This window comes from Streptomyces sp. NPDC046939 (assembly GCF_040644575.1).
Taxonomy (GTDB): domain Bacteria; phylum Actinomycetota; class Actinomycetes; order Streptomycetales; family Streptomycetaceae; genus Streptomyces.
In genome coordinates this window covers 1-57671 of the sequence record NZ_JBEYWV010000032.1, presented here as the reverse complement: position 1 = coordinate 57671, position 57671 = coordinate 1, and the positions used below count along the sequence as shown (strand labels likewise).

General features: G+C 73.0%; 37 protein-coding genes, 1 tRNA gene and 2 pseudogenes (1 of these 40 running past the window's edge). 23 read left to right on the top strand and 17 right to left on the bottom strand.

Annotated features, from left to right (window positions below; genetic code table 11):
- Positions 1 to 2635: the 5' portion of a glycoside hydrolase family 3 C-terminal domain-containing protein gene (locus ABZ877_RS30010; RefSeq protein ID WP_361077292.1), read on the bottom strand. It extends 209 nt beyond the left edge of the window; only the first 2635 of its 2844 coding nucleotides appear in the window; it begins with the start codon at positions 2633 to 2635; its stop codon lies off the left edge, out of view.
- A 220-nt stretch (positions 2636 to 2855) separates the two neighbouring features.
- Here ABZ877_RS30010 and ABZ877_RS30005 point away from each other — a divergent pair, with 220 nt between their 5' ends.
- The 6 genes and pseudogenes from ABZ877_RS30005 to ABZ877_RS29980 all read left to right on the top strand — a co-directional run bounded on the left by ABZ877_RS30005 (position 2856) and on the right by ABZ877_RS29980 (position 11441).
- A complete protein-coding gene (locus ABZ877_RS30005; RefSeq protein WP_361077289.1) occupies positions 2856 to 4535 on the top strand; it encodes an extracellular solute-binding protein in 1680 nt (559 codons plus the stop codon).
- Positions 4535 to 5572 (top strand): ABC transporter permease subunit, encoded by a 1038-nt coding sequence (locus ABZ877_RS30000; RefSeq protein WP_361077286.1) that lies wholly within the window; start codon positions 4535 to 4537, stop codon positions 5570 to 5572. Before ABZ877_RS30005 ends, ABZ877_RS30000 begins: the two co-directional genes overlap by 1 nt.
- Entirely contained in the window at positions 5569 to 6495 is a 927-nt protein-coding gene (locus tag ABZ877_RS29995; RefSeq protein WP_361077283.1) for a carbohydrate ABC transporter permease, read from the top strand. The genes ABZ877_RS30000 and ABZ877_RS29995 overlap by 4 nt, the downstream gene beginning before the upstream one ends.
- Complete coding sequence (locus tag ABZ877_RS29990) at positions 6492 to 8477, top strand: beta-galactosidase (RefSeq protein ID WP_361077280.1); 1986 nt, start codon at positions 6492 to 6494, stop codon at positions 8475 to 8477. Before ABZ877_RS29995 ends, ABZ877_RS29990 begins: the two co-directional genes overlap by 4 nt.
- On the top strand, positions 8470 to 10680 hold the full coding sequence (locus ABZ877_RS29985) for a glycoside hydrolase N-terminal domain-containing protein (RefSeq protein WP_361077453.1): 2211 nt from the start codon (positions 8470 to 8472) through the stop codon (positions 10678 to 10680). Before ABZ877_RS29990 ends, ABZ877_RS29985 begins: the two co-directional genes overlap by 8 nt.
- A gap of 41 nt (positions 10681 to 10721) precedes the next feature.
- Positions 10722 to 11441, top strand: a pseudogene (locus tag ABZ877_RS29980) (hypothetical protein).
- A gap of 25 nt (positions 11442 to 11466) precedes the next feature.
- Here the strand turns inward: ABZ877_RS29980 and ABZ877_RS29975 are convergent.
- Positions 11467 to 12483 (bottom strand): LacI family DNA-binding transcriptional regulator, encoded by a 1017-nt coding sequence (locus ABZ877_RS29975; protein ID WP_361077278.1) that lies wholly within the window; start codon positions 12481 to 12483, stop codon positions 11467 to 11469.
- A gap of 180 nt (positions 12484 to 12663) precedes the next feature.
- Positions 12664 to 13584, bottom strand: coding sequence for an LLM class F420-dependent oxidoreductase (locus ABZ877_RS29970; protein ID WP_361077275.1), 921 nt, complete (start codon positions 13582 to 13584; stop codon positions 12664 to 12666).
- A gap of 117 nt (positions 13585 to 13701) precedes the next feature.
- Here ABZ877_RS29970 and ABZ877_RS29965 point away from each other — a divergent pair, with 117 nt between their 5' ends.
- From ABZ877_RS29965 to ABZ877_RS29930, 8 genes are all read left to right on the top strand, one after another.
- Positions 13702 to 14433, top strand: coding sequence for a DUF1275 family protein (locus ABZ877_RS29965; RefSeq protein WP_361077272.1), 732 nt, complete (start codon positions 13702 to 13704; stop codon positions 14431 to 14433).
- Positions 14434 to 14717: 284 nt separating this feature from the next.
- A complete protein-coding gene (locus tag ABZ877_RS29960) occupies positions 14718 to 14945 on the top strand; it encodes a type A2 lantipeptide (RefSeq protein ID WP_361077269.1) in 228 nt (75 codons plus the stop codon).
- A 155-nt stretch (positions 14946 to 15100) separates the two neighbouring features.
- Complete coding sequence (locus ABZ877_RS29955; protein ID WP_361077266.1) at positions 15101 to 15901, top strand: DUF2118 domain-containing protein; 801 nt, start codon at positions 15101 to 15103, stop codon at positions 15899 to 15901.
- Positions 15898 to 18129: an NHLP family bacteriocin export ABC transporter peptidase/permease/ATPase subunit gene (locus ABZ877_RS29950; protein ID WP_361077263.1), complete on the top strand. Its 2232-nt coding sequence runs from the start codon at positions 15898 to 15900 to the stop codon at positions 18127 to 18129. Before ABZ877_RS29955 ends, ABZ877_RS29950 begins: the two co-directional genes overlap by 4 nt.
- A gap of 1 nt (position 18130) precedes the next feature.
- Complete coding sequence (locus ABZ877_RS29945) at positions 18131 to 20938, top strand: NHLP bacteriocin export ABC transporter permease/ATPase subunit (protein WP_361077260.1); 2808 nt, start codon at positions 18131 to 18133, stop codon at positions 20936 to 20938.
- 100 nt (positions 20939 to 21038) lie between these two features.
- Complete coding sequence (locus tag ABZ877_RS29940) at positions 21039 to 21710, top strand: SLATT domain-containing protein (protein ID WP_361077450.1); 672 nt, start codon at positions 21039 to 21041, stop codon at positions 21708 to 21710.
- 41 nt (positions 21711 to 21751) lie between these two features.
- A complete protein-coding gene (locus ABZ877_RS29935; protein ID WP_361077257.1) occupies positions 21752 to 25888 on the top strand; it encodes an FtsK/SpoIIIE domain-containing protein in 4137 nt (1378 codons plus the stop codon).
- 43 nt (positions 25889 to 25931) lie between these two features.
- Positions 25932 to 27926 carry a metallophosphoesterase gene (locus ABZ877_RS29930; RefSeq protein WP_361077254.1) on the top strand — a complete coding sequence of 665 codons (1995 nt, stop codon included), beginning with the start codon at positions 25932 to 25934 and terminating at the stop codon, positions 27924 to 27926.
- A gap of 22 nt (positions 27927 to 27948) precedes the next feature.
- Here the strand turns inward: ABZ877_RS29930 and ABZ877_RS29925 are convergent, their stop codons facing one another.
- The gene (locus ABZ877_RS29925; RefSeq protein ID WP_361077252.1) at positions 27949 to 29205 is read right to left on the bottom strand and encodes a hypothetical protein; all 1257 of its coding nucleotides are present in this window, start codon (positions 29203 to 29205) and stop codon (positions 27949 to 27951) included.
- A 333-nt stretch (positions 29206 to 29538) separates the two neighbouring features.
- Here ABZ877_RS29925 and ABZ877_RS29920 point away from each other — a divergent pair, with 333 nt between their 5' ends.
- The 3 genes from ABZ877_RS29920 to ABZ877_RS29910 are packed head-to-tail and all read left to right on the top strand — an operon-like array spanning position 29539 to position 35020.
- Entirely contained in the window at positions 29539 to 32445 is a 2907-nt protein-coding gene (locus ABZ877_RS29920; protein ID WP_361077249.1) for a peroxidase family protein, read from the top strand.
- The gene (locus tag ABZ877_RS29915; RefSeq protein WP_361077246.1) at positions 32432 to 33826 is read left to right on the top strand and encodes a hypothetical protein; all 1395 of its coding nucleotides are present in this window, start codon (positions 32432 to 32434) and stop codon (positions 33824 to 33826) included. Before ABZ877_RS29920 ends, ABZ877_RS29915 begins: the two co-directional genes overlap by 14 nt.
- A gap of 60 nt (positions 33827 to 33886) precedes the next feature.
- Complete coding sequence (locus ABZ877_RS29910) at positions 33887 to 35020, top strand: serine hydrolase domain-containing protein (RefSeq protein ID WP_361077243.1); 1134 nt, start codon at positions 33887 to 33889, stop codon at positions 35018 to 35020.
- On the opposite strand, the gene ABZ877_RS29905 is transcribed toward ABZ877_RS29910, so the two are convergent.
- Together ABZ877_RS29905 and ABZ877_RS29900 are read right to left on the bottom strand one after the other, a co-directional pair.
- Entirely contained in the window at positions 35011 to 35961 is a 951-nt protein-coding gene (locus ABZ877_RS29905; protein WP_361077240.1) for an acyl-CoA dehydrogenase family protein, read from the bottom strand. The two genes, ABZ877_RS29910 and ABZ877_RS29905, sit on opposite strands and share 10 nt — an antisense overlap.
- Entirely contained in the window at positions 35961 to 37115 is a 1155-nt protein-coding gene (locus tag ABZ877_RS29900; protein WP_361077447.1) for an acyl-CoA dehydrogenase family protein, read from the bottom strand. Before ABZ877_RS29900 ends, ABZ877_RS29905 begins: the two co-directional genes overlap by 1 nt.
- A 91-nt stretch (positions 37116 to 37206) precedes the next feature.
- Here ABZ877_RS29900 and ABZ877_RS29895 point away from each other — a divergent pair, with 91 nt between their 5' ends.
- On the top strand, positions 37207 to 37989 hold the full coding sequence (locus tag ABZ877_RS29895; RefSeq protein ID WP_361077237.1) for an SDR family oxidoreductase: 783 nt from the start codon (positions 37207 to 37209) through the stop codon (positions 37987 to 37989).
- A gap of 33 nt (positions 37990 to 38022) precedes the next feature.
- The gene (locus tag ABZ877_RS29890; protein ID WP_361077234.1) at positions 38023 to 39180 is read left to right on the top strand and encodes an acetyl-CoA C-acetyltransferase; all 1158 of its coding nucleotides are present in this window, start codon (positions 38023 to 38025) and stop codon (positions 39178 to 39180) included.
- A gap of 13 nt (positions 39181 to 39193) precedes the next feature.
- Here the strand turns inward: ABZ877_RS29890 and ABZ877_RS29885 are convergent, their stop codons facing one another.
- The 5 genes from ABZ877_RS29885 to ABZ877_RS29865 all read right to left on the bottom strand — a co-directional run bounded on the left by ABZ877_RS29885 (position 39194) and on the right by ABZ877_RS29865 (position 44392).
- Positions 39194 to 40258: a nitronate monooxygenase gene (locus tag ABZ877_RS29885; RefSeq protein WP_361077231.1), complete on the bottom strand. Its 1065-nt coding sequence runs from the start codon at positions 40256 to 40258 to the stop codon at positions 39194 to 39196.
- Positions 40255 to 41007: a CoA-transferase gene (locus tag ABZ877_RS29880; RefSeq protein WP_361077228.1), complete on the bottom strand. Its 753-nt coding sequence runs from the start codon at positions 41005 to 41007 to the stop codon at positions 40255 to 40257. Before ABZ877_RS29880 ends, ABZ877_RS29885 begins: the two co-directional genes overlap by 4 nt.
- The gene (locus tag ABZ877_RS29875; RefSeq protein WP_361077444.1) at positions 41004 to 41810 is read right to left on the bottom strand and encodes a CoA-transferase; all 807 of its coding nucleotides are present in this window, start codon (positions 41808 to 41810) and stop codon (positions 41004 to 41006) included. Before ABZ877_RS29875 ends, ABZ877_RS29880 begins: the two co-directional genes overlap by 4 nt.
- Positions 41811 to 41866: 56 nt before the next feature.
- Positions 41867 to 42637, bottom strand: a complete 771-nt coding sequence (locus tag ABZ877_RS29870) for an enoyl-CoA hydratase family protein (RefSeq protein ID WP_361077225.1) — start codon at positions 42635 to 42637, stop codon at positions 41867 to 41869.
- A gap of 81 nt (positions 42638 to 42718) precedes the next feature.
- The gene (locus tag ABZ877_RS29865; RefSeq protein ID WP_361077223.1) at positions 42719 to 44392 is read right to left on the bottom strand and encodes a cytochrome bc complex cytochrome b subunit; all 1674 of its coding nucleotides are present in this window, start codon (positions 44390 to 44392) and stop codon (positions 42719 to 42721) included.
- Between the two features lie 1190 nt (positions 44393 to 45582).
- Here ABZ877_RS29865 and ABZ877_RS29860 point away from each other — a divergent pair.
- Positions 45583 to 46668, top strand: coding sequence for a type VII secretion protein (locus ABZ877_RS29860; RefSeq protein WP_361077220.1), 1086 nt, complete (start codon positions 45583 to 45585; stop codon positions 46666 to 46668).
- A 197-nt stretch (positions 46669 to 46865) separates the two neighbouring features.
- Here the strand turns inward: ABZ877_RS29860 and ABZ877_RS29855 are convergent, their stop codons facing one another.
- Both ABZ877_RS29855 and ABZ877_RS29850 read right to left on the bottom strand, forming a co-directional pair.
- Positions 46866 to 49979 carry a sugar-binding domain-containing protein gene (locus tag ABZ877_RS29855; protein ID WP_361077219.1) on the bottom strand — a complete coding sequence of 1038 codons (3114 nt, stop codon included), beginning with the start codon at positions 49977 to 49979 and terminating at the stop codon, positions 46866 to 46868.
- A gap of 125 nt (positions 49980 to 50104) precedes the next feature.
- Positions 50105 to 51085 carry a GDSL-type esterase/lipase family protein gene (locus tag ABZ877_RS29850; RefSeq protein ID WP_361077216.1) on the bottom strand — a complete coding sequence of 327 codons (981 nt, stop codon included), beginning with the start codon at positions 51083 to 51085 and terminating at the stop codon, positions 50105 to 50107.
- 275 nt (positions 51086 to 51360) lie between these two features.
- Between ABZ877_RS29850 and ABZ877_RS29845 the strand changes: the two genes are divergently transcribed.
- Entirely contained in the window at positions 51361 to 52416 is a 1056-nt protein-coding gene (locus tag ABZ877_RS29845; protein ID WP_361077214.1) for a biotin/lipoate A/B protein ligase family protein, read from the top strand.
- Between the two features lie 142 nt (positions 52417 to 52558).
- On the opposite strand, the gene ABZ877_RS29840 is transcribed toward ABZ877_RS29845, so the two are convergent.
- Positions 52559 to 53509, bottom strand: coding sequence for an aldo/keto reductase (locus tag ABZ877_RS29840; protein WP_361077212.1), 951 nt, complete (start codon positions 53507 to 53509; stop codon positions 52559 to 52561).
- An 83-nt stretch (positions 53510 to 53592) separates the two neighbouring features.
- Here ABZ877_RS29840 and ABZ877_RS29835 point away from each other — a divergent pair, with 83 nt between their 5' ends.
- Both ABZ877_RS29835 and ABZ877_RS29830 read left to right on the top strand, forming a co-directional pair.
- Positions 53593 to 54240, top strand: coding sequence for a TetR/AcrR family transcriptional regulator (locus ABZ877_RS29835; protein ID WP_361077209.1), 648 nt, complete (start codon positions 53593 to 53595; stop codon positions 54238 to 54240).
- A 243-nt stretch (positions 54241 to 54483) separates the two neighbouring features.
- A complete protein-coding gene (locus ABZ877_RS29830; RefSeq protein ID WP_361077206.1) occupies positions 54484 to 55521 on the top strand; it encodes a lytic polysaccharide monooxygenase in 1038 nt (345 codons plus the stop codon).
- 48 nt (positions 55522 to 55569) lie between these two features.
- Here ABZ877_RS29830 and ABZ877_RS29825 read toward each other — a convergent pair.
- From ABZ877_RS29825 to ABZ877_RS29815, 3 genes and pseudogenes are all read right to left on the bottom strand, one after another.
- Positions 55570 to 55654, bottom strand: a tRNA-Leu gene (locus tag ABZ877_RS29825).
- Between the two features lie 167 nt (positions 55655 to 55821).
- The gene (locus tag ABZ877_RS29820; RefSeq protein ID WP_361077203.1) at positions 55822 to 57003 is read right to left on the bottom strand and encodes a sugar phosphate isomerase/epimerase family protein; all 1182 of its coding nucleotides are present in this window, start codon (positions 57001 to 57003) and stop codon (positions 55822 to 55824) included.
- Between the two features lie 180 nt (positions 57004 to 57183).
- Positions 57184 to 57671, bottom strand: a pseudogene (locus tag ABZ877_RS29815) (alkaline phosphatase family protein); the annotation flags it as partial.

Below are 57671 nucleotides of genomic sequence, written 5' to 3'. Positions count from 1 at the left end.
CCTCCACCCGCACGCCGGAAACCCCCTCGGGCCCGAAGTCGCACGTTTGGTACAGGAGTTCACCGGCGGCGCCGGATGCCGTCGTCACCGCGTCGCCCGTCGTCTTCGTGCGGTCCACGATCTCGGTGCCCCGCTGCTCGTCGTACGACGCCGCTGCGAGGCCGTCCGTGCGCACGGGGCGTGGCGCGGGGGCGTCCCCCGCCACCGTCAGCGGGATCGTGTGCCGGATGTCCTCGCTGGAGGCGCCGACGAGGAGTTCGTACGTGCCTGTCGTGACGCTCCACCGGTCGCGGGCCACGTCGTGGTGGCCGAGGTCGCTGAGCGGCACGGTGAAGGTGACGCGCTCGGACGCCCCGGCGGCGAGCGTCAGCCTGCGGTGCGCGAGGAGCTGGCGGCGCGGGCGCGGAACCGGCATGTCGAGCGGGCGGACGTAGAGCTGCGCCACCTCGTCGGCGGTGCGCGTGCCGGTGTTGGTGAGGGTGAAGGTGCATTCGAGGGTGTCGTCGCCGCGCGTCACGAAGGGCGCGTCGTACGCGAACGAGCTGTAGGACAGGCCGTGCCCGAACGGGTAGAGGGGTGTGCCCTCGAAGTAGAGGTAGGTCTGGCGGGAGCCGATGACGTCGTAGTCGAGCAGGTCGGGCAGGTCGGTGTCGGCCGCGTACCAGGTCTGCGGGAGGCGTCCGGCGGGGCTGACGTCCCCCGCGAGGACCCGGGCGAGGGCGCGGCCCGCCGCCTGGCCACCGTGGGCGGTCCACAGCAGGGCGGGCAGGGCGGCGTGGGCGTCGGGGACGGCGTACGGGTAGGCGGAGACCAGGGCGAGGGCGGTGTTCGGGTTCGCGGCGCGGGCCACCCGCCACAGCCGTTCCTGGTGGCCGGGCAGGGCGAGGGTGGTGCGGTCCTCGGTCTCGCGGCCGTTGATGTGCGGGTCGTTGCCCGCGACGACGATCACCACGTCCGCCTCGGCGGCGGCCCTGGCCACGGCCTCCTCGCCTCGCTCGGCGAACTCCACAGTGAAGATCGTGCCGGAGTCGGCAACCCGCACGCCGTCGGCGGCGACTGAGACGTACCGACCCGTTCCCGCGTGCCGCAGGAGGTGACCGTTTCCATGGGGTTCGAGCGCGTACGTCTCCTGGACGACCCAGCCTCCGGGCTGCTCGGCGGAGGCCCGCACGTAGCCGTCCTCGGCGACGGAGAGGTAGCGGCCGTCCGGGGCGCGCAGGGTGAGGACGTCGTCGCCCCAGTCGACGAGGGCGAACTCCGTGCCCTCGTCGGGGGAGGTGGTGAGGGGCGGCAGGTCGGTGCGGCCGGCGAGGAGGGCGGGGTCGAGGGCCGCCTCACCGTTGTGAGCGCCCTCGTCCTCGGGCGCGTCGGGGACCCGCAGCCACCCCGCCTCGCAGCGCAGCCGGACCCGGTCCACGCCCTCCGCGAACGTGACGTGCTCGGCGCCGAACCGCTCGTACAGGCCGTCGAGCGGGGTCGAGCGGTGGATCAGGGTGCCGCTGTACCAGTCGAGCTTGCACTCGCCGGCGAGGAGGCCGACCAGGGCGATCCTCGCATCCTCGGGCAGCGGCAGCAGGCCGTCGTTCTTGAGCAGCACGATCGCCTGCTCGGCGGCCTCCTGGGCAAGGGCGCGGTGGGCCTCGGTGTCGAATTCGCGGACGTCCGCGAAGGGGTCGGGGTCCGCGAACTCGCCGAGCCGGGCCCGTACGTCGAGCTGGCGGCGGACGGCCGTGTCGATGTCGGCCTCGGTGATCAGGCCCTGGTCGAAGGCGCGGCGCAGGCGTCCGACGATGGTGGAGGGATCCGTGCCGTGGTCGGTGAAGCTGTCGACGCCCGCGATCAGCGCGGCGGCGACCGCCTCCTCGTGGGTGGCGAAGTAGTGCTCGGAGTCGACGAGGTTGCTGGGCGCGCCCGCGTCGGAGCAGACGAGGAGCGCCTGGTCGGTCCAGGTGCGCAGGTGGTCGCGCAGGTACGGGGAGACGTGGTTGGGGCGGCCGTTGACCAGGTTGTAGGCGGGCATGACCCCGGCGACGGCGCCCGCCTCGACGGGCCGTCTGAAGGCCCGCAGGTCGTACTCGTGCAGGACGCGCGGGCGCACCGAGGAGCTGGTCGTGTCGCGGCGGGTCTCGTTGTTGTGGGCGAGCCAGTGCTTGAGGACGGGGGCGGTGCGCCAGTAGGCGGGGTGGCTGCCGCGCAGGCCGCGCGTGTAGGCGGTGGCGAGGGCGGCGGTGAGGTGCGGGTCCTCGGAGTAGCCCTCCTCGTTCCGGCCCCACAGGGGGTGGCGCAGCAGATTGACCGTGGGCGCCCAGACGTTGAGGCCGACGCGGTCGTCGCGGGCGCGCATCGCGCGGACCTCGGCGGAGACGGCGTCGCCGACGCGGCGCACGAGGTCGTCGTTCCAGGTCGCGCCGAGCCCGACGGCCTGCGGGAAGACGGTGGCAGGACCCATCCACGCGACGCCGTGCAGCGCTTCCTGTCCGGTGCGGAACGCGGCGAGGCCGACCCGCTCGACGGCGGGCGCGAACTGGTGGAGCAGCGCGATGCGTTCGTCCAGCGTCAGCGCTTCGAGGAGATCGTCGACGCGCTTGGCCTCAGGCGTGGGGACCTCGGCGTCGAGCGGGGGATTGTCGGTCACGTACAGGCCCCTTGGCAGAGAAACGGAAACGATGTCAGCAGTAATTTCGAAGCGCTTCGATGCTCCGCATCTGCCCGGGTAAGTGTCAAGAGTGGTGCGGCGAAAGTCGGTTGAGGAATTCCGTGCACCAGCCTTGTGACCCCAGAAACGTTCCCTTAGCCTCGCTGCAACATCGAAGCGCTTCGACAGAATTCGTCGCGTTCCTTGAAGGGTTGCCGCAATGACGCCGAACTCGCCTTCCGCCGCTCCCGCTCCCAGCCGGAGGAGTTTCCTCGCCTCCAGCGCCCTGGCCGCCGCTGTCGTGGCCGGCGGGGCACCACTGCTCACGGCCTGCGGCGGGACGGACAGCAAGGACCGGGAGGGCACCACGTCGGGGAAGGCCGCCGACAAGCTGCTGCCGACCTTCGTGGCCAGCGAGTTCGCCGCCCCGGACCTGCCGTCGAAGAACGGTTCGGCCGCCGGGTACACCGGCAAGGTGGAACTCGCCTCCCTGGCCGCCTCGGTCCCGGAGAAGCTCGGCACCGGCACCCCCATCAAGATCATGTCGCCGTTCTGGGGGTCGCCGCCGAAGGGCGACTGCGCGTACTACAAGGCGCTCGACGCGGCGGCCGGCACCAAGGTCACCTGGCAGAACCAGGACGGCAACACCTACGGCCAGAAGCTCGGCGCGATCCTCGCCTCCAGTTCGATCCCCGACATGGTGGTCGTGCCGTCCTGGGAGCTGGTCGGCAAGATCTCCAGCGCGGTCACCGCGAAGTTCATGGATCTCGGCCCGTATCTGGCGGGCGACAAGGTGAAGAAATACCCGAACCTCGCCGCGATCCCCTCCGACTCCTGGCGCATGGGCATCTTCGGCGGCGCGCTGCGCGGCATCCCGATGCCGACCGCCGCCGCCACGTTCAACATCCCGTACTACAGGAAGGACGTCTTCGACAAGAAGGGCTACGAGGTCCCCACGTCGACCGACACCTTCCTGAGCTGGGCGAAGGAGGCGACCAGCGCCAAAGCGAAGGTGTACGCCTGCGGTGACATGTCCTGGACCGCGTTCAACATCTTCGGGGTGCGGCCCTCCGGCACCCTCGGCTGGCACATCGAGGACGACGGCAAGCTGACGTACCGCATCGAGCAGCCCGCGTACCTGGAGGCGCTGGAGTGGACCCGCAAGCTGTTCGACGCGGGTGTGGTCCACCCCGACGACAAGGCCCGCTCGGGCGACGCGGGGCAGCGCTTCGGCGCCGGTCAGATCCTCATGTACAACAACGACACGTCCCACTGGTACGCCAAGACCGCCGAACAGGCCGCGTCCAACCCCGGGTTCGCGATGGACGCGATGGACCTCTTCGGCCCCGACGGCGGCGCCCCGCGGCTGTGGGCGAGCCAGCCCGCCGGCATCTGGTCGCTGATCCGCAAGGGCGCCTCCAAGGAGGTCGTGGAGAACGCGCTCGCCGCCGCCAACTTCGCCGCCGCCCCGTACGGCACGAAGGAGCGCATGCTCGTCGACTACGGCACCGAGGGCACCCACTACACGGTCAAGGACGGCGTCCCCGTCAAGAACGACCGGGGCAACCAGGAGGTCATCAACGCCTGGGTGATGCTCGCCGCCCCCGCTCCCTACTTCGCGCACCCCGACTACCCGGACGTGGCGCGTAAGCAGGTCGAGTGGGAGCAGCGGATGGGCGCCCACATGAGGAAGACGTCCACGTACGGCATGAACATCGTGGAGCCGACCCGCTGGGCCAACCTCTCCAGCCAGTTCGAGCAGCTGGAGATCGACTACGTGCGCGGCAACAAGAAGCTGTCCGACGTGCAGCAGGCCGTCTCCACCTGGAAGTCGTCCGGCGGCGACAAGCTGCGCGACTGGTACAAGAAGCTCATCGACGAGAACGGCAGCGGCCACTGATGTCCCTCACCGCCGGGAGCAGGCCCGACGGGACCCGCCCGCCCGTGGCCGTCGAGGAGCCGACGGCCGCGGTCGTCCCGAAGGCCGTCCCCGAGAAGCAGACGACGGGCAAGATCCCGTGGCGCGTCAGGCTGCGCCGCGACCGGGCGCTCATTCTGATGACGCTGCCCGCCCTCGCCCTGCTCCTCCTCTTCCACTACGTCCCGCTGCTCGGCAACGTCGTCGCGTTCCAGGACTACGACCCCTACGCCGCGAGCAACGGCGTCACCGCGATCCTCCACAGCCCGTGGCTCGGCGTGGAGCAGTTCTCGCGGATGGTGGACGACCCCCTGTTCTGGGACGCGACGCGGAACACCGTCGTCCTGTTCCTGCTCCAGCTCGTGCTGTTCTTCCCCGTCCCCATCGCGCTCGCGCTGCTCATCAACAGCGTGATCAGGCCCCGCGTCCGGGCCGTCGCGCAGGCGATCATGTACCTGCCGCACTTCTTCTCGTGGGTGCTCGTCGTCACCGTCTTCCAGCAGGTCTTCGGCGGCGCCGGCATCATCGCGCAGACGATGGAGAAGCACGGCTGGGGCGGCTTCGACCTCATGACGAACGCCGACTTCTTCAAGTTCCTCGTCACCGCGCAGTCCGTGTGGAAGGACGCCGGCTGGGGCATCATCGTCTTCCTCGCCGCCCTCGCGGCCGTCTCCACCGACCTGTACGAGGCCGCCGCCATGGACGGCGCGGGCCGCTGGCGCCGCATGTGGCACGTGACGCTGCCCGCGCTGCGCCCGGTCATCGCGCTCCTCCTCGTCCTGCGGGTCGGGGACGCGCTCAGCGTCGGCTTCGAGCAGTTCCTGCTCCAGCGCGACGCGGTCGGCGTCGGCGCCAGCGAAGTGCTCGACACCTATGTGTGGAACATGGGCATCCAGAACGGCGACTTCAGCTACGCGGCGGCAGTCGGCCTGGTGAAGGGCGCGATCGGGATCTGTCTCGTACTCGCCGCGAACAAGTTCGCTCATCTGCTCGGTGAGCAGGGGGTGTACAAGAAGTGAGCCTCAACACGCAGTTGATCCGCAGCCTTCAGGCGCCGCCGCGCCCCGTCTGGGAGGAGCCGCCGAGCAGGGCCGGGCTGACGGCGAAGGGCGGCTTCCTCGTCCTGTGCTGCCTCGGTGTCCTGGCCCCGCTGTGGATCGTCGTCGTCACCAGCCTCTCCCCCAAGCCCGTGATCGACCGGGCGGGCGGCCTCGTGGTGATCCCCGAGGGCATCACGTTCGTCAACTACACGGAGCTGCTCGGCGGGGGCCAGGTCAGCCGGGCGATCCTGGTCTCGGTCGGCGTCACGCTGGTCGGCACCGTGTTCTCCATGGCGGTGTCGGTCCTCGCCGCGTACGGGCTGTCGCGGCCCGGCAGCCTGGGCCACCGGTTCCTGCTGATGGCGCTGATGGCGACGATGTTCTTCGGCGCCGGGCTCATCCCGACGTACCTGCTCGTGCAGGCGCTCGGCCTCACCGACACCTATCTGTCGCTGATCCTGCCGAGCGCGGTCAGCGTCTTCAACATCCTCGTCCTGCGCGGCTTCTTCATGGGCATCTCGCCCGAGCTGACCGAGTCCGCGCGCATCGACGGGGCGAGCGACCTGCGCATCCTGCTCACGATCATCATGCCGCTGTCCCGCGCCGTCCTCGCCGTCATCTCGCTGTTCTACGCGGTCGGCTACTGGAGCGCCTGGTTCAACGCGTCGATCTACCTGAGCGACCAGGACATGATGCCGCTCCAGAACGTCCTCATCCAGCTCGTGCAGAAGAACACGGCGGCGCCGACCGGGCTCCAGCAGGCGGTGCGCACCGGTGAACTCTCCACGCTCGGGCTCCAGATGGCGGTCATGGTGCTCGCGCTGATCCCGGTCGCGGTGGCGTCGCCGTTCGTCCAGCGCCACTTCAAGAAGGGGATGCTGACGGGGGCGGTGAAGGGGTGAGCGTCTCCACCGACGGCCGCCTCCTGTTCGGCGGCGACTACAACCCCGAGCAGTGGCCCGAGGAGGTGTGGGCCGAAGACGTGGCCCTGATGAAGGAGGCGGGCGTCACCACGGTCACGGTCGGCGTCTTCGCCTGGGCCAAGCTCGAACCCCGGCCCGGCGCGCGGGACTTCGGCTGGCTCGACCGGCTGATGGACCTGCTGCACACGCACGGCATCGGCGTCGTCCTCGCCACCCCGACCGCGTCCCCGCCGCCCTGGCTCGGCCGCCTCCACCCCGAGACGCTGCCGCGCGACGAGGACGGGCACATCATCTGGTGGGGCTCGCGCCAGCAGTTCTCCCACTCCTCCAGCGCCTACCGCCGCTACGCCGCCGCGATCACCGAGGACCTCGCGATCCGGTACGGGCACCACCCGGCGCTGCGCATGTGGCACATCAACAACGAGTACTGCACCTCCGACCACGGCGACGAGGCCGCCCGCGCCTTCCGCGACTGGCTGCGCGCCAAGTACCGCACGCTCGACGCACTGAACGAGGCGTGGGGCACGGCGTTCTGGAGCCAGCACCTCGACACCTGGGCGGACGTGATCCCGCCGCGCCGCGCGCAGTACACCCGCAACCCGGCGCAGCTCCTCGACTTCCGCCGGTTCACCTCGGACGCGCTCATGGAGTGCTACGTGGCCGAACGCGACCTCGTACGCCGCCACTCCCCCGCGCATGTCCCGGTCACGTCCAACTTTATGCCCTTGTGGGTGGGGCAGGACGGCTGGGCGTGGGCGGAGCAGGAGGACGTGGTCTCCGTCGACGTCTATCCCGATCCGCGCGACCCGCTGGGCGGGCAGTACAACGCGATGATCGCCGACATGACGCGCGGCCAGGCCCGCGGCCCCTGGATGGTGATGGAGCAGGCGGCGGGCCCAGTGAACTGGCGCGAGGTCAACCACCCCAAGCCGCCGGGCCTCAACCGCCTCTGGTCGCTCCAGGCCGTGGCGCGCGGCGCGGACGCGGTCCACTACTTCCAGTGGAGGCAGTCCCGGCAGGGCGCGGAGAAGTTCCACTCGGGGATGGTCGGGCACGCGGGCGCGGAGGGCCGGGCCTTCGCCGAGGTGAAGCGCATCGGCGCCGAACTCGCCAAGCTGGCCGTCGCGGGCACCCATGAGGCGTCCGGCATCGCCATCCTGCACGACTGGCACGCCTGGTGGGCGGGTGACCAGGACGGCAGACCGTCGAAGCGCGTCACGTACGAGGGTGTCGTACGGGCCTGGCACCGGGCGCTCTGGGAGGCGCACCTCCCGACCGACTTCGCGCACCCCGAGCACGACCTGTCCCCGTACAAGGTGGTCGTCGTGCCGCAGCTCTACCTGCTCACGGACGCGGCGGTCGACAACCTCGTGGCGTACGTGCGCGGCGGCGGGACGCTCGTGTGCGGGTTCTTCACCGGGATCGCCGACGCCGACGACCGCGTACGGCCCGGCGGCATGGACGCCCGGCTGCGCGAGCTGTTCGGCATCCGCACGCTGCACGAGTGGTGGCCGCTCGATGCGCACGAGTCCGTGGAGTGCGGAGAGTTCCGCGGCACGCTGTGGTCGGAGGAGCTGACGGCCACCGAGGACGCCGACGTGGTGGCCGCCTACCGGGGCGGCGACCTCGACGGGCTGCCCGCCGTCCTGCGCCGGGGCCGCGCCTGGTACCTCTCCACCCTCCCCGAACCTCCGGCGCTGTCCTCGCTGCTCGCGGACGTGGCCGCCGGGGCGGGCGTACGGCCTCCACTGTCCGGCCTCCCCGCAGGGGTGGAGGCCGTACGCCGGGGCGGGCTGCTGTTCCTGCTGCACCACGGGCGCGGCGAGACGGTGGTGCCGCTGCCGGACGGTGCGGCGTACGAGGACGTGCTGAGCGGCGCCCAGTACACGGGGTCCGTGACACTCGGCCGGTTCGGTGTGGCCGTGCTCGCCCGCGAGGAGCGGGGGGCCGGTGCTGCCTGAGCATCCGCACGGCACCTGGGAGCCGACGCCCGCCGCACGCTGGGAGGACGCCTTCCTCAGCGGCAACGGCCGGCACGGCGCCCTGGTCCTCGGTGACCCGCACGACGACCGGGTGATCGTCACCCAGCACACCTTGGTCCGCCCGGACGGCGCGGGACCGCAGCCGGGCCCGCCCGCCCTCGCCGACCGCCTTCCCGCGCTCCAGGACAGTCTCCTCGCGGGTGACGTGGACGCCGCCGAGCGGTTCACGGACGGGCGCGCGCTGCGCTGGGTGCGGCCGTTCCATCCGGCGTTCCAGGTCAGGTTCGTCCGGGACAGCGTGGTGTGGCGGGGCTACCGCCGCACCGTCGACTTCGCCACCGGGGTCGCGGGCGCCCGGTGCGGCGGCTGGCACAGCCGGGTCTTCGTCTCCCGCGCGGACGACGTGGTCGTGCGGTACGTGACCGGGCCCGGCCTCCACGGCGAACTGTCCCTGGACCACCGGCTCGCCGGGGTCCCGGACCGGCTGGGTGTCGGCCGCTCGATCGTCCTGACCCCGTACGGCGCCCAGATGACGCTGCGCTGCCGCTACCCGGGCAGCGACCTGGCGTACACCGGGGTGACGCTGGCGCTGACGCACGGCGGCCGCACCTCGGTCGGTGTCAGGGGACTGCGCGTCGAGGGCGCGACGGGGCTGCTGCTGCTCACGCGGGTGCACCGGCACACCGGCGAGCTGGACGCGGCCACGGAGGCGGCCGGTCTCGCGGCGCTGGTGACCGGTGACCCGGCCGTCACGTACGCGGACCTCCTCGCCCGGCACGAGGAGTTGCATCGCGCCGCGTACGAGCGGGTGACGTTCGACCTGCACGCGCCCCCCGCCGAGCGGGGCCTTCCCGGCAGCGCCCTCCTTGAGCGCCCGGAGAGCCACGCCCTGCTTGAGCGCTTGTTCGCGGCGGGCCGCTACCACCTGCTCAGCTCCTCGGGCGTCCTGCCGCCCCGGCTGACCGGGCTGTGGACCGGTCAGTGGGACACGGCGTGGTCGGGCGCGTTCACCACGGACGCCAACCTGAACCTCCAGACGGCGTCCGCCGCGGCCTGCGCCCTGCCCGAGGTCAGCGCGGCGCAAGGCGCCCTTGTGCGGGCCCAGTTGCCGCACTGGCGCGACAACGCCCGGGAGATCTTCGGCGCCCGCGGCATCGTCGCGCCCGCCCACACCGACGGCGAGTCCGGGCACTCCTGCCACTTCCAGCGCGCATGGCCGATGCACCTGTGGACGGCGGGCGCCGACTGGCTGCTCACGCCGCTGGTCGAACAGGCCGAGACGACAGGTGACCGGCCCGCCTGGCTGGCCGCCGCCCTCGCCGAGGTCGCGGTGTTCTACGAGGACTTCCTCAGCCGGACCGGGCCCGACGGGCGGGTGGTCGTCGTGCCCTCGTACTCGCCGGAGAACCGTCCCGCGAACGCGAGCTGGGGCACCCTCAACGCCACCATGGACATCGCGGCGGCCCGGCACGCCCTGCGCACCGCCGCCGCCTGGCACCCGGGCGGGCCCGAGGCCGACCGCTGGACCGCGCTCGCCGACCGGCTGCCCGAGTACCGGGTCAACCAGGACGGGGCGCTCGCGGAGTGGGCCTGGCCCGGCCTCGACGACAGCTACGACCACCGCCATCTCAGCCACCTGTACCCGGTGTGGCCGCATCACGAGATCAACCCCTACGACACCCCCGGGTGGGCGAAGGCGGCGCACCGGGCGCTCGAACTGCGCGGCGCCGAGAACGACTCGGCCCACGGGCACCTCCACCATGCCCTGATCGCGGCCCGCCTGCGCGACCCGGCCCGGGTCGCCGACGCCCTGCGCCACGTCCTGACCGGCGACTACTTCCACCACTCCCTGATGAGCGCGCACTATCCGCGCCGCGACGTGTACAACGCCGACGCCGCGCACACCCTGCCCGCCCTCCTCACCGAGACCCTGCTCCAGTCCACGCCCGACCGGCTCGTTTTGCTGCCCGCGCTGCCCGGCGGGTGGCGGCGCGGCGCCGTGACCGGCCTGCGCACCCGGTTCGGGGCGCGCGTCGACCTGCGCTGGTCCGGTGCCACGTGCACGGCCGTCGTCCGCCCGGAGCGCGACGCGGACGTGGCCCTGATGACCCCCGTCGGCGGTCCCGGGCGCCTGCGCCTGACCGCCGGCGAGGACCGCGAACTGCGCCTGCGCACAAGGTAGTTCGCGGACCCGACCCCCACCGACCATGGAAGGGAACCCCCATGGCACGCTCCCCGCACCCCGCCCCGCGCCGCCGCACCCTCCTCGGCGCCGCGCTCGCCGCCTCCGCCGCGCTCGCCGTCGCCGCCGCCCCCGCGCAGGCGGCCGTCTGGTCGTCGTCCGACCAGTGGGGCAACTGGACCACCTCGGACGGCTACACCCTCTACAACAACATCTGGGGCTCCGGCGCGGGCGCCCAGACGATCTGGGCCAACTCCTCGTCGAACTGGGGCGTCTGGGCCAACCACCCGAACACCGGCGGCATCAAGTCCTACCCGAACGCCAAGAAGGTCGTGAACAAGCCGATCGGCTCCCTGTCGTCCCTGACCAGCAGCTACAACGTCACGGTGCCGTCCTCGGGCGCGTACAACACGTCGTACGACATCTGGGACAGCGACTACGACTACGAGGTCATGCTCTGGGTCAACCACACCGGCGCCGTCGGCCCGCTCGGCACCTCGCAGGGGACCGTGACGCTCGGCGGGCACACCTGAACCGTCTACAAGGGCACCAACGGCGCCAACGAGGTCTTCTCGTTCCTGCGCACCTCGAACTCGACGTCCGGCACGGTGGACATCCTGCCGATCCTCAAGTGGATCAAGGACACCAAGGGGTGGTGGGGCAACGAGACGATAGGCGACGTCCAGTTCGGCTACGAGATCACCTCGTCCTCCGGCGGCCTGGACTTCAGGACCAACGGCTTCAAGGTCGCCGGCGGCTGACCCGGCCGGTCGCGCGGCGCGCGGCTCAGCTCCCCACGGGGGCCTGGGCCGCGCTCTCGCGCAGGGTCAGCTCCGGCTCCAGGAGCACGACCTCCTCGTCCGAACCGCGCCCCTCGATGCGGGCGATGACCTGCTCGACCGCGCGCCGACCCATCTCCTGCGCGGGCACGGCGACCGCGGTGAGCGGCACCGAGGCGTGGGCGGCGACCTGTTCGGGGCAGACCGCGACGACCGACACGTCCTCGGGCACGGCGCGGCCGGACTGGCGCAGGAGCGCGAGCAGCGGGTCGGTGGCCGCCTCGTTCTGCACGACGAAGGCGGTGGTGTTCGGGCGCTCGTCGAAGACGCGGGAGAGCGTCGCCGACACGGCCGCGTACGAGCCCTCGCACGGGCGGTGCAGCAGGCGCAGGCCCAGTTCGCGGCTGCGCTCGCGCAGGCCGGTCAGGGTCCGCTCCGCGAAGCCGGTGCGCCGCTCGTAGACGGCGGCGGCCTCGCCGATGACGGCGATCTCGCGGTGGCCGAGGTCGGCCAGGTGCTGGGCGCAGACCGCCCCGGCGGCGGCGAAGTCGAGGTCGACGCAGCTCAGTCCGGTGGTGTCGGAGGGCAGGCCGATGAGGACGGCGGGGCGGGGCGCGGAGCGCAGGAGCGGAAGCCGCTCGTCGTCCAGCTCGACATCCATGACGATCATGGCGTCGGCGAGGGCGCTGCCCTCGATGCGGCGCACCGCCTGGGCGCCCTCCTCGCCGGTGAGCAGCAGGATGTCGTAGCCGTGGGCGCGGGCGGCGGTGGCGACGGCCATGGCGATCTCCATCATCACCGGCACGTACATGTCGGTGCGCAGCGGCACCATCAGGGCGATGATGTTCGACTTGCTGCTGGCGAGGGCGCGCGCCCCGGCGTTCGGGTGGTAGCCGAGCTGGCGGACGCTGGTCTCGACGCGCTCACGGGTGGCGGCGGAGATGGACCGCTTGCCGCTGAGGACGTAGCTCACGGTGCTGGCGGAGACTCCGGCGTGCCGGGCGACCTCTGCGAGCGTGACCATGTCGTTCTCCTGAGCCGTGACGAGGGGGCGCCGGCGCGGACCGCTCCGACGGGACGGGCGGCCGTGGGGCGTTCGGCCTACCGACCCTATGGCGGCGGCGGGTACCTGTCCAGAACGGAGTCGAAGCGCTTCGACAGCGGTGGCTCCGCACCGGCGCCCCACCGGAGGACGACCGGTCGCTCAGGCCAGTTCGCCGAGGACCTCCCAGGTCCGGACGCGGGCGTCGGCGCCGTCGGCCTCGGTGCCGCTGACGACCACCTCGGTGGCGCCCGCGTCGCGGTAGCGGCGCACCGCGTCCGTCAGGGTCTTCTCGTCGCCGACGACGGCGAGATCCCCGGGGTGCCGGTGGCCGGACAGCTCCACGACGCGCGCGTAGGACGGGATCTGCGCGTAGAAGGAGAGCTGCTCGTACAGGCGCGGGCGGAGCGCGTCCGCGTCGCCGGTGACGACGCCGGGCACGAACGCGACGATGCGCGGCGTGGGACGCCCCGCCTCGGCGGCGGCCCGGGTCACCTCGGGCACGATGTGCTCCTCCAGGGCGCGCGGGCCCGCGAGGTACGGCAGGATCCCGTCGGCGAGCCGGCCGCTGACCCGCAGCGCCTGCGGGCCCATCGCGGCGACGAGCAGCGGTACGGGCGGTTCGGCGCCCGGGACGGAGGCGGGCAGCGAGGTCCTCGCCGTGAGGTGCTCGCCCTCGAAGTCCACCTCCCCGGTGTGCACCAACTGCCGCAGGGCGGTCAGGAACTCGCGCAGCCGGCCCACCGGCCGCTCGAAGGGGATGCCGAAGGCGCCCTCGGAGATCAGCTTCGTGCCGAGGGCGAGGCCGAGGTGGTAGCGCCCGCCGAGGGCGGCCTGGACCGTCCGCGCCTGGCTCGCCACGAGCAGCGGGTGGCGGCCGAAGACCGGGAGCGCGGAGGTGCCGAGGTGGAGGTCGGGGACGGCGCGGCCGATGACCGCCGCGAGCGTCGGGGCGTCGTAGCCGAGCGTCTGCCCGAACCACAGGGAGGTGAGGCCGGAGGCGCGGGCCTGGCGCGCCTGCTGCACGGCGTCGTCGATGAGGAGGTCGGTACTGGTCGTGTTGAGGATCACTCCCACTGTCATGACTGGCACAACGAGCGCGTCCGCCGCCCCGATTCCGCGAGCCGTATGAACAGTTCGTTTCGGGGGGCGGCGGCGCGGTGGGCCGGGGCGGGGGCGGCGCGCCCCTACCGTCCCCGTATGAACACGCGTGCTCAGCTCTCCCTGCTCCTGCTCGCCGGTGCGTCCGGTGCCGTGGACGCGCTCGCCTTCACGGCGCTCGGCACGGTCTTCGCCGGGGTGATGACCGGGAATTTGGTGCTGCTCGGCGTGGCGGTGGGGGACGCGGCCGGGGGCGGCTCCGGGTACGGGGAAGGGGTGTCCGGGCCGTTGTACGCGCTCGCGGGCTATGTCGCCGGGGCGGCGCTCGTCGCCCGCGTGTGCCGGGGCGCGGCGCGGCGGGAGGGGTGGCCGAGTCGTGTCGTGGCCTGTCTCGCGGCGCAGGCGGTGCTGCTCGCGGGGGTCGCGGTGGCGGGCGGGGTGTGCGAGGGGCGCCCCGGCGGGGTGGGGCGGACCGTCCTGCTGCTGGTCGCCGCGCTCGCGATGGGCGGACAGTCGGCGGCGATGGTCGCGGCCGGGGCCGCGCCCACGACCTACTTCACCGGGACGCTCACCACGCTGGTCACCGGGTTCGCGGACGGCTCGCGGCGCGGGAGCGCGCAACTGTGGGTCGCGGCGCGCCTCTTCGGGGTCGTCGGCGGGGCCGTGTGCGCGGTGGCCCTGCACGCGCGTGCGCCGTCGTGGGGGTTCGTGCCACCGGCCGTCCTGGCGGCCGCGGCGGTGGCGTGCCAGAAACCTGCACAGCGAGTGCGCAGGGCGGTCACGGGGAAACACAAAAATCCATCGCGCGCCCCGGAAACGGAAACCCATTGATGCGCGAGTGTCCCTTTTCCCGAAGGCGGCCCCATCCCTTTCACAATTCCTCCGGTGAAGGTTGTGAAGGGAATGACATCGGCCCGTGAATGGACGTGCACGAGGCCGTAATTGACCTCGCACATCCACTCCTACCGGGGACGTTCCGATTAGCTGTGCGATGCGTCGACGTGCTTTGATCCTCCGCACCGCAGGACCTCACGGATTCGCCTCCACCGATTCCGTGGTGCGTTCCGGCGTTTATCGCGATACCCGCACACCCATTGAGAAGGGCGGCTCTCCTCATGAGCAACACCCCCCAGGTCCAGACCCTCGAGATCTCCGACGCCGAGCTGGACAACGTCTCCGGCGGCCTCGTCACCGGCCTCGTCTCCAACGTGACCGGCACCGTCGACTCGATCGCCCCGGTCTCGGGCGTCGTCGCGGGCGTCACCGGCACGGTCGAGGGCCTGACCGGCGTCAACGTCAACGCCGCCACGGGTCTGGCCACCGGTCTGGTCGCCGGCCTCTGAGCCGGATCCGCAACGGATCACGCCGCCGCCACCTGACGGGCGGCGGCTCCAAGGCCCCGGGACCTCACGGTTCCGGGGCTTTCGGGCGCGTCAGGGCCGCGGGGCGCCGACAGGGCGGCCCCGACCGGCGCTGAGCTACGTAAGGGAAACATCGCGTGCAGTTCCGCCAACAGGCCCTCAGCAAGCTGCAGTCACCGGACCAGCTCGACCTTCCGGTGCGCCTCGCGCGGCCGCAGGGCGTGCTCGCCCTCGCCGTGACCCTCGTCGTCATGACCGCGTCCTGCGTGTGGGCCGTCACCGGCTCGGTGGACTCGACGCTGGAGGCGGACGGCATCCTCACCTACGGGCAGGGCAGCTACGTCCTCCAGACCCCCGTCACCGGGCAGGTCACGGGCGTGTACGTGAAGGAGGGGCAGCGGGTCGGCAAGGACGCGCCGCTGCTGAAGGTCCGCACGGAGCAGGGGAACCGGGCGGTGCGCGCCATCGACGCGGGCCGCGTCACCGCGCTCGTCGCCCGCATCGGCTCCGTCGTCACCACCGGCGCCGACGTCGCGACCCTGGAGAGGACCGCCTCCGCGCGCGATCCGCTGCTCGCCATGGTCTACGTGCCCGCGACCGGCGCGGCGAACGTGCCCGCGAACGCCCCCGTCGACGTGACCGTGCCCGCAGCCCGGAGCCACGGCGTGCTGCGCGGCACGGTGAAGGCGGTCGGCCGCACCGCCCAGACGCGCCGCCAGGTCACCGACTTCCTCGGCGACGGCGAACTGGCCGCCCAGTTCACGAAGGGCGGGGCCCGCGTGCCGGTGCTCGTCCAGCTCACCAAGGACGCGCACACGAAGTCCGGCTACGCCTGGTCCACGCAGGACGGGCCGCCCTACCCGCTCACCTCCATGACCCTCGTCTCCGGCGCCGTGCACCTCGCCGAGCAGCGCCCGATCGATTGGCTGCTGCCATGAGCACCGCCTCGCTGCCGCCCGCGAGCCACCGCCCCGACCGGCGCCGCGCCCGCTCCGCTCCCCCGCCGCCCAAGCGCCGCAGGACCGTCCGCACCCCGACCGTGCTCCAGATGGAGGCCGTCGAGTGCGGCGCCGCCGCGCTCGGCATGGTCCTCGCCCACCACGGCCGCCACGTCCCGCTGGAGGAGCTGCGCATCGCGTGCGGTGTCTCACGGGACGGCTCGCGCGCGAGCAACCTGCTGAAGGCGGCGCGCGGTTACGGCATGACGGCCAAGGGCATGCAGATGGAACCGGCCGCCCTCGCCGGCGTCCAGGGCCCCGCGATCCTCTTCTGGGAGTTCAACCACTACGTCGTCTACGACGGCATGGGCCGCCGCTTCGGACGGCGCGGGGTGCACATCAACGACCCCGACAAGGGCCGCCGCTTCGTCGCCATGGAGGACTTCGACACCAGCTTCACGGGCGTCGTCCTCGTGATGGAGCCGGGTGACGGCTTCCGTACGGGTGGCCGTCGGCCCGGTGTGCTCAAGGCGCTCCCCGGGCGCCTGCGCGGCACCACCGGCACCATGCTCGCCGCCCTCCTCGCGAGCCTGCTCCTGGTGGCGGTCGGCGCGGCGGTGCCCGCGCTCAGCAAGACGTACATCGACCTGTTCCTGATCGGTGACCAGACCTCGCTCCTTGGCGCGCTGTTCGCGTCGATGGCGGCGATGGTCGCCCTGACCGGTGTCCTGACCTGGCTGCAACAGGCGAACCTCCTGCGCGGCCGCATCATCTCCTCCACGCTGAGCAGCGCCCGCTTCTTCCGCCACCTGCTGCGCCTGCCCGTCACGTTCTTCGCGCAGCGCTCCCCGGCCGACCTCGTGCAGCGGCTCCAGTCCAACGACGCCGTCGCCGAGACCCTGGCCCGCGACCTGACCGCCGCCGGGGTCGACGGCGTCGTGGTGCTCCTGTACGCGGCGCTGCTGTGGAGCTACGACCCGCAGCTCACGCTCGTCGGCGTCGGCATCGCGCTGCTCAACGTGGTGGCGATGCGGATCGTCGTACGGCTGCGCGCGACCCGTACGCAGAAGCTGCGGGCGGACTCGGCGCGGCTGACCAACACCTCGTACACCGGCCTCCAGCTCATCGAGACGATGAAGGCGACCGGCGGCGAGGACGGGTTCTTCCGGCGGTGGGCCGGGCAGCACGCGACGACGCTGGAGGAGCAGCAGCGGCTCGGGGTGCCGAGTGCGTGGCTCGGGATCGTCGCGCCGACGCTCGCGACCCTCAACAGTGCGCTGATCCTGTGGATCGGTGGTCTGCGGGCGGTCGAGGGGCATCTGTCCGTCGGTCTGCTCGTCGCCTTCCAGGCGCTCGTCGCCCGGTTCACCGCGCCGATCACCCGGCTCAACGGGGTCGCGGGCCGCATCCAGGACTTCGCCGCCGACGTGGCCCGGTTGAAGGACGTGGAGAACTTCCCCGCCGACAGCCTGTACGCACGCCCGGAGGCCGTACAGAGCACGCGCCGTCTCAAGGGCCATGTCGAGCTGGACAACATCACTTTTGGGTACAGCCCGCTCGACGCGCCGCTCCTGTCCGGGTTCTCGCTGACGGTGGGCCCGGGTCAGCAGGTGGCGCTCGTCGGCGGGTCCGGCAGCGGCAAGTCGACCGTCTCGCGGCTGATCTCCGGTCTCTACACGCCCTGGGAGGGCGTCATCCGGATCGACGGCCGGCGCCTGGACGACATCCCGCGCGGCGCGCTCGCCGCCTCCGTCTCCTTCGTCGACCAGGACGTCTTCCTCTTCGAGGGGACCGTGCGGGACAACGTGGCGCTGTGGGACCCGTCGATCCCCGACGAGGCGGTCGCCGACGCGCTGCGTGACGCGTGCCTGTACGACGTGGTGGCGCGGCGGCCCGGCGGCTTGCACAGCCGTGTCGAGCAGGACGGCCGCAACTTCTCCGGCGGCCAGCGCCAGCGCCTTGAGATCGCGCGGGCGCTCGTGCGGCGGCCCAGCATCCTCGTCCTGGACGAGGTGACGAGCGCGCTGGATGCCGAGACGGAGCAGCTGGTGATGGACAACATCCGGCGGCGCGGCTGCGCCTGCGTCGTCATCGCGCACCGCCTGAGCACCGTGCGCGACAGCGACGAGATCGTGGTCCTCGACCACGGCCAGGTCGTCGAACGGGGCCGCCACGAGCATCTGGTGCGGGCGGGCGGGCCCTACGCCGAGCTGGTGAGGGAGCACTGACATGACCCATGCCGCGACCGAGTTCACCTCGGACCAGGTGGTCGCCGCGTTCGGCGGGCTCGGCACCCCGGTCGACTGCGCGGGCCTGCGCAGCCTGCCGCTGGAGGGGCCGCAGGTCCTCTGGCTCGTCGTGGAGGGCGCGCTCGACCTGTTCGCCGTGGACGCCCACGCGCAGGGGCACTGGCACTTCCTGGGCCGCCTGGAGCCGGGCACGCTGCTGCTCGGCCCGGTCGAGGGCACGCAGCACACGCTGGTCGGGCGGCCCCTCGCCGGGTGTGCCGTGCGCCGGATCGCGTTGCGCGAGCTGCCGTACGCCCCGGCCGCGCACGACGGCACGTACGACATGGCGTGGAGCCTGCTCGAAGAGGCGTTCGCGCTCGGTGTCGGGCGCGGGCAGCGGGTGCTGTTCGAGGCGCCGCTCGACGGCCGCACGACCGGCGACGAGGTCCGGGGCGACGACGACGTGCTCTGGCCGCAGCTCGCGCCGGGCAGCGTGCGGTACGGCTCCGCGTACGCCGCCGACGCCGCCGCCGATCTGCTGATGGACGGCGCGCTGTGGCAGCGGATGGTCGACCAGCAGTACCGGCTCCTCGCCATGCTCGACCGGTGGATCGAGCGCCTGGAGAGCGCGCACGAGGACCGGGCGGCGGCCGGGATCCGCGCGGGCGAGGCCGTCCGCGAGCAGGCCGACCGCACGCTGCTCGCCTCGATCGGTACGCGCGGGCGGCGCGAGCGCGGGACGCGGGGCGGCGTCGACGCGACGTACGCGGCGTGCAGGATCGTGGCGGACGCGGCCGGGATCCGGCTCGCGGAACCGGGCCGCGGCGGCGCGGTCAGCGACCGGATCGACCCGGTCGAGCAGATCGCGGTCGCCTCCCGCATCCGGACCCGGCCGGTGCGGCTCGCCGGGGCCTGGTGGCGCGAGGACATGGGGCCGCTCGTCGGCTTCCGGGCCGCGTCCGGGGCGCCCGTCGCCCTGCTGTGGCGGCGCGGCGGCTACGAGGCCGTGCACGCGTCCGGTGAGCGGCGCACCCGGATCGACGAAGGCACCGCCGAGGACTTCGAGGAGCGGGCCGTGATGCTGTACCGGCCGCTGCCCGAGGGGAGGCTGACGCCTTGGCGCCTGGCCCGGTTCAGCCTGCGCGCCGCCGCCTCCGACGTGCGCAGGCTGCTTCTGGCGGGCCTGGTGACGGTGGGGCTCGGCGCGCTCGTGCCGGTGGCGACGGGCCACATCCTCGGCTCGTACGTGCCCCACGCGCAGACCGGTCTCATCACACAGGTGTCCTTGGCGGTCGTCGTCACCAGCCTCGTGTCCGCCGTCTTCATGCTGCTCCAGAACGTGACCGTGCTCCGCGTCGAGGGGCGGGTGGAGAGCGTGCTGCAACCGGCCGTCTGGGACCGGCTGTTGCGACTGCCCACGCGCTTCTTCGCGTCCCGCTCCACCGGTGAACTGGCAAGCGCGGCCATGGGCATCAGCGCCATCCGCCGGCTCCTGTCCGGGGTCGGCCCGGTCGCCGTGCAGTCGGTGACGATCGGCGCGATGAACCTCGTCCTGCTCCTCCTCTACAGCGTGCCGCTCGCGCTCGCGGCGCTCGGCATGCTCGTGGTCGTCGCCGCCGTCTTCCTCACCCTCGGACTGTGGGAGCTGCGGTGGCAGCGGCGGCTCGTGGAACTCGGCAACAAGCTCAACAACCGCGCCTACCAGACCTTGCGCGGACTGCCCAAGCTGCGAGTCGCCGGGGCGGAGAGCTTCGCGTACGCGGCCTGGGCGAAGGAGTTCGCGCGCAGCCGCGAGCTGCACCGGCGCGCGGGCCGCGTCAAGAACGCGACGACGGTCCTCAACGCCGTCTACCTGCCGCTGTGCTCCCTGGTGATGTTCATGCTGCTCGCGGGCCCCGCGCGGGGCAGCATGTCGGCGGCGGCCTTCCTCACCTTCAACACCGCGGTGACGATGCTGCTGACCTCCGTGACCCAGTTGACCGGGGCGCTCATCTCGGCCGCCGCCGTGCTGCCCATGTACGAGCAGATCAAGCCGGTCCTCGACGCGGAGCCCGAGGTGCGCGGCAGCGCGACCCAGCCCGGCGAGCTGACCGGCGCCCTGGAGGCCCGCGACCTCTCCTTCCGCTACACCGACGACGGGCCGCTCGTCCTGGACGGCGTGTCGCTCGCGATCCGGCCCGGCGAGTTCGTCGCCGTCGTCGGCGAGAGCGGCTGCGGCAAGTCGACCCTGCTCCGCCTGCTCATCGGCTTCGACGCGCCCACGTCGGGCAGCGTGCTGTACGACGGCCAGGACCTCGCCGCGCTCGACCAGGCGGCGGTGCGGCGCCAGTGCGGCGTCGTCCTGCAGAACGCGCAGCCGCTGACCGGCTCGATCCTCGACTGCATCTGCGGCGCCGAGTCGTTCACGCCGGAGGAGGCGATGGCGGCGGCGGAGAGGGCGGGGCTCGCCGAGGACATCAAGCGGATGCCGATGGGGCTGCACACGATGATCGCGGGCGGCGGCGCGATCTCCGGCGGACAGCGCCAGCGGCTGATGATCGCGCAGGCGCTGATCCGCCGCCCGCGCCTGCTCTTCCTCGACGAGGCGACGAGCGCGCTCGACAACGAGACCCAGCGCATCGTCATCGACAGCACGCGCGCCCTGCGCGCCACCCGCGTCGTCATCGCGCACCGCCTGTCCACGGTCCTCGACGCCGACCGGGTGATCGTCATGTCGGCGGGGCGCGTCGTGCAGCAGGGCACGCCCGCCGAGCTGCTCGCGGACACGGGCGGGCGGCTGCACGAGCTGGTGCGGCGCCAGCTCGCGTGAGGAGTTCGCGCGCACGGCGTGCGTGCAAGAGCCGGGACAGGGAGCACTCCGAACGGTTACGCTCACTATGAGTGAACTCGCTTACGTTCGGGTGGTGTTGATGCTGCGTCGGGGGATCAGCGGTGACACGGCGGGTGACGGCGTGGACCGGGCGGGTGACGGGCGCGCGGGCCGGAAGCGGGATCTGCGCAGCCGCCCCTTCCCGGCGGTGACGGGCGGCACGCCGCAGGCCCGGCGCGAGGCGCTCCTGGCGATCCGCGCCTGGGCCGAGCGGGAGGCCGAGGACGCCGTCGACTGGTACCTGCGCGACCGGCGTCTGAAGCGGCGCGGCTCCCGCTTCATCCGGGGCCTCACGATCCTCCTCGCCATCGCGGGGACGGCCGTCCCCCTCGCGGGCTCCCTCGACCAGGGCCCGCCGCAGGCGCTCGGGTACGTGCTCCTCGCGCTGGCCGCGGGGTGCAAGGGCTTCGACCACTTCTTCGGGCTCTCGGCCGCGTGGATGCGGGACATGGCGGCGGCACAGGCGCTGCGCACGAAGCTGAGCGAGTTCCGGCTGGCGTGGTCGCGCGAGGAGCTGCGGGCGGGGCCCGCGGCGGACGGCATCACCGAGGAGGGTCTTGAGCGGCGCATGGACCTGATCACCGCTCTGGTGTCGGCGGTGCACAGCCAGATCGAGGGCGAGACGGCGGGCTGGCTGACCGAGTTCGCGGCGAGCGAGCAGCAGTTGAGGGAGCAGACGGCGGTCCCCGGGCCGGCGCCCGCGCCGCGCTGAGGCTTCGGGGCACGGGGACGCGGGAGACGGGGGCGGTGGGCATGGGCCGGATCTTCACGGTGGTGGCGCCGGACGGCGTACAGCGGGACGTGGCGGTGACGGCCGCCGGGGACACCCCGGTCCGGGCCGTCGCGGAGGCGCTCGGCCATCTGTGCGGGCTGCCGGAGGTGACACATCTGGCGCTGCGCGGCGCGCAGGACGCGCGGGACGTGCCGCTCGACGCGCCCCTTGATGAGTCGCCGCTGCGCGACGGCTGCACGCTCTGGCTGCACCGGCCGCCCGCGCCGCCGGACGCGGCCGGGCCCGACTTCACGTCCCTGCCGCAGGAGCTGCTCACCGCGGGCGCCGACGGCACCCTCATGTTCCGCAGGCCGCCCCGGGTGTTCCCGGCCGGGCCACCACCGGCCGAGGCGGGCGGACAGGGCCGGTTCCGGCTCCGCCGCGCCGCGCGGCGCGCCCGCGAACAGCTCCGGGCCCAGGCCGCGTACCTGGCCCCGGGGCCAGCCGACATCCTCGCCGGGGCCTACGGCGAGACGGCCCGCCTGTGGGAGCGCCGCGTCACCGACAGCGACCACCTGCGCCTGCGCATCGGCGTCGACGACGTCGGGGCGTACCCGGTCCCCGTGCTCGTCGACCTGCCGGCCGCGGGCATCCTCGGCGTCGCCGGACCCACCCCCGTGACCCGGCGCATCGGGGCGTGGCTGATCGCGCAGGTGGCGCTGTTGCACAGCCCGGCCGACGTGGGGGTGCGGGTGTTCACGACGCCCCCCGGGGCGGCCGACTGGCGGTTCGCCCGCTGGCTGCCGTGCCTGCGCTCGTACGACGGGGAGAGCCGGCCGCGGATCAGCACCGACTACGCCGGGCACCTGCGGCAGGTCTCCGAGGCGCTGACGACGCTGCGCGAGCGGCAGAGCAGGCCGCTGCCGCCGACCGACGGCAGCCGCCGCAGCCTGGTGCTCGTCCTCGACGGGGCCCGGCCCCTCATCTCGCTGCCCGGGGTGTCGCAACTGCTGCGCGAGGGGCCGGCCGCCGGGATCCTCACCGTCTGCCTGGCGCCGGACGTGCGGTCGCTGCCGCAGCAGTGCGCGGCGGTCGTCGAGGCCGAACAGCTTCCGCCGCACTCCCCCGGCTCCACCGCCTTCACCCTGTACTCAGGGGGCGGCACCGAGCTGACGGGCATCGCCGACACCGTCTCCGACGACTGGCTCGACCGGACGGCGCGTGCCGTCGCCCCGCTGCGCGACGCCTCCGCCGACGATCTGCGCCCGCGCCCGCACCGCCTCCTGGACCTGCTCGGCCTCGGCACGCCCGACCCGCACGAGATCGTGGCGCGCTGGGAGGCGTCGCCGCGCGGCACGGAGGCGCTGATCGGGCGGTCCACGCCGACCCCCGTCGCGCTCGACCTGCTGCGGGACGGGCCGCACGCCTTGGTCGCGGGCACCACCGGGTCCGGCAAGACGGAGTTCCTGCGCACGTGGGTCGCCTCCCTCGCGGTGGCGAACCGGCCGGACGAGATGACGTTCATGCTCGTCGACCACAAGGGCGGCTCCGCCTTCGGCGACCTGGCCCGCCTCCCGCACACGGTGGCCGTCGTCAACGACGTGGGGCCGGGCCTCGGCGACCGCGTCCTCGACGGGCTCGGCGCCGAACTGCGCCGCCGTGAACGCCGGTTGTTCGAGGCGCGGGTGAAGGACATCCACGAGTACGCGGACCTGCGCGACCGGGGCGGGGAGGGCCCGGAGCCCGCACCACCGCCGCTGCCCCGGCTCGTCATCGTCATGGACGAGTTCGCCTCGCTCGCCCGCGAGGACGCCGACTTCCTGTCCGGGCTGATCGACATCGCCCGGCGCGGCCGCTCCCTCGGCATCCATCTGGTCTGCGCCACCCAGCGGCCCTCGGGCGTGGTCAGCGCGGAGATCCGGGCCCTGACCAATCTGCGGGTCGCGCTGCGCCTGCTCGACGCGGGCGAGAGCATGGACGTCATCGACGCGCCGGACGCCGCCCAGCTGAGCGCGTCCTCGCCCGGGGTCGCCCTGATCAGGACCGGCACCTTCGACCCGCTGCTCGTACAGACGGCCCGCGTCGGCGGCCTGCACCGGCCCGCGGGCCGCGAGGCCGTCGTCGTACGGGAGATCACGCCCTACGGGTCCCAGCCGCGCCACCCGCTGACCGTGCGGGCCGAACCGGACTCGGTCGGCACGACGGACCTCGCGCTGCTCGTGGACGCCCTGTGCGAGGCGACGGAGCTGCTCGCCGTCGAACCGCCGCCGACACCGCTGCCGCCGCCCCTGAAGGAGGTCCTGCCGCTCACCGACATCCAGCCGCCCCTGCGCGTCGGCCCGGGTCTCGCGCCGCTCGCCTTCGGCCTGGAGGACGCGCCGGAGGAGCAGACGCAGCGCCCGGCCATCCTCGACCTCGCGCGCGACGGCAACCTGCGGATCGTCGGCGCGCCCCGCACCGGCCGCTCCCAGTTCCTGCGCACCCTCGCGGCGGCGGTCGCCCGCCAGCACAGCACCGCAGACATCCACGTGTACGGCATCGACTGCGGCGACGGCGCGCTCCAGGCGCTCACCGAACTCCCGCACTGCGGCACGGTCGTGCACCTGGGCCGCCCCGACCACATGGTGCGGCTGCTCGGCATGCTCACCGCCACCGTGCGCCGGCGTCAGGAGCTGCTTTCGCACGGCGGGTTCGCCGACATCGGCGCCCAGCGCCAGTCCGTCGCCGGGCCGCGCCGGATGCACTACCTCCTCGTCCTCCTCGACGGCTGGGAGGAGTTCCTGACCAGCATGGGCTCCACCGACGGCGGCGGCGCCGTCGACGACCTGTACGCCGTGCTGCGCAGCGGCCCGCAGGTCGGCGTGTGCACGGTCCTCGCGGGCGGCGCCCAGATCCTCAGCACGCGGCGCCTGGTCTCGCTGACCGAGCGGCTCCTCGTCCTGCGGCTGCCCGCCCCCGACTGGTACGCCAACGTGGGGCTCCCCCGGCGCCGCTTCCCCGAGGTGCAGCCCGCCGGGCGGGCGCTCAGCGCGGAGAGCGGGCGGCTGCTGCAGATCGCGACGCTGCCGGGGCCCACGACGCGCCAGGGCCAGACCGACGCGCTCGCCCGGTACGCGGCCGAGGCGCGCGCCCGCGACCCCGAACTCCAGGGCAGCCAGCGCCCGTTCCGCATCGAGGACCTGCCGCTGGTGGCCGACCAGTTCCACGTCGGCACCGGCAAGGGCCGCCCCGTGGGCCGGGAGGCGGAGCTGGCCTGGCTGCGCGACCGGCACGCCACCGGCGCCTCCGTCGCCCTGCTCGGTCCGCGCCGGGCGGGCAAGACCTGGGTCCTCGAGGAGCTGTGGCGGCGGCTGCGCGCGGACGGCGCCACCGCCGTCCAGCCGATCCTGGTGCTGCCCTCCAGCGGTCAGGTCGACACCCCGGACGCCCTGGCCCACCTCCTCGACCGCAGGCTCTCGGGGCCGGGCGCCGCCCAGCGGCTCATCAACAAGGTGGGCCGCCGCTCGGGCTCCGACCGGATGGCGTTCCTCCTCGACGAGATCGGCCGGCTCGTCAACTACGACCCCGGTGTCGTCTCCTGGCTGCGCGACCTCGGGCAGGCCGGGGCCTGGTTCGTCTACACCGGCACCCAGAAGGACTGGCACCGGGTGGTGCGCTGGGCGCTCACCGCGCCGGGCTCCAGCTTCGGCAACGACGTCAACGCGCGCGTCCTCGGCCCCCTCGACGACCAGGCCGCCCTGAAGTTCCTCACCGGCACCGCCGAGAACCTCGGCGTGAACATCGCCCCCGACCGCACCGGGCAGGCCGTCCTCGACCTCGTCGGCACCTGGCCGTTCTACCTCCAGGTCGTCGGCGACGCCCTGGTCCGCGCCGCGCAGGACAACGAGGTCCGTCCGCTCACCGACGACCGGGCCCTCGCCGACCTCGTCGAGCAGCGCCTCATCGTTGAGTGGGACCACCACTTCCGGGCGCGCTGGGAGGAGATCGGCCCCGCCGGGCGCGCCGCGCTCCTCGCCGACCCCGGCGCCGTCCCGGTCGACCCGTCCCGCGCCCAGCGCAACGACCTGCGCGAGGTCGGCCTGTTGCGCCACAACAACCGGTGGCTGGCCGACCGCCCGTTCCTCGACTGGATCGGCCACAGCGAGAGCTCGCTGCGCGACGAGGAGTCGCGGCCGTGACCCGCGCACCCGCCCCCACCACGTCTCCCCGGGAATGACGCCCATGAGCGACTTCTGGCCCAGCCAGGCCTACCGCCACGACCTCGACATCCGCTTCGCCGACGGCGCCGTCCCGGCGTGGGCGCGCCCGCTGGTGGAGGGCCGCCAGCCCAACAGCACCGCGTGGGTGGCCGTCATGGCGCGGCGGGCCGGGAAGAGCTGGCTGGCGCAGGCCGCCGAGCGGGCGGGCGCGGCGCCGGGCGGGGCGCGCCGCATCGACCTGCGCTCCGGCGAGGCGGCGGTCCGCAGGGCCGGCCTCGGCTGTCTCATCGGCCGCCGCTCGACGCCGGCGCGCGCCCCGGGCACGGTGCTGTTCGTCGACGAGCCCGCCCTGTCGGCGCCGGGCGGCCGGGGCGTCGACCCGGCCGTGCTCGCCGCCGGGCTGGCCCAGGTGCGGGAGGCGGGCATCGTCCCCGTCGTCCTCGCGACCCCGGCCGAGCACGAGCTGCTGGGACCGTATCTGGGCGCCGACCATCCCAAGGACGTCGTACGGCCGCCCGTGCTGTCGGCCGAGGAGTGCGCGCGGATGGCGGGGCGTGCCCCGGAGTGGGCGCCCGGCGTGGTGGAGCTGCTCCGTGACTCCTTCCCCGGCTGGCTCCAGACCCCGTTCCTTCTCGAACTCGCGCTGTACTTGGCCGAGTTGGAGCCGGAGCTGCGGACGGACGCCGAAGCGCTCGACCGGGCGGCCTGCGAGGCGGCCGTGGAGCAGCACGCCTACATCGACCAGTGGTTCCACGACGGCACCTCGGCGGCGGGCCGTGCGCTGCTTCGCGCCCACCGCTGGCGCGGCTCGGGCCTGACGGTGACGGAGCCGGAGGGCCGGAGCGAGATCAGGGCCGAGCAGCCGCGCCCCGGCGCCGCCGACCCGGCCGCCGACCCCGTCCTCGCCCGCCACCTGCCCGAGGTGCTCCGCATCCACCATGTGTCGGATCTGCACCACGGCGGCAGCCTGCGCTCCAACGTCGACGCCAAGGACGTCACCGAGGCGGGCCGCAGGCTGGCCGATCTCGCGGGCGCCGGGTCACCGATGGACAGCTACCTGGAGCATCTGCGCCGCCTCGGTGAGCTCGGCCGCGCCCCGCACCTCCTGGTCGTCACCGGCGATCTCGTCAACCGGCCGCACGACGCGTTCGGCACGGTCGCGCTCAACTGGCTGCGCAAGGCGGGCAAGAGCCTCGCGGACCATCCGGACCTGCGCCGGGACGATCCGCGGATCCTGCTCGTCGGCGGCAACCACGACGTGTCCTGGGACCTGACCCTCGATCCGCGGCCCGGCGCGCGGCACGAGTGGTTCGCGCGGACCTTCGCCGAGTTCCCCCACCCCGATCTGCACGAGCCCCGCCACGACCGCAGGCGCCTGTACGTGCGCTACCCGGAGGCGGGGCTGCGGATCGCGCTGCTCGGCTCGGCGGAGTCGGGCGGCGAGGCGGCCCGCGACGAGGACCGCGGCAAGCTGGAGACGGCGCAGGAGGAGTTCGCCACCGCGCTCGACGAGAGCGAACTCGCCTCGCTGATACTGGACTTCGAGCGGATCGACCCCGGGGTCGTCTCGCGTGCCGTCCTCGACCGGCTCGCCCCCGACCGGGGCTGGACCACGCTCGCCGCCCTGCACCACCCGCTCTCCCCGGTGCCCGCCGTGGAGATCGCCCCGTACTCGGGCGTCGTCAACGCGGGCCAGGCCAAGCGGGCGCTGGCCGCCGCCGAGACGTCCCTGGTCCTGCACGGCCACACGCACCTGGGGTTCCTCGCCGCCGAGCGGCTGCTCGGCGGCGAGCAGGAGTGGACGACGCGGATCGCCGGGGCGCCCGCGCTCGGCAGCCGCGAGACGGACGAGCACAACGGCTACAACGAGGTGTTCGTGGCCCGCGAGGGCGACGCCCACACGCTCGCCGTGCGCACGGTCCGCCTCGCGGGCGGCCAGTGGGTGCCGGACCGGGCGATCGCGTTCCGGCCGGGCGCCCCGGCCGAACTCCCGCTCTCGGAGCTGTGCCGGGACTGAGCCCCCGCGAGGGAAACACAGGTCAGCGCACGTCCCCGAACTCGCTGAGCACCCCTTCCGGGGCCAGCGCGTTCACGTACCGCCCGGGGCCGTGGTCCTCGAAGGAGTACTTGAACGGCAGGGTGCGGGTCAGCGCGAGCCGCGCCGCGAAGAACGCCAGCGGCGCGACGACCGCGAGCCCCGCGAGGCTGTCCATCTGCGGATAGGGCGGCGCCGGGTCGCGCCGCTCGACCCAGCCGTGCTCCTGGACCCGGCGCGGGGCCGCCGCGAGCCGCCGCAGCCGGTGCACGGGGCTGAGGCCGGCGAGCAGGTCGCCGGGGAGCGAGACGGCCTCGGCCGCCGCGTCGGCCGCCGCCGAGAAGACGGCGTCGACGCCCGTACGGGGCCTGCGGTAGTGGAACTCGCGGCCGAACGGGGCGTACGGGCCGACGGGGCGCGGCGGCAGGGCGGGCACGACGTCGCGGTCGTGGATGTAGCGCAGGAGCCGGTCGCGCAGCAGGTGGGTGCCGTTGCTGTCGGTGGCGCTCTCGCAGGCGCGGGCCAGCTCCGGGCCGCCGAGCATGGGCTGGCCGAAGGTGTAGACGGCGCGCAGACAGCGGGCGATGTGGGCGTAGCGCGGTTCGTGGACAAGGGTGACCGCCATCAGTGCCGCCATGGCCGCGCCGAGGCTGTGCCCGGTGATGTAGAGCGCTTCGAGGCCGCCGCCCCGCGTGCCGTCCTCGCGCGGGTCGACGGACTCGCCGCGCACGGCCCGGTCGAGGGCTTCGAGGACGAGGTAGCGGGTGGCGCGCATGTTGCGGTAGAAGCCCGCGTGCACGGGGTGGCGCACACCGCCGAGGTCGACGCGGAGCGTGTCGGGGTGCACGTCGGCGTCGGTGAGGATGCTGATGATGTCCTCGGGCTGGGTGCCCCGGTAGCAAAGGATCGCGACGCGGCGGTCCTTGTCCTGGATCAGATAGGCGGCCGAGGAGATGTAGAGGGCGTCGACGCGCTGGACGAAGACGCGGCAGCGGTTCTCCTCCAGGCCGAGCCGGGTCGCCATCAGGGCGACGGTACGGGGGTCGGCGCCCTGGTCGAACCCGGCGTAGGCGTACGCGGACAGCGTCGCGAAGGCGTGCGGAAGGACGCCGTCCGGGTCGGGGTGCCCCTTGTCGTCGAGGAGCCGTGCCGGCAGGTCGGGGTAGACGGGGAAGGTCGCCCGGCCCGGTTCGACGAAGGTCGGTTCCTTGAAGGGGCGCAGTTCGGCGAAGGTGGTTCCGTGCTCGGTGATGTCCCGCATGAAGGGCCTCCCTGGACGGGCTGCCGAGCACACCACCGGCGCGACACGCCGTCAAGGCGTCGCTGACCGGCCACCGCCGGGGCGGTCGGGTGGGGCGGAAGGGGAGCGCGCGGCGGACGGTGCGCGGTCCTGGCGGGGCGTGCCGGGCCGGTCGCCGCTGACATGCCCAAATCGCCGCATACGTACGGGAGTTCGTGCTCGGGGCGGGTGCCGAACCATGGCGGGAAGCGGCGCTGCGGTCCATGTCACGGCGCCGATAGCGTCACTGGCTCCTTCCTCCTCCAGGCACGACCTCCCGACGCGACGCACCGCACACGACAGGGACGGCAACCCATGGCCGAGACCGAACGCCACACACCGTACGAGTCGGCACAGTACGAGCGGTACGAGGGCGGCAGCCCCGAGGCCGAGCGCCTCGTCTTCGAACGCCTCGCCCGCGAGATCATGGAGGTGCAGGTCGCGAACCGGCGGGCCAGTGGCGCCCCCCGCCACGAGCGGGCCTTCCACGCGAAGGCCGTGCTCGGTGTGGAGAACGCCCGCCTGCGGTTCACCGACGACCTCCCGGCCGCGCTGCGCGGCGGCTTCGCCCAGCCCGGCGCCGACTATCCGGCGACGGTGCGGCTCTCCAACGCCAGCGGCATGCGCGGCCCCGACGGCTCGCCCGACCTGCACGGGATCGCCGTGCGCGTCCAGGTGACGGGCGACGAGAGCCACGACCTGATGGCGACGAGCTTCCCCGTCTCGCACGCGAGCAACGCCCGCGAGTTCGTGGCGTTCGCCAAGGCGATGGCGGGCGCGCGCACCCCGTTGCAGAAGGCGTTCGGCCTGTTCGTGAAGTTGCCGCTCGCGGTGGGCCTGTCCACGGCGAACCGGATGCGGCGCAACGTCCAGGCGGCGACCCGGCAGAAGGTCACCAGCCTGGCGCGCGAGACGTACTGGAGCCGGGGCGCGCTGCTGTGGGCGGAGGCGGGCCCGGTCCGCTATCTGTTCCGGCCCGCCGCGACCGGCACCGGCGCGCCGCACCCGGACCGCGGCGACCCGGACTTCCTCCACAAGGAGCTGGCGCGGCGCCTGTCCCGGGACGACGTCGCCTTCGACCTGTGCGTGCAGCGGTACGTCGACGAGCGGCGCACGCCCGTCGAGGACGCCGCCGTCGAGTGGGAGGACGCGATCACGCCGCCGATCGTGGTGGCCAGGCTGACGATCCCGCGCCAGGACCTCACGACGGCCGAGGCCGGTTCGGCGGCGCGCCGGGTCGAGGAGCTGTCGTTCAACCCGTGGTACACGACGGACGCCTTCCGCCCGCTCGGCAACATCAACCGGGCGCGCAAGGCCGCCTACCAGGCCAGCAGCGCGCAGCGGCACGACATCCGCTTCACCACGACGGAGCCGGTCAGGAACCGGGTCCTCGACGTGCCGGTCGGCGCGTTCTTCCGCGCTCTGAACCGGGTCGTGCCCTGGCACCGGCTGCCGGTCGACGCGAGCCTGCTCAACCTCGTCTTCCTGCGCAAGGTGCTTCGCCGTCTGAACCTCATCGACACGGACGTGCCCGAGGCGCCGCCGAAGGCCGTGCCCGTGCCGGTCCCCGTCGACGAGCGGCTGCGCACCTCACGCTCGTACGACGGGACGTACAACGATCTGTCCGCGCCGAAGATGGGCGCGGTCGGCGCGGCGTTCGGCCGGAACCTGAAGCCGCAGTACCGGCCCGACCTCTTCGACACCCCGAACCCGGTGACCGTCAGCCGTCAGCTCCTGACCCGGGAGAGCTTCGTGCCGGCGACGTCGCTCAACGTCCTCGCGGCGGCCTGGATCCAGTTCCAGGTCCACGACTGGGTCAACCACCGGCGCTACCCGGAGGGCGGCAAGGTGGTCGAGGTGCCGCTGCCGCCGGGCGGGGGCACGTGGACCAACACGCCGGGCGGGCCGCAGGAGAGCGTGATGCGGTTCGCCGACAACGAGGGCATCGAGGTGCCCGGCGACCAGCCGCCCATCCTCTTCGGCAACACCGCCTCGCACTGGTGGGACGGGTCCGAGGTGTACGGCGGCGACGAGGCGACGGCCCGGCAGCTGCGGGAGCCGGACGGCGGCGCGAAGCTGCTGCTCGACGCCGGGCACCTGCCGATCGACCGCGGCGGCATCCCGCTCACCGGGTTCAAGGACAACTGGTGGATGGGGCTCAGCGCCATGCACACGCTGTTCGCCCGCGAGCACAACGCGGTCTGCGACGCGCTGCGCGCCGAGTACCCGTCGATGAGCGAGGACCGGATCTACCACACGGCCCGGCTCGTCGTCTCCGCGCTCATCGCGAAGATCCACACGGTGGAGTGGACCCCGGCGATCCTCGCGACGAAGGCCATCGACATCGGCCTGCGCACCAACTGGGAGGGCCCGCCGAGGAACTGGCTGAACCAGCTCGGTCTGTGGCTCCTGGAGGCGCACTCCCTCACCGGCATCCCGAAGACGCTCCCCGACCACCACGGCGCGCCGTACTCGCTCACCGAGGACTTCGTGACCGTCTACCGGATGCACCCGCTGATCCCCGACGACTACGAGCTGCGCGAGTTCCACTTCGGGCAGCGTCTGGAGACCGTCGGCTTCCACGACATCCAGGGCGCGGCGGCCGAGAGCCAGATCCGCAAGACGGGCCTCGCGAACACGCTGTACTCCTTCGGCATCGCGCACCCGGGCGCGATCACGCTGCACAACTACCCGAAGGCGCTCCAGCAGTTCCAGCGCGAGGGCGAGATCATCGACCTGTCGGTGGTCGACCTGGTGCGCACCCGCAGGCGTGGCGTGCCGCGCTACAACGACTTCCGGGCCGGCCTGCACAAGGAGCGCATCCGCCGCTTCGAGGACCTGACCCGCGAGCCGGAGACCCTCGCCCGCCTCAAGGAGGTGTACCGGACGGTCGACGAGATCGACACGGTCGTCGGCCTGTTCGCGGAGAACCCGCCGACCGGCTTCGGCTTCTCCGACACCGCGTTCCGGATCTTCATCCTGATGGCGACGCGGCGGCTGCAGAGCGACCGGTTCCTCACCGTCGACTACCGCCCCGAGATCTACACGCCGCTCGGTATCGACTGGGTGGAGAAGGGCGGCATGAAGTCCGTCGTGCTGCGGCACTGCCCGGAGCTTGCGTCCCTGATGCCGCGCGAGGCCAGCGCGTTCGCACCGTGGCGGCCGGTCGCGCCGATCGCCGGGGACAACGGGCACGACGGAGGCTCCGATGACGTCGGTTGACGGCGACACGGGCAGCCGGGGCCTGGACGACCTCCTCGCCCGCCCGTTCCTCCAGACGGTCTGGCGGCGCCGCACCCACCGGGTCTCCCGGGGCGCGTCGGTGCCCGCCGGGTCGATGAGCTACCAGTCGCCGCACGAGGCGCAGCCGCTGACCGAGCTGGAGGAGGCGGTGCTGATCGCGGTCACCGGCTCCACCGGGCTGACCATGCCGGACCGCCCGTTCGAGGACCCGCGCGACGGCAAGCCCATCATGGCCAAGCCGAACCTGACCATGACGGGCCGCACGGCGGGCAGCCCCGACAACGCGCAGGGCACGCACTTCTTCCTCATCAACGACAGCGGTACGTACTTCCTGCGCAAGCTGGACCCGGCGCCACGGGAGCCGTTCGACGCGCCGACGCTCATCGAGCGCGCCCGGCAGGCGAAGGTGAAGATCCTCGACCACCGCCTCGACGTGGCCGAGGGCCTGCGCGACTTCCCGGCCTACCTGGACTCGAACCGCTTCCTGTCCAACCTGCCGGGCACCACCGTCCTCTTCCCGGTCGTCGACCTCTCCCACCAGTACATCAACGCGCTGATGTACCTGCTCACACAGCCGGACGGGGCGCGGCCCACCTTCGTCGACGACCGGAACCTCTACCGTCCGGCGGGCGTGAAGAAATGGACGGAGAACGGGTTCCTGAACAAGGACCTCAAGCTGCCGCTCGGCGCGCTCGGCCCGATGCGCACCCAGATCGAGGCGGACCTCCTCCTGCAGACGGTGATGCTGACGGCGGAGGCGATGGGCCTCGGCGCCTGGATCCACGCCTCGCTCAACCCGCAGATCGCGCTTGGCGACCCGAAGTTCAGCAAGGTGTACGGCCGGATGCTCGGCTTCACGTTCGTCACGCCGCGCTGGCGCCTCGCGGACCTGTGGCGCTGGCACGTCCCGCTGCCCAAGTACGCCACACTGCGCTCCCACCCGGTCGGCCTGACCGACTCGGCGACCGGCGAGCCGCTGATCGCGGCCGCCTGCCCGCCCGCCCACGCCTCGATGTCGGACGCGGTGGACGCCGTCGTCGAGTCGAAGTTCGGCACCGGCGGCACCTACGCCGACAAGGACGTCTTCACCCGCATCTACAAGGAGGACTACGGCCAGCGCTACCTCGCCGAGGCCAGCGAGTACGACGAGCGGGTCATCGACTGCGCCCGCGACGTCTGTACGTACATCCTCGCCACGCACCGCCGCTTCCCCGCGCACACGGACGCCATCCACGTGCCCGGGATCTGGCTCCAGGCGCACCACGTGGAGGGCGAGTACTACGAGCGCTTCTTCACGGGCGGGCTCACCGACGCGCACCGGGCGCACGACACGCTCTGGGACGGCGAACCGATGAGTTGAGAGGGGTCCGGGAGTCACCCTTCACAACACCTGCCATACCGGCCCAGGAGGGTGACCCCGATGTCCGCTCTGCAGGAAGTCCTGACCCCGCACGTCACGAAGGGGCCGGTGCCCGGAGCCGTGGGCCTCGTCGCCCGCGGCGACCGGGCCGAGGTCACGGCCGTCGGCCACGCGGACACCGAGGCCACGACGGCGCTCGCCCGCGACTCGATCTTCCGCGTCGCCTCCCTCACCAAACCGGTCACGGCGGCGGCCGTGATGATCCTGGTGGACGAGGGCCGCCTCGCCCTCGACGCGCCGATCGGCCGCTGGCTGCCCGAGCTGGCCGAGCCCGTGGTCGTACGGGACCCGGCGGGCCCGGTCGACGACGTGGTCCCGGCACACCGCCCCATTACCGTCGAGGACCTGCTCACGTCCCGCGCGGGCTGGGGCTACCCGTCCGACTTCAGCCTCCCCGCGGTGCGGCCGGTCTTCGCGCTGATGGACCCGCACGACCCGCAGCGCCTGCCCGAGCCGGACACCTGGCTGGCGGCGCTCGCCCGCGTCCCGCTGCTCCACCAGCCCGGTGAGGCATGGCTGTACAACACCTGCTCCGACATCCAGGGTGTCCTGATCTCACGGGTCACCGGCCAGTCGCTGCCGGACTTCCTCGCCGAGCGGATCTTCGAGCCCCTCGGCATGCGCGACACCGGCTTCTCGGTCCCGGCCGCGAAACTGCCGCGCTTCACCAACTGCTACATCCCCACGGCCGACGGGGGTGCCGAGCGCGTCGACACCCCCGACGGCCAGTGGAGCAGCCCGCCCGCGTTCCCCTCCGGCGCGGGCGGGCTCGTCTCCACCGCCGACGACCTGTGGGCGTTCGCCCGCATGCTGCTCGCGGACGGCGCCCCCGTGCTCTCGCCCGCGTCCGTGCGCCGGATGACGACCGACCACCTCACCGCAAAGCAGCGCGCGGCCGCCGAGCTGTTCACGCTCGGCGCGGGCTGGGGCTACGGCGGCGCCGTCGACGTCGAGCGCCGCGAGCCGTGGAACGTGCCGGGCCGCTACGGCTGGGTCGGCGGCATGGGCACGGCCGCCCACCTCACCCCGTCGACCGGCACGGTGGAGATCCTGCTGACCCAGCTCTCCCTCACGGGACCGTCCCCGCTGCCGCCGATCATGCGGGACTTCTGGGCGTACGCGGCTCAGTGGTGAGCACCTGAGTCGAGCACCTGGGCCCGGCACTCCCCCGGCGTCCCCCACGCGTCGCGCAGCGCCCGCGCCTTCATCAGCCACAGGCTCAGGTCGTACTCGGCGGTGTACCCGACGGCGCCGTGCAGTTGCAGCGCGGTACGGGCCGCGGTGTACGCCGCCTCGCCCGCGGCGGCCTTGGCGGCGGCGAGGTCGGCGGGGCGCATGGTCACCGCCGCGCCGAACACCAGCGGCCGGGCGAACTCCAGCGCGACGAGGGTGTCGGCGAGCCGGTGCTTGACCGCCTGGAAGGTGCCGACCGCCACCCCGAACTGCGTCCGCCGCCGCACATGGTCCACGGTCCGGTCGAGCAGCGCCCGCCCGGCCCCGAGGGCCTGCGCGGCGGTGGCGAGCCGGGCGAGGGCAGCGGCGTGCGCGGCGGCGTCCCGCACGGACGGTCCGTCCGCCAGCCGCTCACCGCCGGGCAGGGGCCGGGCGTACCGGCGCGCGGGATCGAGCCCGGGGTGCACGGGGCCGTGGCCGGGGGCGAGGCGCAGGGTCCAGGTGTCACCGAGCTCCACGACCAGCAGCCGCTCGGCGGCGTCGGCGTCCAGGACGTAGGGGCCGCTCCCGGGCAGAGCGAGCGTGACGAGGGCTTCCCCGTCCCCGTCCGGGCTGCCGAGGAGACGGGCGCACAGGGCGGCCGCCGCCAGGGACTCGACGTACGGGCCCGGAACGGCATGCCTCCCCAACTGCTCGCAGACCAGCGCCAGTTCCACCGGATACCCCTCCGGGGCGGCCAGGGCGAAGACGCCGAGTGCGGCGACCCGACGCCACAGGGCGCGGCCGGGCGCGAAGTCGCCCCCGGCCCAGGCGCGGGCCGCCGCCGGCACGTCCGACTTGGTGAGCAGCGTGTCGAGCGTGCGGGCGAAGTCACGCTGCTCGGCGTCGAGGAGGAACCGCATCAGCGCCGCCCCTTCGGCAGGCCGAGCAGGCGCTCGGCGATGATGTCGCGCTGGATCTCGTTCGTGCCGGCGTAGAGCGGCCCGGCGAGGGAGAAGACGTACCCCTCGGCCCAGGGGCCGTCCCCCAGACAGCTCGCGCCCGGGTCGAGATCGAGCGCCGTCTCGTGCAGCGCCACGTCCAGCTCCGACCAGAACACCTTGTTCAGGCTGGACTCCGCCCCCATGTCCTCCCCCTCCAGGGCGCGGGAGGCGTGCGCCCAGGTGAACAGTTCATAGGCGCGGGCGCCGATCACGGCGTCGGCGACGCGGTCACGGAGCGCGGTGTCGGCGGGGTCGCCGCCCACCCGCCACTGCCGCGCCAACTCCCGCGCGCCCGCGAGGAACCGGCCCGGCGACCGCAGCGTCAGCCCCCGCTCGTCGCCGGTCGCTGACATCGCGATGCGCCAGCCCTGCCCCGGCTCGCCGATGACGTCGGCGTCGGGCACGAACACGTCGTCGAGGAAGAGTTCCGCGAAGGCGGGCTTCCCGTCGAGGCGCGGGATCGGACGGACGGTGACGCCGGGCGCGCGCAGGTCGAACATGAGGGAGGTGAGGCCGCGGTGCGGCGCGGCGCTCCGCGCCGTGGCGGGGTCGCTGCGGAAGAGTCCGAAGGCGCGGTCCGCGAAGGCCGCCCGGGACGACCACGTCTTCTGGCCGTTGAGCACCCAGCCGCCCGGGACGCGCGCGGCTGTCGACCGCAGGGAGGCCAGGTCCGAACCCGCCTCCGGTTCGGACCACGCCTGCGCCCACACCGTCTCCCCGCGCGCCATGGGCGGCAGGATCCGGTCCCGCTGCTCCTCGGTGCCGTGGTCGAACAGGGTCGGGGCGAGCAGGTGGATGCCGTTCTGCGTGACGCGGCCCGGCGCCCCGGCCGCGTAGTACGCCTCCTCGAACAGCAGCCACCGTACGAGCCCGGCCCCCTGGCCCCCGTACCGCTCGGGCCAGGAGACGACGGACCAGCGGTCGGCGGCCAGTTCGCGCTCCCACGTGCGGTGCGCGGCGAACCCCTCCTCGGTCTCCAGGGAGGGCAGCGGCTCGTCCGGCACGTGCGCGGCGAGCCAGTCGCGCGCTCGTTCCCGGAACGCCGCGTCGTCGGCGCCGATCGTCAGGTCCACCGGGTCCACACCCCCTTCTCACCTAACAACTGTTTGGTAGATTAGCCGCCAGCGCCGACGCCCGTCGACACCGGAGACCGGAGGCACGCGTATGAGCCCGCCGCCGTACGAGCCCGGCCACCGCCTCCTCACCGGCCGCACCGCCGTGGTCACCGCCGCCGCAGGGGCGGGCATCGGCGGCGCGACGGCCCGCCGCTTCCTGGAGGAGGGCGCCCGCGTCGTCGTCGGGGACGCGCACGCGCGGCGGACCGCCGAGACCGTCGAGACGCTGGCCAAGGAGTTCGGCCCGGACCGGGTGACCGGCGCCCCGTGCGACGTCACCGACGAGGACCAGGTGCGGGCCCTGTTCACGCTGGCCGATGAGGCCCACGGCGGCCTGGACGTCGTCGTGAACAACGCGGGGCTCGGCGGCACCGCCGAGCTGACCGAGATGACCGACGAGCAGTGGGCGAAGGTCGTCGACGTGACGCTGACGGGCACGTTCCGCTGCACCCGCGCCGCCCTGCGCCGGATGAAGGCGGCGGGCCGCGGCGGTGTCATCGTCAACAACGCCTCCGTGCTGGGCTGGCGGGCCCAGGCCGGGCAGGCGCACTACGCCGCCGCGAAGGCGGGCGTGATGGCGCTGACGCGCTGCGCCTCCGTCGAGGCGGCGCCCCATGGCGTCCGGGTCAACGCGGTCGCGCCGAGCCTCGCCATGCACCCGCACCTGGCGAAGGTCACCTCGCCGGAGCTGCTCGCCGAGCTGACGTCGCGCGAGGCGTTCGGCCGGTACGCCGAGCCGTGGGAGGTGGCCAACGTGATCGTGTTCCTGGCCAGCGGCTACTCCTCGTACCTGACGGGCGAGGTGCTCTCCGTCAGCGACCGGCACGCATAGCCGTCCCTCCTCGACACTGGAATGGAGTCGATCATGCCCGAGGCGTACATCGTGGACGCCGTGCGCACCCCGGTGGGCCGGCGCGGGGGCGGACTGTCCGCCGTGCACCCGGCCGACCTGGGCGCGCACGTGCTGACGGCACTCATGCGGCGCACCGGCGTCGATCCGGCCGCCGTGGAGGACGTCGTGTTCGGCTGCCTCGACGCGGTCGGGCCGCAGGCCGGAGACATCGCGCGCACCTCCTGGCTCGCGGCGGGGCTGCCCGAGGAGGTGCCGGGCGTGACGGTCGACCGGCAGTGCGGCTCCTCGCAGCAGGCCGTGCACTTCGCCGCGCAGGGCGTGCTGTCCGGCACGCAGGACGTGGTGGTCGCGGGCGGCGTGCAGAACATGTCGATGGTCCCGATCGCGTTCGCCTCCCGGCTCGCGGCCGAGCCGCTGGGCCTGACGGAGGGCCCGTTCGCGGGCAGCGAGGGCTGGCGGGCCCGCTACGGCACCCGCCCCGTCAACCAGTTCCACGGCGCGCAGCTCATCGCCGAGAAGTGGTCGATCTCCCGGCAGGCCATGGAGGAGTGGTCGTTGCAATCGCACCAGCGGGCGGTCCGCGCCATCGACGACGGCCGCTTCACGCGCGAGACGGTCCCCTACGGCGGCGTCACCGTCGACGAGGGCCCGCGCTGCGACACGAGCCTGGAGAAAATGGCGGCGCTCGCCCCCGTCCTCCAGGGCGGCACGATCACGGCGGCCTGCTCCTCGCAGGTGTCGGACGGCGCGGCGGCGATGCTCCTCGCCTCCGAACGGGCGGTGCGCGAACACGGGTTGACGCCCCGGGCCCGGGTCCACCATCTCTCCGTACGCGGCGAGGACCCCATCCGCATGCTGTCCGCGCCGATCCCGGCGACCGCGTACGCGCTGAAGAAGACCGGCCTGTCGCTCGACGCGATCGACCTGGTGGAGATCAACGAGGCGTTCGCGCCGGTCGTCCTCGCCTGGCTGAAGGAGACCGGCGCCGACCCGGCGAAGGTCAACGTCAACGGCGGCGCGATCGCCCTCGGCCACCCGCTCGGCGCGACCGGCGTGAAGCTGATGACGACGCTGCTGCACGAACTGGAGCGCACGGGCGGCAGATACGGGCTCCAGACCATGTGCGAGGGCGGCGGCCAGGCGAACGTCACGATCATCGAGCGCCTGTGAACCGTCCGCCCGTTCAGGCCGACGGCCGCAGCCGCTCCAGGGTCCGGCTCGCCTCGGCCATGATCCGGTCGACCAGCTCCTGGCACGACGGCAGGTCGTTGATGACCCCGGCGACCTGCCCGGCGGCCATGACACCGCCGCGCGGATCGCCGTCCACCAGCGCGGACTTGAGCATCATCGGCGTGTTGGCGGCGAGCAGCACCTGGCTCCAGGTGAGGTCCTTGCCGCGCCGCAGGGCGAGCCCGTCACGGACCATCCGCGCCCAGCTCACCCCGGACACCTCGCGGAACGAGGCCGCGTGGCGCACCGCCCGCAGCAGCGCGGCGGGCCGCCCCGCGCGTTCGAGCCCGGCGACGAGTTCGCTGCGCAGCATCCGGTGCGGCAGGCCGTCGACGGCGGTGGTGACGGTGATGTCCCTGACGTCGGCGGCGAGGTAGCGGGCCTTCACGGCGTCCGGCACGGTCGAGTCGGAGGTGAGCAGGAAGCGGGTGCCCATGGCGATTCCGGCGGCGCCGAGGGCGAGCGCGGCGACGAGCCCGCGCCCGTCGCGGAACCCGCCCGCGGCGATCACGGGGATGCCGACGGCGTCGACGACCTGCGGCAGCAGCACGGAGGTCGCCACGTCCCCCGTGTGCCCTCCGCCCTCGCCGCCCTGGACGAGGACGGCGTCGGCGCCCCACGCCGCGACCTTCTCCGCGTGCCTGCGCGCCCCGACGGAGGGGATGACGACGACCCCCGCGTCCTTCAGCTCGGCGATCAGCTCCCGCGACGGCGCGAGCGCGAACGACGCCACCTTCACGCCTTCGTCGACGATGATCCGTACGCGTTCCCGCGCGTCCCCGGCGTCGGCCCGCAGATTGACCCCGAAGGGCTGATCGGTCCGGCCCCTCACCTCCCGTACGGCGTTGCGGAGTTGGCCGGTGGTCATCGTCGCCGAGCCGAGGATGCCGAGCGCCCCGGCGGCGGCGGTGGCGGAGACGAGCCGGGGCCCGGCGACCCAGCCCATGCCGGTCTGCACGAGCGGGTGGCGCGCGCCGGTGAGGTCGGTCAGGGCCGTCCGGAAGGCGGGGCCGCTCACGCGGGCACCTCACGGTGGCGAAGCCCGTCCGGGTCGAGCTCCTCGCGGATCAGCCTCAGCTCCTCGCTCGTCGGCTCCCGGGTGTACGGGATCTCGTCGGGCAGCGTCAGCGCGAACCCGGTCGCCTCGCGCACGTCCGCGACCGTGACGCCGGGGTGCAGGGACGCGAGCCGCAGCGTGCGGTCCGGGGTGTCGAAGTCGAGGACGGCCAGGTCGGTGACGACGCGCCGCAAGCAGTGGAAGCGGGTCGCCGACGGCCCGGCCGCGGCGGCGCTGTCGTGGCCGACACCGCACACCATGTCGACCTTCTCCACGAAGACCCGCCGGGAGTGTCTGGGCACCCAGTAACTCGTAGGGTTGTTGAGGGTGTTGACGGGGCCTCCGCGCACCCCGAGCAGCTGGCGGGTCGGCCGGTGCCAGTCGCCGATGCACGAGATGTTCTGGTTGCCGTACCGGTCGAGCTGGCTCGCGCCCATCATCACGTGCCGCCGCCCGCTCGTCACCAGTTCGAGGTGGCGGCGGTAGGGCAGCCAGCCCTCGCGCTCCCCGTCGGGGCCGATCAGCATGGCCTCGCCGTCCGTGAGCAGCAGGTCCGGGGCGAACGTGCGCCGCGCGAGTCGCGCCCCGATGCCCGGGATCAGACCCATGGGGCTCGCGAGCAGTTCGCCGTCGCCGCGCCACGCCTCGGCGCAGGCGATCACGCACTGTTCGGCGCGGGTGGCGGTCGCGGTGCCGTCGCCGCCGCTCATCGGTCCGCCCCGTCCCGCTCGCGCCGCCACGCCTCGACGGCCTCCTGGTACGCCCGCTCGTCCCCGGCGAGGAAGCGCGCGCGGAACTCCTCGAACGGCGTGGTCGCGTACAGCTTCTGAAACGCCTCGTCGCGGTCGTGGTCGGGCGCGCAGGACGTGAAGTGCGTGCCGTTCGGGGCCTCCACGACGCCGGTGACGCGGTGTCGTTGGACGAGGAGGGACTGCGGCGGCCCGCCCTTGGCGAGTTCGGCGCTGTCCACGATCCGCTCGCAGGACACGTACGCGGCGTCGGCGGCCGAGCAGAAGAGGTCGTCGAAGTACGGGTCGGGGCCGAGGTACTGGCCGTTGCCGCGCCGGTCCGCGCGGTTGAGGTGGACGAGGGCCGCGTCCAGGCGCAGGGCGGGCATCGCGACGAGCGTCTCCCCGTCCTCGTACGGCGAAATGACAATCCGCAGCTCGGGGTTGACGCGCATGACGTCCGAGCCGAGGCCCGCGCGGACCGGCAGGAACGGCAGCCGGTTCGCGGCGGCGCGCAGCCCCCACAGGAACATCGCCTCGTCGATCTCCGTCAGCTCGATGCGGCCCCGCTCGCGGGCGGCGCGGAAGTGCGGTTCGAGGGGGATGGAGTCGAGGGTGGCGAACGGTGCGACCAGCCTGCGGACCTTCCCGGCGGCGGCGAGCAGGCCCACGTCGGGGCCGCCGCAGGAGACGACGGTGAGGTCGGTGACGTCGCTGCGCAACAGGGCCCGCACCAGCGCCATGGGCTTGCGGCGCGAGCCCCAGCCACCGATGCCGAGCACCATGCCGCTGCGCAGCCGTGCGGCCACGTCGTCGGCGCCGAGGACCTTGCCGGTGCCGTTCACCGGCTCTCCTCAGGCGCGGCGCCGAAGGCGGCGCGGACCCGGTCGGCGACGCCGCTGAGGTTCGCCTCGAAGGTGAACCCCTGCTCGTAGCGGTAGCTGCGGCGTACGTCGACGGGGTCGATGCCGTTGAGCGCGGCCTTGGCGAGCCGCAGCAGGGTGCCGTCCTTGCGGGCGATCTCCCCCGCCAACTCCATTACTTCCGTGCGGAGTTCGGAGCGCGGGACCACCTTCCACACCGCCCCGTGCGTGTGCAGCTCCGTGGCGGTGACCGTGCGCGAGGTGTAGTAGAGGGCGCGCATCAGGTGCTGCGGGACGAGACGGGCCAGGTGCGTGGCGGCGCCGAGCGCGCCCCGGTCCAGCTCGGGCAGGCCGAACGTGGCATCGTCGCTCGCCACGATCGCGTCGGCGTTCCCCACGAGCCCGATGCCGCCGCCGAGGCAGAACCCCTGCACGGCGGCGATCACCGGCACCTCGCACTCGTACACGGCGGCGAAGGCGGCGGCGCAGCCCCGGTTGGCGCCGATGAGGGCCGTGTGGCCGCTGTCGCGCCGCATCTCCTTGATGTCGACGCCCGCGTTGAAGCCGCGGCCGGTCGCGGTGAGCACGACGCAGCGCACACCGGGGTCGCGGCCCGCCGCGCGCACGGCGTCGGCGAGGTCGTGCCAGCCCTGTACGGGCAGGGCGTTGACCGGGGCGTAGTCCACGTCGACGACGGCGACGGCGCGTTCCGAGGGAGAGGTGTCCGCGTACGTGAGAGAGACGGGCATCGGCGACTCCGCCACCTTCCGACCAAACATTTGTTAGGTGGGAAGGTAGCAGCGTCGGCCCAGGGGGAACAGGCGGTGGCGTCAGCGGGCCGACGTGTCCCGCTCGGACTCGTGCCAGCCGGCGTGCAGCGCCCGGTACTCCTCCACGGTCGCCTTCGGCACGTACGTGCCCGGCCCGTACATCGCCTTGGCGAGACGCGCGCGGACGCGCTGGCGCACGGTGAACTTGCGCGCCACCCCGTTCTCGTCGACCCGCGGCCCGAGTTCGTACGGCTTCGGCTGCTCATGCAGGTTCAGCTTGTACAACTCGGCGCGGCTCAGCGGCTCGTGGACCTCGATGTACTCGCCGTGCGGCAGCCGCTTGATCGTGCCGGACTCGCGGCCGTGCAGGGACTTCTCGCGGTCACGGCGCTGCAGCCCGTTGCAGATCCGCTTGGTGACGAAGAACGCGAGCGCGGGGACGACGAAGAAGCCGATCCGCACCGCCCACGTGATGGCGTTGATGGAGAGATGGAAGCGCAGAGCCACGATGTCGTTGCCTCCTCCGATCAGGAGCACGCAGTACAGCGACAGCCAGGCGACGCCGAGACCGGTGCGGACGGGCCGGTTGCGCGGGCGCTCCGCGAGATGGTGCTCGCGCCGGTCGCCCGTGATCCACGCCTCCACGAACGGATAGACGGCGATCAGCGTCATGACCAGCGGGAACAACATGAACGGGAGGAACACGCCCAGTTGTAACGTATGCCCCCAGAGGTTGATCTCCCATCCCGGCATCACCCGGATGAGCCCCTCGGAGAAGCCCAGATACCAGTCGGGCTGCGCGCCCGTCGTCACGAGATGCGTCTGGTACGGGCCGAACGCCCACACCGGATTGATCGTGGCGACCGCCCCCATGAAGGCGAGCACCCCGAAGACGAGGAAGAAGAAGCCGCCCGCCTTCGCCACGTAGACCGGCAGGAAGGGCGCGCCCACCACGTTCCGCTCCGTGCGGCCCGGGCCCGCGAACTGGGTGTGCTTGTGGTAGAAGACCAGGATCAGATGGGCCGCGACCAGGCCCAGCATGATGCCCGGCAGCAGCAGGATGTGGACCGGGTAGAGCCGGGAGATGAAGTCCTCCCCGGGGAACTCCCCGCCGAAGAGGAAGAACGACAGATACGTGCCGACGATCGGCACCGACAGGATCGCGCCCTGCGAGAAGCGCAGACCGGTGCCGGAGAGCAGATCGTCGGGGAGCGAGTAGCCCGTCAGGCCGGTGACGATGCCGAGCATCAGCAAGGTCCAGCCGAACAGCCAGTTGACCTCGCGGGGCTTGCGGAACGCGCCCGTGAAGAAGACCCGCATCATGTGACAGAGCATCCCCGCGACGAAGACCAGCGCGGCCCAGTGGTGCATCTGCCGGATCAGCAGACCGCCGCGCACGTCCATGCTGATGTCGACCGTCGACTCGTACGCCCGGGTCATCAGGATGCCCTTGAGCGGCTCGTACGAGCCGTTGTAGACGACCTCGGCGTTGCTCGGCTCGAAGAAGTAGGTCAGATAGGTGCCGGTGAGAATGAGGATGATGAAGCTGTAGAGGCAGATCTCGCCGAACATGAACGACCAGTGGTCCGGGAAGACCTTCCGCACCTGGGACTTGGCCAACTGGTAGAGCCCCAGCCGGCCGTCCGCCCAGTCCGCGAGGCGCTCCCCCCTGCCCGGGGGATGCGCACGCCCGCCTCCGCCGCCGTCCCTGTCGTCATCGCTGCCGTCGCTCATGCGACTCCCCCTCGAAGCCCGGTGAGGCGCGGACAGGCCTCAGGGTAGAGCGCGGGCGGGACGGCGGACAGGGGTCGGCACGGCGCGGCAGCCGGGGGTGAGCCGGTGACTGATCCCGGTGCCAACGGCGCGGGGATATAGGCTTTCGCGGCAGGTGGTCCACAGGGGGCCGCAGAAGGCGCGAGTGAAGGCGAATCGCCTCAGTCCGGGGGTCTGCCGATGATGTTCGACGTGGGGGCGACGATGCCGGCTCCGCACCAGCCGTCGCGGGCGACGACCCGCGGGACCCGGTGATCCCGATGAACCCATCACCCATGAAGCCGGAACTGTCGACCGCGGGGGCCGGGGATAGCGCGGGGCCGTTGCCTTCGGCGGGGGCCGGTATGAAAGTGCCCGCGCCTTCGCCTTCGGCGGGGGGCGCTGCGGAGACACCGGCGTCACCGCCGCGGGCCGAGAGCGACGCGGGGGCACTGGCCGCGGGCCTCGCGGACAACCCTGCGCCTGCGCCTTCGCCTTCGGCGGGGTCCGCTACGGGGGTAACCGCGTCGCCGGCGGCTCCGGTGGAGGGCGCCACGGCAGCACCGGCGCCGCCGCTTGCCGAGCCACTGGCCGCAGGGGCCCCGGAGAACGCCGCCGCGTCTTCGGCCCCGGCGGAGGCGGAAACCAACGCGGAGCCGCCGAGCGCGGTCCAGGCGGGGAACAACGCAGCCCCCGTTCCGCAGGCCACACGCCCGGTGCGGAACGGCGCGGAGAACCCTGCGCTGTCGGACCCGGTGCCGACGGAGCCCGCCGCCGGGCCGGCCGTACCCCCGGATCCGGCGAAGGCCCCGCTTCCCGTACGGCGCCGCGACGTGTCCCGTCCGAACCCCGGCACGGTCCGCCGCAAGCGGGCCCCGAAAGCGCCGCGCCCGACTACTCCACCCGCCCCCGGCACGGACGCGAGCGCCCTGGCGGACCGGACCCCGGCCACAGCGGAAGCGACCGGCACTGTCGCGCCCCAGGCCGCCTCGAACTCCCCGGCCGCACCTCATGGGCCCGCCACTGTCCCGCCCGCGTCCGCCTCGGAGCCCAGTACCCCTCAGAACTCGGCCCCTGCCACGCCCCCGCCCACCTCAGCCCTGGCCACCCTCCACGAACCGGCCCCCCAGGACTCACCCCCGGCCCAACCCCAACCCCAGCCCCGTACACCGGTGACCGCACCCCCACCCCCCGTCGACACCACCCCCAGGCCGCTTCCGGGGTATGAAGCGAGCCCCCTGCCACCAGCGCCGCGCACCAGCACAACCGTCACTGCGCCACCACCACCCCCGACCGCCGCCCCGGCCATCCGCCCGCGCCCCAGCACGGAGATCGCCTTTCCCGCGCCGGAGCCCGTTCTCACCGTCGATCCGCGGCTCGCCCAGGCCAGTGGGAAGCCGCCGCACGGGGACTCCCTGGCGCGGCGGTCGGGGCAGTCGTTGCGGCGGATCGCCAGGTCGTCGGCGCAGGCGGCGGGCGAAGAGGCGCCCTGGGTGCGGGAGTTGCAGCACCCGGTGACGAAGGGCCGGGTCATCGCCGTGACCTCGATCAGGGGCGGCGTCGGCAAGACGACGACCGCCGCGCTGGTCGCCCGCACACTGCAACGCGTCCGCCAGGACCCCGTACTGGCCCTGGAGGCGGACGCCGCCCTGGGCACGCTCGCGGTGCGCCTCGGCGCCCAGTCGGTGCGCTGGTCGGCCGGTGAACTGGCCCGGATCCTGACCCCGTCGATGCCTCTCCTCGACATCACGGGCTACTTGGTCCCGCTCCCGGACGGCGGCTGGCTGCTCCCCGCGAGCCAGGGCCGCGTAGGCCCCCCGCTCGACGTCCCCACCTACCGCGGCGTGACTCTCGCGCTGCGCCGTCACTTCGCGATGACGGTGGTGGACTGCGAGACGCTGCCGGGCGATGTGGCCCGTACGGCGATGGACACGGCGCACGCCCGGATCGTGGTCGCCCCGATGACGGCGGAGGGCGTCGGCGGCACCCGTGTCGTCCTGGACTGGCTCGGCAACCTGCCGCACTCCACGCTGCCGACGACCGTCGTCGCGCTCACGTCCGGCGCCCCGGACCAGAACCTGGACCTGGCCGCGGCGACCGCCCACATCCGGGAGACGGGCGTCGGCGTCGTCCACCTGCCCTATGACCGGCATCTCGCGGCGGGCGGCCCGATCCAGACGGAGATGCTCGCCGCGGCGACCCGGCGCGAGGCCGCCCGTCTGGCGGCCGAGGCGGTGCAGCGGGCGGTCCGCATGTGACCGCCCGCCCGCCGACAGGGTTCAGCGGCCCTGCGCGTCGTACGCGAAGGTGGCCCTGGCCCGTTCGTCCGCCGCTCCGACCTCCTCGCAGACGGAGGGGCGGACGCGGCCGGGTGTCCCTGACGGTCTGCGGCGTGACGTGCCGCACCGTGTCCGTGTCACGGATGCCGCTGACGGTCGGCGGTCAGCCCTCCGCGTCATGACGCGGACACATCGAGCGCACTGATCCCGACCGCCCCTTCCCTCCTGCCGGGCGCGCTGCTCGCGAGGTCGAGCCGGACGCGGCTGCCGCCTACGGCGTCGAAGGTGATGACGGTCGGTTCACCGGAGGCCGCCGCCCAGGCGATGTCGACGTCCCGCACGGTCGTGTCCCCCACCGACACCGTCACCGACTCGGGCAGCGTGTGCCGGGCGTCCACCGTGAAGGAGACCTCGACCCGGCCGATGGTCCGCTCCCGCTCCCACTCCACGGAGACCCAGTCGCGCGGCCGGGCCCCGTCGAAGGCGGGCAGCAGGGCGGTCGCGGCCTTCTGGAAGGCGTTCGACCACTGCGTGGCCGGGTCGCCGTCGAGCATGGCGGCGGGCAGGGTGTCCGGGGCGCCCGAGTAACTGGCGTCCGCCTGCGGGTGGGTGGGCGCCCCCGGCCCCGGGCCGGGCTCGAACCTCGTAGCCGGAGTGACGGGCGATCCGGCCGGGCCGGTCACCCGCACGGAGACCTTCCCGGCGCGCAGCCCCTTCGCCCGCGCGGTGACGGTGAGCGCGCCCGGCTTCGTGCCCGAGCGGACGATCGCGAGCGCGAGCCCGTGGAAGGCGGTGCGTGTGCTCGCCTGGTAGCGCTCGGCGCTCTCCTGCCGGCCGTTGTCGACACCGGCCAGCGAGCCGCCCGCGACGGCGAACTCGATGAGGTGTTCGGCGTCGGGCACGGCGACCCCGCGCGCGTCGACGATCTCGGCGGTCACGAAGGCCAGGGCGCGCCCGTCCGCCGCGACCGTCTTCCGGTCGGCTGTCAGCCGTACGGCGTGCGGCTTCCCCGCGGTGCGCAGGACGTCCGTGGCGACCGTCTTGCCGTTCCGCCGCGCGACCGCCCGCAGCTCGCCGGGGGCGAACGGCACCTTCCAGGTCAGATGCAGCTTGCCCGCACTGCCGTTCGGGCTGGTGTAGCTGCCGGGGTACGGGCCCGAGGTGACGGTCTTGTCGTCGCCGGTCGCCTCCGTGGTCTCCAGGTACGCCCGCCCGTCGAGCGTCGTCTTGCGGTCGAACGAACGCACGCCCAGTGATCGGCCGTCGAGGTACAGCTCGACCTCCGCGACGTTCGCGTACGCCCACACCTCCACCTCCTCGCCCGGCTCGTACGTCGTCCAGTCCATCGGCAGCAGGTGCACCATCGGCTCGTCGGTCCACTGGCTGCGGAACAGGTGGTACATGTCCTTCGGGAACCCGGCGGTGTCGACCGCGCCGAAGGACGACGCCTTCACCGGGAAGACGTCGTACGGGGTCGGCTCGCCGATGTAGTCGATGCCGGACCACAGGAACTCGCCCGCGAAGAAGCGCCGGTCGCGGTCCTTCTTCAGGCCGTACTCGCCGCTCATCGTCCAGGAGGCGAGGTTGTTGTCGTAGCTGGAGGTGGCGCGCCGTCCCGGCGTGTGGTTCTCGCCGGTGTTGAGGTGCTGCGGCTCCTGGTACGTGCCCCGGCTCGACGTCTCCGAGGACGACTCGGACTCGAAGAGGAACAGGTGCGGGTAGCGGGCGTGCAGCGCGTCGACGGAGGCGGCGGTGTTGTAGTTCAGGCCGAGGCCGTCCAGCTTGGCCAGGATCAGGTCGGCGGGCGATCCGGGGGCGGGCAGCGAGCGGTACTTGTCGGAGCCGATGACGATCGGCCGCGTCGTGTCGAGGGCCTTGATGTCGTCGACGAGGCGCTGGGCGATGGCGATGCCCTCGGTGCGGGTCGAGTCGGGGATCTCGTTGCCGATGGACCACATGAGGACGGCCGGTGAGTTGCGGGCGGCGCGCACCATCTCGGCGATGTCGGCGTCGCTGTGCGCGTCGAAGAAGCGGCCGTAGTCGTAGGTGTTCTTGCCGGTGTGCCAGCAGTCGAACGCCTCGACCAGCATGATGAGGCCGAGGTCCTCGCACGCCTCGATCACCTCGGGCGCGGGCGGGTTGTGCGAGGTGCGCAGGGCGTTGACGCCCATGCTCTTCATGATGCTCAACTGGCGGCGTACGGCGTCGGGGTGGACGGCGGCGCCGAGCGCGCCGAGGTCGTGGTGGAGGTCGACGCCCTTGATCTTCATATGGGTGCCGTTGAGGGACAGCCCCTGTTCCGGGTCGAGGACGGCGTGGCGGATGCCGAAGCGGGTGCGGTACGTGTCGACGGTGCGGCCGTTCACACGCAGATCGGTGACGAGGGTGTAGCGGTGTCCGGGGGTGTCGACGGACCAGAGCCGAGGTGCGCGCACACGTATCTCGTGGTGTGCCGTGGCACCGCTGCCTCCGACCGCCTCGACCACGGACTCCGTCCGGCCGACGCGCCGCCCCTTCGGGTCGCGGACGGTGGAGACGACGGTGACGTCCGGCGCGTTCCCGTCCGTCCCGTCATTCACCACTGAGGTGCGAACGTCGACCGTCGCGTAGCCCCTGTTCAGGGTCGCGGCCAGGTCGGGCGTGGTCACGAACGTGCCCCAGCGCTCGACGTGCACCGGCTCGGTGACGACGAGACGGGCGTGGCGGTAGATGCCGCTGCCGGAGTACCAGCGGCTGCTGGGCAGCCGGTTGCGGACCTCGACGGCGAGGACGTCGGGGGTGCGGCCGTCGGTGTGCACGAGGTCGGTGATGTCGTGGGCGAAACCGGTGTAGCCGTAGGGGTGGTTGCCGACGAGCCGGCCGTTCACGTAGACGTTCGCGTCCATGTAGACGCCGTCGAACTCGACGGAGATCCGCTTGCCCGCCCAGCCGCGCGGCACGGTGAACGCCTTGCGGTACCAGCCGAGTCCGCCCGGCAGGAAGCCCGTGCCGCTGGTCGTGTGGTGCTCAGTGGTCGGGGTCTGCTCAATGCTCCAGTCGTGCGGAATCGCGACCGTGCGCCACTTCGAGTCGTCGAACCCGGCCTGCTCGGCGTCGGTGTAGGCGCCGGTCGGGTCGGCGATGCCGCCCGGGTCGACGAGCGCGAAGCGCCAGTCGTCCGTCAGCTCAACCGTGCGGCGGCCGACCGTGCCGGTGCGCTCGGCGGCGTGGGCGGCCGAGGGCGCGGCGAGTGCTCCGGCGACGGAGTTGGCCGCGCTCGCGGCCAGCACGGATCTACGGGTGACAGGCATGAGCGGGATCCCCTCGAAGCGAACAGACTTCAAACAGGTCGCACAACAGGTTTCACCAGAAAGCAACTGGCGTGCGGAAGGGATCCTTCGGCTCAGGACAGTCAATAGTCAAGGGCCTTGCGAAATCAGCTCCGTGCCGCCGCCCCGACGCCGGTGAGCTTCTCCGCCACCGCGCGGGCGAGCAGCAGATGCCCGCGGTCGCCCGGGTGGACCCCGTCCACCAGGTGGTCCGCGGTGAGGAGCGCGCCGCCGGGGAGCAGATAAAGGTCCTTGTCACCGCTCTCGGCGGCGATGTCACGCGCCGCCCGCTCTATCGCGTCCCGGACGTCCGCGTGCGTGGCGCCGAGCGCGTTCGGCGCCGCTTCCGCGTCCGGGCGGAGCACCGGGGAGACCACGAGCAGCGGGGTGTGCGGGTGGCCCGCCCGGACGACGGCGAGGAACGCGCGGACCGTCTCGTGGAGCTGCGGCGCCGAGTGCGGCGTACGGGTCCAGCAGTCCGTGCCGAACGCGACCGTCACGAGGTCCGCGTCGAGTGCGGCGATCTGCCGCGCGGAGGCGAGTTCGCCGCGCGCCGCGCCCGCGTAGCCGAGGTTGACGTCCTCGACGCCCAGCATCCGCGCGGCGACGGACGGCCAGCCGAAGTGCGGCCGGGTCGCCGCCCAGCCCTCGACGAGCGCGTCCCCGTACACGAGCCAGCGCGGACGGCGCGGGGCGGGTTCGAGCGTGCCGCCGCCGAGCGGTCGTACGTCGTGGATCAACGGGCGCAGGTGTTCCGGGAGTTGGACGGTGTACACGCCGTCGGGGCGCGGCAGCGGGAGCCGGGCGACGTGCGGGCCCGGGGTGGTCCGTGCCCGTACGTCCACGCCGCCGATCACGGTGAAGACGGCGGGCAGGCCCCGGCCGACGTCCGACTCCGCCGGCTCGCCCGCCTCGTACGCGACCTCGACCGCCGTGACGCCGTGCGCCGTGAACGCGAGACGGACCCCGGCCGGTGTCCGGGCCCGCTCCCACGTGTCCCCCGGCAGCCGGTCCCGGTCAGCGGGGTCGGCCCGCACGGGTCTGCCGTCCGGCGCCCACCAGGCGACGCCCCGCACGTACTCCCTCATCGCGCACCCCCGGGGGTCGGCTAGGTGCAGTCCACCCCGCCGCCCCGCCCTTCACAAGGGCCTGTCCGGTCACGTACGAGAAGCAGGGCGCCGGGCGCCGGGGGTGCGGCTGATCGGAATGTCCGGCTTCCGGATAGCGTTGCCCGCAATGAGGTACGCGGCCCGCGCGGCGGGCACGGACCACCCGCGGCGGCCCGACGCCGCGGATTCAGGACCCCGCAGACGGCGGGGCGTCGCGGACCCGGAACCCCGCGACAGCGGAAAGGCGGCGCACAGTGCACGGTGAGTACAAGATTCCGGGCGGCAAGCTCGTCGTCGTCGATGTCGAGGTGGCGGACGGCGTCCTGCGCGACGTCCGCGTGGCGGGCGACTTCTTCCTGGAGCCGGACGACGCGCTCCTGGCGATCAACACCGCTCTTGAGGGCGCCCCGGCCGATGCCGATCACGCGGCGCTCGCCGCCCGCGTCGAGGCGGCGCTGCCGCCCGGCACCGTCATGCTCGGCCTGACCACCGAGGGCGTCGCGACGGCCGTACGCCGGGCGCTCGCCCAGGCCACCGACTGGCGGGACTACGACTGGCAGCTCATCCACGACGCCCCGCAGTCCCCCGTCCTGCACATGGCGCTCGACGAGGTGATGACCGAGGAGGTCGCGCTCGGACACCGCCCGCCGACCCTGCGCGTGTGGGAGTGGGACCGCCCCGCCGTGATCATCGGCAGCTTCCAGTCCCTGCGCAACGAGGTGGACGCCGAGGGCACAGGCCGCCACGGCGTCACCGTGGTGCGGCGGATCTCCGGCGGCGGCGCCATGTTCGCCGAGCCGAAGTCCACGATCACGTACTCGCTCGCCGTGCCCGAGTCCCTGGTCTCGGGCCTCTCCTTCCAGGACTCCTACGCCTACCTCGACGACTGGGTGCTCGAAGCCCTCGGCGACATGGGCATCAAGGCGTGGTACCAGCCGCTCAACGACATCGCCACCGACATCGGCAAGGTCGCGGGCGCCGCGCAGAAGCGGATCGTGGCGGGGCAGGGTGCCGTCCTGCACCACGTGACCATGTCCTACGACATCGACGCCGACAAGATGGTCGAGGTGCTGCGCATCGGCAAGGAGAAGCTCTCCGACAAGGGCACGAAGAGCGCCAAGAAGCGCGTCGACCCCCTGCGCCGGCAGACCGGCCTGCCGCGCGAGGAGGTCATCACCCGCATGATCGACTCCTTCCGCGCCCGCTACGGGCTCTCCGAGGGCCGGGTGACGGAGTCGGAGATGGCCCGCGCGGAGGAACTGGTGCGGACGAAGTTCGGCACGCGGGAGTGGACGGCGCGGGTGCCGTAGCGACGCGACCAACAGGTGCGCCTTGGCTGAGCGCGCTCCAGGGGCGCGGGGAACTGCGCGAGCAACCACGATGAACGCCGCGCCCGAAAGCGACGCGAAGGGGGCAGACGCTCAAGGGCCGCCCGGTGCGCCGGAGCGCGGGTCAGTGGAGCTCGATGTCCCCGGAGCGCGTCGGTACGGCGTCGAGCGCGGCCAGCGTCGCCGCGTCGAGGGCGATCGCGCCCGCCTCGACGTTGGCCCGCAGGTGCTCCGGGTCGGCGGTGCCCGGGATGAGCAGCACGTTCGGCGCGTGGTGGAGCAGCCAGGCGAGGCCGGTCTGGGCCGGGGTGCGGCCCAGACCGCGCGCGGCTTCGACGACGGCGGGCTCGTCCGTCACCTTCGGCATGCCCGGAAAGGCGCTGCCGAGCGGGAAGTACGGCACCCAGGCGATGGACTCGTCCAGGCAGAGCCGCAGCATGTCCTCGTCGCCGCGCGCCACGAGACTGTAGGCGTTCTGCACACAGGCGACGCCCACGGGGAGCGCCGTGCGCAACTGGTCGGCGGTGACGTTGCTGACACCGATCGCGCCGATCTTGCCCTCGTCGCGCAGCTCCGCCAGCACGGCGAGCTGGTCCTCCATGGGGACGAGCTGGTCCCCCTCGGCGCGCAGCCCGGGGCCGGTGTCGGCGCGGCGCAGGTTGACGAGCGGCACTTGTTCGAGGCCGAGGCTCTTGAGGTTGTCCTCGACCTGGGCCCGAAGCTGTTCGGGCCGCTGGGCGAGGCGGAGCGGCAGGGGTCCGTCGTGCGCGGGTTCGGCGCCGACCTTGCTGACGAGGAGCACGTCGTCCTCGGGGCGCAGCGCCTCGGCGATCACCTCGTTGACGAAGCCGTGGCCGTAGAAGTGGGCGGTGTCGACGTGGTCGATGCCGAGCTCGACGGCGCGGCGCAGCAGTGCGACGGCGGCGGCGCGGTCGTCCCGGAGCCGTTCGAGCTGCATGGCGCCGAAGCCGACGCGGGAGACGGTGCGGCCGGCGAGGGTGCCGGGGCCGCCGGCGCGGCGGGCGCCGGTGGCGGTGAGCTGGTCGGAGCGGTCGCTGGAGGCAGTGGCAGGCATGACGGTTCCGCCCTCGTGAGACGATGGGGTAAACGGAGGGACTCCGTTATTGCGACCGTACCACTAAACGGAGGGCCTCCGCTTTGACCGCGCCTGATTCCGCCGAGCCGCCCGCGTCCGCGGGAGCCCTTGAGTCCGGGCCCACCGGGCCCACCGGGTCCGCAGGGGGCAAGCGGGCGCCCCGCGCCGACGCCCGCCGCAACCGCGAGAAGCTGCTGGCCGCCGCCCGCGCCGCCTTCGCCGCGTCGGACGGGGCCGCACCCCTCGACGCCATCGCCCGCGAGGCCGGGGTCGGCATCGGCACGCTCTACCGCCACTTCCCCACCCGCGAGGCGTTGGTCGAGGCTCTGTACTCCGCCGAGTTGGACGCCGTGGTCGACAGCGCGCCCGCGCTCCTCGCCGAGCTTCCACCCGAGGCCGCGCTGCGCGCCTGGGTCGAGCGGTACGCCGCCTTCTGCGCGACCAAGCGCGGCATGTCGGACACGCTGCGCGCGGGCTGGGCCGCGGGCACCATCGCCACCCCGGCCACCCGGGAACGGATCACCGCCGCGATCGCGCTGATCCTCGACGCCGGGGTACGGGCGGGCACGTTGCGGGCGGACGTGGAGGCCGGGGAGGTCACACTGATGCTGCTCGGAATCTTCCTTTCCACTACGGCGGTCAACTGCCCGGAGAAGACAGCACGGTTGCAGGGCCTGGTGGTGGACGCGCTGCGCAGGACACCTGCCTGACCAGAGTCCGGCCGGGGCCTTACCGACAGCTGACCAGCGCCTGACCGGCCTCTGACCGCAACCCCGACCAGGGTTCTGGCCGGGGGCCTGACGGAGACCTTGACCCCGCCCCAGCCGGACCCCCGGTCGGATCGAAAGTTTCTCGGGAAAATCTCGCAACAAGCGGCAACCTTCGGGGCGTCGGCGGCGACCACCGACCGAGCCGCTCATCGGAAACTCCGAGACCCCCGAAGGAGACGTTCCATGACTGTTTCCCGCTCGGCACACCGCCCGGTCCGCCGCTCGGCCAGAGCCGCCGCACTCGCCGGAGCCCTGGGTACGGCCGCGGCGGCCGTGCTCGCCTTCCCCGGCCCGGCCGAGGCGCACGGCGTGGCGGTGACGCCCGGATCCCGTACGTACCTCTGCTACAAGGACCTGCTCGCCCACTCCTCCACCCAGATGCCGGCCAACCCCGCCTGCAAGGCGGCCGTGCAGTCGGCGGGCACCACCCCGCTCTACAACTGGTTCGCGGTGCTCGACTCGAACGCGGGCGGCCGCGGGCAGGGCTACGTCGCCGACGGCAAGCTGTGCAGCGCCGGCGACCGCAGCCCGTACAACTTCTCCCCGTACAACGCCGCCCGCACCGACTGGCCGGTCACCCATCTGACGGCGGGCGCCACGATCCAGGTGAAGTACAGCAACTGGGCGCACCACCCGGGCTCGTTCCGGGTGTACGTCACCAAGCAGGGGTTCGATGCGGCGCAGCCCCTGCGCTGGGCGGACCTGGAACAGGTGCAGACCGTCACGAACCCGCCCAGCAGCGGCGGCCCGGGCACGGAGGCGGGCCACTACTACTGGAACCTGCAACTGCCGCAGCGCACCGGCCGCCACATGATGTTCGTGCAGTGGGTCCGCTCCGACAGCCAGGAGAACTTCTTCTCCTGCTCGGACATCGTCTTCGACGGGGGCAACGGCGAGGTCACCGGCTTGTCGAGCGCCGCGCGGTCGGTGGACGTCGAGGCCGCCACACAGGTCGGCGCGGCGCACGCCGACCACGCGGCGCATCACGCGACGGCGGCGAAGGGGACAGAGACGGGGACGGGGACGGGGACGGGGGCAGTGACGACCGCGTCCGACTCAGCGGCTTCATCCGTCACCTCCGCCTCGTCCGTCCCGTCGGAGGAGAACGCCGCGTCCACCCTCAACAAGGCCGGCACGCTCGCGGCCACCGGCGCGGTCGCCCTGCTCGGCGGCACGGTCCTGCACCTGCGGCTGCGCAGGTCGCGTACGGACGAGCGCTGATCACACAAGAATCCCCAGGTCGCTGATGCGACCTGGGGATTCCATCTGTGTCCGAGGGGGGACTTGAACCCCCACGCCCGATAAAGGGCACTAGCACCTCAAGCTAGCGCGTCTGCCATTCCGCCACCCGGACAAGGTGTCTGCCGTTCGCGGGGTGTTCCCCGCGGCGACATGGACAACAATACCAAGGTTTCGCAGTGCCTTTCACCTGCGTATCCGACCCGGGTGACCTGCGGCTTTACATTTCTACGAGGAGTGACGGGGCCGTCACCGGACGGCCCCGTCGCGCCGTACCCGCGCTCAGCGCTTCTTGCGCAGGGCCGCCAGGTTCTCGTAGCCGATCCTGGCGTACTTCAGGGACTGGCCGAGATCCGTGGAGCTGGGCGCGTTGTCCTGCTCGACCATGGGGTTGCGGTAGTTCTTCTCGCCGACGCGGCTGAAGAAGGTGCGGTAGTCGATGACGCCCTCACCGAAGACGCCCATGTCGTAGCCTTCGCCGCTCGTCTCGTTGCGCGTGCCGTCCTTGGCGTGGAAGAGCGGGTAGCGCTTGTTGTGGCGGACGACGAGACCGGCCGGGTCGAAGATCTTCTCCCGCCGGGAGCCGTCGTGGGCGGTGTAGGTGTGGAACTTGTACTGGGCGACGTGCGCCCAGAAGACGTCCATCTCCAGCCAGACCGCCTTCGGGTCGGTGACCTTGAGGAAGTACTCCAGCTTGCGGATGCCGGAGCTGCGGGTCGGGCGGCCCTGGGCGTCGAGCGGGCCGCCGTCGAGCAGGAAGCCGTACGCCGCGTCGTGGTTGTGGGTGTAGAGCTTGATGCCGGCCTTGCGGGCGATGTCGCCGAGCGTGTTCCACTTGTCGGCCGCGACGTCCCAGTCCGCCTTGTAGGAGCTGCCGGTCGGGTCGCCGCCGGTGCCCATGTGGGCCATGCCGAGGATGTTGGCGATCTCCAGGTGCTTCTTGAACGTGTCGAGGTCGGCCGTGGTGAGCGGCCAGGACGACGGGATGAAGCCGTGGTTGCCCTGGGCGCGCAGACCGTACTCGTCGAGCCAGGAGCGCAGGAGTTTCGCGCCCGCGACGGATTCGAGACTGGCGCCGCCGGGGGCGTTGGCGTGCTGGCCGTACCCGGCGAACTCGACCTGCTTGTAGCCGTAGCGGGCCAGTTCCTTGAAGACCTCGCGGAAGCCGGAGGGCAGGTCGGTGGAGAGCGGGTCGCGGCCGGTGGCGTCGCGGACGGTGTAGAGGATGATGCCGCGCTTGTGCGCGGGCACCAGTTCGCTGCCGCGGCCGTGACCGCCGTGGCCGTGCTCGTGCCCGTGGCCACCCCCGTGGTGCGCCTGGGCGAAGGCGGGCGAGGCGCCGAAGACGGGCGCGGCGATCGCGCCCGCGGCGACGGCGGTGCAGGTGCTGAGGAAGCGGCGGCGGTCGACACCGAGACGCTGCCTGAGGGCCTCGTCGGTGGGGGTGTCCTGGAAGTCGGTCACGGGTGCCTCTCTTCGACGTGTGGTGGAAAGCGGTGGGAAGCGGATCGGTGAGAAACGAAGGGGTGGGAGAGGAGGTGGGAGAGGAAGCGGGGGAACTACTGGCGTGTTGTCCGTCGCGTGTGCTTCACTCTCTGTAACCGGTCCTGGTCGGGGCGGGTCTGGCCGAGGAGTGTCCCGGTCTCAGCCCAGCCCGGCCAGGTCGAGCAGCAGCGATTTCACTTGGGTGGCCGGGACCCGGCCGGGAAGTGCGTGGGGGGTGGAGCTGATGATGAGCGGACCTTCGTCGTCGCTCGTGGGGAGGCGGCCGTGGCTGCCGCGAATAGGTGAGGGGTCGAGCGGTACGACCGCCATGCGGTAGCGCATGCCGAGCTTCTTGCGGGCGAGCGCGGACGCGGCCTTGACCTTGACGTAGGGGTCGTAGGGGTCCATGAACAGTTCGACCGGGTCGTAGCCGGGTTTGCGGTGGATCTCGACGAGCTGGGCGAAGTCGGGGGCGCGGGCGTCGTCGAGCCAGTAGTAGTACGTGAACCAGGCGTCGGGCTCCGCGATGGCGACGAACTCTCCGGCGCGCTCGTGGTCGAGGTGGTGTTCCTTCTTGCCCTGGTCGTCGAGGAGGCGTTCGATGCCGGGCAGGTCGGCGAGGGCGGCGCGGGTGGCGTCGAGGTCCT

Excerpts from the sequence above, each read along its gene's own strand:
- ABZ877_RS30005 (WP_361077289.1), top strand. The coding sequence starts at position 2,856 with ATGACGCCGAACTCGCCTTCCGCCGCTCCCGCTCCCAGCCGGAGGAGT.
- ABZ877_RS30000 (WP_361077286.1), top strand. The coding sequence starts at position 4,535 with ATGTCCCTCACCGCCGGGAGCAGGCCCGACGGGACCCGCCCGCCCGTG.
- ABZ877_RS29975 (WP_361077278.1), bottom strand. The coding sequence starts at position 12,483 with ATGGTCACGCTCGCAGAGGTCGCCCGGCACGCCGGAGTCTCCGCCAGC.
- ABZ877_RS29970 (WP_361077275.1), bottom strand. The coding sequence starts at position 13,584 with ATGACAGTGGGAGTGATCCTCAACACGACCAGTACCGACCTCCTCATC.
- ABZ877_RS29965 (WP_361077272.1), top strand. The coding sequence starts at position 13,702 with ATGAACACGCGTGCTCAGCTCTCCCTGCTCCTGCTCGCCGGTGCGTCC.
- ABZ877_RS29960 (WP_361077269.1), top strand. The coding sequence starts at position 14,718 with ATGAGCAACACCCCCCAGGTCCAGACCCTCGAGATCTCCGACGCCGAG.
- ABZ877_RS29950 (WP_361077263.1), top strand. The coding sequence starts at position 15,898 with ATGAGCACCGCCTCGCTGCCGCCCGCGAGCCACCGCCCCGACCGGCGC.
- ABZ877_RS29945 (WP_361077260.1), top strand. The coding sequence starts at position 18,131 with ATGACCCATGCCGCGACCGAGTTCACCTCGGACCAGGTGGTCGCCGCG.
- ABZ877_RS29940 (WP_361077450.1), top strand. The coding sequence starts at position 21,039 with ATGCTGCGTCGGGGGATCAGCGGTGACACGGCGGGTGACGGCGTGGAC.
- ABZ877_RS29935 (WP_361077257.1), top strand. The coding sequence starts at position 21,752 with ATGGGCCGGATCTTCACGGTGGTGGCGCCGGACGGCGTACAGCGGGAC.
- ABZ877_RS29930 (WP_361077254.1), top strand. The coding sequence starts at position 25,932 with ATGAGCGACTTCTGGCCCAGCCAGGCCTACCGCCACGACCTCGACATC.
- ABZ877_RS29925 (WP_361077252.1), bottom strand. The coding sequence starts at position 29,205 with ATGCGGGACATCACCGAGCACGGAACCACCTTCGCCGAACTGCGCCCC.
- ABZ877_RS29920 (WP_361077249.1), top strand. The coding sequence starts at position 29,539 with ATGGCCGAGACCGAACGCCACACACCGTACGAGTCGGCACAGTACGAG.
- ABZ877_RS29915 (WP_361077246.1), top strand. The coding sequence starts at position 32,432 with ATGACGTCGGTTGACGGCGACACGGGCAGCCGGGGCCTGGACGACCTC.
- ABZ877_RS29910 (WP_361077243.1), top strand. The coding sequence starts at position 33,887 with ATGTCCGCTCTGCAGGAAGTCCTGACCCCGCACGTCACGAAGGGGCCG.
- ABZ877_RS29905 (WP_361077240.1), bottom strand. The coding sequence starts at position 35,961 with ATGCGGTTCCTCCTCGACGCCGAGCAGCGTGACTTCGCCCGCACGCTC.
- ABZ877_RS29895 (WP_361077237.1), top strand. The coding sequence starts at position 37,207 with ATGAGCCCGCCGCCGTACGAGCCCGGCCACCGCCTCCTCACCGGCCGC.
- ABZ877_RS29890 (WP_361077234.1), top strand. The coding sequence starts at position 38,023 with ATGCCCGAGGCGTACATCGTGGACGCCGTGCGCACCCCGGTGGGCCGG.
- ABZ877_RS29880 (WP_361077228.1), bottom strand. The coding sequence starts at position 41,007 with ATGAGCGGCGGCGACGGCACCGCGACCGCCACCCGCGCCGAACAGTGC.
- ABZ877_RS29875 (WP_361077444.1), bottom strand. The coding sequence starts at position 41,810 with ATGGTGCTCGGCATCGGTGGCTGGGGCTCGCGCCGCAAGCCCATGGCG.
- ABZ877_RS29870 (WP_361077225.1), bottom strand. The coding sequence starts at position 42,637 with ATGCCCGTCTCTCTCACGTACGCGGACACCTCTCCCTCGGAACGCGCC.
- ABZ877_RS29865 (WP_361077223.1), bottom strand. The coding sequence starts at position 44,392 with ATGAGCGACGGCAGCGATGACGACAGGGACGGCGGCGGAGGCGGGCGT.
- ABZ877_RS29855 (WP_361077219.1), bottom strand. The coding sequence starts at position 49,979 with ATGCCTGTCACCCGTAGATCCGTGCTGGCCGCGAGCGCGGCCAACTCC.
- ABZ877_RS29850 (WP_361077216.1), bottom strand. The coding sequence starts at position 51,085 with ATGAGGGAGTACGTGCGGGGCGTCGCCTGGTGGGCGCCGGACGGCAGA.
- ABZ877_RS29840 (WP_361077212.1), bottom strand. The coding sequence starts at position 53,509 with ATGCCTGCCACTGCCTCCAGCGACCGCTCCGACCAGCTCACCGCCACC.
- ABZ877_RS29830 (WP_361077206.1), top strand. The coding sequence starts at position 54,484 with ATGACTGTTTCCCGCTCGGCACACCGCCCGGTCCGCCGCTCGGCCAGA.